Genomic DNA, 53,726 nt, shown 5'->3' with positions numbered 1-53,726 from the left:
GAGATAGGCGCCGAGCAGGCTGACCAGAAGGTCACCGACGAAGAAGACGGCGGCGAAGACGGCGATCTTGGCCGGAATGCCGCTCACATAGGACGCAGCCCCCGCACCGAAGAGGTTGAGGAACAGAAAGCCGCCCAGGATCGCCAGCAGCGTCACCGCCTCGCGTAGGCCCCCTCGGTACCAGCCGATCAGGCTGGAGACGGCGAGGATGGCCAGAACGAGGAGGTCGAAGACGGTCACGCCGCCTCTGTTGCCCTGCTCGGGTGAAGTTTCAACTACCGGTCAGCCAGGTGGCTGCTTCTTGCAGGGAGGAGAGGGGGACGTAGGGGATCGTGTCGCTCTCGAGCCCCGCTGGCCCGGCGGTCCGCACGAAACCGAGCTTGGCCGATTCGGTGAGGCGCATGGCGCCCTGGGCCGCCGGTCTGATCTTGCCTGAGAGGCCGATCTCACCGAAGGCCGTCGTCCTGGCGGGGACGGGCGTACCCTCCTTGGCGCTGATGAGCGCTAGAGCGGCAGCGAGGTCCGCCGCCGGATCGGTGATTCGGAGGCCCCCCGCCACGGACAGGAAGACGTCGTCGCGGCCGAACTCGACCCCGCTCCGGGCGGAGAGCACGGCCAGGAGCTGGGCGAGACGTCCGCTGTCCCAGCCCACAACGGTGCGTCTGGGCTGAGCGAGCTGGCTGGGGATGACCAGGGCCTGAAACTCGCAGAGGAGCGGCCTAGAGCCCTCGGTCCCGGCGAAGACCGCCGTGCCCGGCGTGTCCTCGTCGCCTTCGCCGAGGAAGAGCGCCGAGGGGTTCAGCACCTCCTTGAGGCCGCTGCCCTGCATCTCGAAGACGCCGATCTCGTTGGCCGGGCCGTAGCGGTTCTTCACCGCGCGGATGAGGCGGAAGCTGCGCCCGTTCTCCGCCTCGAAGTAGAGCACCACATCGACCAGGTGCTCGACCACGCGGGGGCCCGCGATCTGCCCCTCCTTGGTGACGTGGCCCACCAGCACCACGGTGCAGCCGGCGTTCTTGGCATAGCGGGTCAACTCCGACGCGCAGGCTCTTACCTGACCCACCGTGCCGGGGGCGGAGGGGATGTCGTCGGACCAGAGGGTCTGGATCGAATCGATGATCAGGAAGTCCGGCTTGTTGGCCTTCACCGTCTGCAGGATGTCCTTGAGCGCCGTGCCCACCGCGAGCTGAAGCGGGGCGTCCTCGAGACCCAGTCGCGAGGCGCGCAGCCTGATCTGATCGAGAGCCTCTTCGCCGGAGATATAGAGCGTGCGCTTGCCGTCCTTCGCGGCGGCCGCTGCGGTCTGAAGAAGAAGCGTGGACTTGCCCACGCCGGGATCGCCGCCGACCAGAAGCGCCGAGCCGGGAACCAGACCGCCGCCCAGCGCCCGGTCGAACTCCGATGCGCCGGTGCCGAAGCGGGGAGGGGGCGCGGCATGGCCTGTCAGACCCTCGATGGGCAGGCCGCGCGCCTTGGTCTTCTTGCCGCTGGAGGGGGCGGCGAGGGCGTCCTGTTCGGGCTCGATGGTGTTCCAGGAGCCGCAATCGTCGCAGCGACCCTGCCAGCGGCCGTAGACGCTGCCGCAGGACTGGCAGACGAAGCTTTGTTGGTTGCGAGGCATGTTCACCCTTTACCCCAATCGAGGTGGGTGTGAAGCCGTCCGAGCCAGGTTTCTCGCGCTATCCGCGACTCCGAAGTTCCCCCCACATCCCGCGGCTGTGCAGCGCACCATACTCACGCAGATGTGTGCGCGATTCAGACCTTTACCGGAGATTTACCAGGAGCGATCCGTTGAGATGCCTGTTGGAACCTGCAAGACGTGAGCCAAGAAGTATCGAGCAAGTTAATACGTCAGCCCGTAGAGTTCACAGGCGCGTGATGACTTAACTATTTCTCAGTCCAAGTTGCTCGCGCTTGGTCAGAGGGGAACGTGACGGCGGTGGATACCATGTTTTGACATGGTCTTCGTTTGCTCGTCTCAACATGAGTATCTGAGGGGAACTATGAAGACCAAGCTTTTGACATCCGCTGTCGCTGCGATCGCGCTGATGGGTGGCGCCAATGCTTCCGCAGCAACGCTGATCATCGATGACTTCCTGACGCCCGGCGGCACCAGCGACCTCGCTTCCAGCCCCGGTTCGACCACTGGACCCGAGACCAACATCGACACGATGGCCAATCCTCGCGATTTCGAAACGCGCCAGGTGACGGTCACCGCCAATGGCGGCTTCGTCTCGAACGCAGGCGCCACCGTCGGCATCAGCGACAGTTTCGCTTCGTTCAGCTCCGACTCCGGTGTGAGCTTCGATGCGGACGTCGTCTACAGCAGCTCCGATCCGGTGAACCTGCTGCTCGACGGCATTAACGAGCGTTTCCAGATCGACCTCGTCGCTGGTGACGGTACCGGCACCTTCTCGTTCACCGTGACGGACGAGGACGGCGAATCGGCCACGGTCTCGCAGACCGCCGGCGCCGGTGATCTCGGCCTGACCGAGTTCTTCTTCTCGAGCCTCGTCCAGGACGATGACGACGGCATCGACGTCGACCTGACCAGGATTACCCAGCTCGTCTTCTCCGTCTCCAGCGGCGACGACACGGGCCTCGACTTCACCATCGACCTGCTCGGCATCACCACCGACTCGCTGGCCGAAGTGCCGCTGCCCGCCGGTGCACCGCTGATGATCGCCGGCCTCGCCGGGATCGCAGCCTTCCGCCGCAAGCGCGCTGCGTAAGCTCGACGAGAGCATACCGAACGAAAAAGGGTCCCGCCGGGACCCTTTTTTGTGGAAAACGCCTTAGCAAAAGATGACGGTTAACAAGTCTTCGTCTTGGTTAAGCGGCAGTTTCCATCCGCTCAATATCCAGTAAACAGGCGCTTCACCGGATCTTCACTTCAGACTTTCACTGTCTCCCAAGGTTAACACAGCAGATCAGCCGGGGAGGCTACCATGTCGATCGAAACACGCCTTGATGAGTTCCTACGCGCCGAGCCCATTCCGAGCGCTGCGGAGATGTACCGTTTGGGCATCGAAGCTTCGACCGGCGCGTCCGGCGGCGAGATCGACCTCGTCGCTGCCCATAAATGGTTCAACCTCGCCGCCCTCCAGGGCAACGAGGAAGCCATGTTCCACCGCCGCCAGCTCACCGAGGAGATGGAGCCGCGCCAGATCGCTGCCGCCCAGCGCTCGGCTCGCGAATGGCTGCGCAAGCACCGCCCCGCCGTCACCGCCGCTGCGTAGGCACTGAAGCCCTTCTAGCGGCGGCGGGCAAAGGCTTTGTAGCCCTGCTCGCTGACGAAACCGTCGAGGAACTGATCCTCCGGGCCGACCGGGAAGCGATCCGCCATCTGGGCCGCATAGCCGTAGCCGATCGCTGTGACCTCGCCCTCCTCGCGCAGGGCGGCCAGGGTCCGGTCGTAATAGCCGCCGCCCATGCCCAACCGGGCACCATCGGGTCGCACCGCAAGAAGCGGCGTCACCACGATATCGGGACGCCTTCTCTCCGCCTCGCCTGACGGCTCCATTATGCCGTACCGCCCCTTCACCAGGGGCTTGTCGATCTCGAACAGCCGGAAGATCAGCGGCGCGTTCTTCGTCTCCACCACCGGAAGCAGCACAGCAGCGCCAGCCTCGGCGAGGGCTGCGGCCAGATGTGCCGTATCGAGCTCGTCTCCGACGGGGTGGTAGAGGGCGACGGCCTGACCTTCCTTCGGCTCGAGCGCTCCCATGAAGTAGCTGGCCGCGAACTTCGCCGCCGATGGCTGCCTCTTGGCAGCGTCCGAGCGCAAAGCCTTAGCCCTCTCGCGGAAGGCCTTCTTCCAGTGGATCAGCGGTAGGGGAGGGAGCATGGCTGCGTTCTTCGGTGGCGGACGAAGGCCCGTCCTACCGCAAAGCGGCTCGGGCTCTACAGAAGACCGCAGCTACAGCGGGAGAATGTGCCGCACCGGCCGTCGGACAGTATATTCGCCCTGGACCCGAAGGTTCAGGTGGGCGCCGCGTAGTAAGGGCCACGACCCAAGCCAGAGGCAGCTCCCGAGAATGTCTGTAAGGCCCCGGGGAATGATGTCCTAACGGGCCGGGCAGCGAAGGGTGAAGGTAGGGCGCCTGTCCAGGCTCCGCAAGGGGTAGTCAGGGGAGGCGGTGGGTCGGTACGTACAGCTTCGGGGAGGACTGGCGCCGCGCCTACCTCTCCCTCCGAGAGCGACAAGCTTCCAGCGATAGGGCGAAGCCTGCCTTCATCACTACTAGTAGCTGCCGGATAAGGCGTCGGACTACAGACCGGAGCCCACCGTCTCTGCCTCCAGCAAACCGTTCTTCCGTGCGAAGGCCAGGACGGCAGCTTGAAACCGGTCGGGGGCATCGAGATGTGTGTAGTGGCCCGCTCCTTCGATCAGAAGGATGTCCTTCCAAGGCGCGGACAGGGCTTCCTCGTAACGGATCACGAGCTCGGCCGGGCAGATCCAGTCCTCCGTACCGGAGATGGCGAGGTAGGGAACATCAAGGGCTGGCACGTCCTTGCGAGCATCGAAGGCCAGGACGCCGGAGATGACCTCGTTCCACTGCGCCCACCAGTTGGGGTGCGGGGCGATGAGCGCGCAGATCGTTCCCTCCGCCCACATCAGATTGCAGGCCTCTCGGGGAGAGTGCGTCGGGGTGGTCAGTGTCGTCAGCCACCGCACCTGCGGAACGTGCCGCTCGGCCACCCGCTCCATGCCGAAGCGCCGAAGAAGCTCTCTCTGCTTCGCCACCGCAGCGAAGTCGATCATCAGCGGATCGTCCGACAGGGTCAGCGTCTGGGGAAGGGAGGCGGCGGCCTCCGCCGTCACCGCATCGCCTGCGGCTAGGGCGCGGCGCTGCAGCTCGGCAGTGGAGAGGGCCGATCCTTCGGGCCAGTCCACCGTCTGACCGATGGTGACGATTCCCGAAACCTTGCCCGGCGAGCGCTGCGCGATCCTCAGAGCGTGGATCGAGCCGAGCGAGTTGCCGATCAGCAGCACGCGGCGCCCGGCGAACCTGCTGCGAAAGCGGTCCAGCACGGCCTCCACGTCTGCCGTGTATTCTTCGAGGGTCGGGGTATTCTCATAGGGCTCGCCTCGCCCGACCCCGAACTCGGCATGGGCGACGACGAAGTGGTCTTGGAGGCGGCCCGTGAACTCGGCGCTGTAGGGCACGGCGCTTTCGCCAGGCCCGCCAGGCAGGAACAGGAGAAGGGGCGCCTCCGCGTCCCGTCCCCGAACGAAGAGCGCGTGCTCGGTCCCCCGCGCGCTGACCTTCTCGACCAGGACGATGCCTTCGGCGCCGACGGATCGCCATTCGGTCCAGCGCGACCCCCTCATGCCGCCGTAAACCGTCAGCGGTAGGACGAGCGCGGCGAGCAACACGATGGCCCCCACGCGCAAAGCAGCTCGTCGCATCGGCAAATCCCCCTTGGTCAAATGGGTTCGACTACATTTTAGACGCCCACACAAGCGAGCCGGAGAAGGGAGGGGCCGCAGCTTATGGGTCAGTTCGAACATTCAATAGAGAACCGGCACTGCACCTAGCTGTCCCTTCGGGTGAGGGCCGTTCGTGATCGAAGTTCGTGCTGCCACTCGCCCTCACTCGACATCGGAGATGTCGATCTCCCAGAGGGAGAGATGAGCGCGGTCGCATCCCAATGGGAACACCTGCCACCTTCGTTCAAAACTGGCCCACTGCCCGACTGCACGATCAATTTCGCTCAGCGGTGATTCTTGGTATAGCGCCGCCGGGACGAGATCAGGGGGTTCTTTTCATGAGACGTGCAGTCGCGGCGGTACTCGGTTTTCTGGCGGCGGGGGCCTGTGAGCAGGGGGAGGAGCTGCGGGCGGTGACCCTCGATACCAGCGGCTACCGGACGGCGGCGGGCTACCTCTCCTGCCTGGAGGGCAAGGCCGCCGTGGTCAGCGCCCACCGGGGCGGCCCTGCGCCTGGCTACCCCGAGAACGCAGTGGAAACCTTCGAGCACACCCTGTCCCAGATACCGGCCCTCATCGAGACCGATGTGCGCGAGACGAAGGACGGCGTTCTGGTCCTGCTCCACGACGAGACCGTGGACCGCACCACCACCGGGTCCGGTGCTCTCTCGGAGATGACCCTCGCCGAGGTGAAGGCGCTGCGGCTCGTCGATATCGAGGGCACGGAGACGGCGTTCCAGGTTCCCACCCTGCAGGAGGCGCTGGAAGCGATGCGCGGCCGCACCGTACTGCAGCTCGACGTCAAGCGAGGCGTCGGCCTCTCCAAGGTGGCGAGGGCGGTGAAGTCGGCTGGCGCGGAAGAATACGCCGCCATCATCACCTACACGGACAACGGCGCGGTCATCGCGGCGAACCAGGGCCGCAACCTCACGGTCATCGCGGGCGCGTCCAGCATGGCCGAGGTGAGGGGCCTGACCGACCGGGGGGTGGCGGAGGAGCAGCTCGTGATCTGGGTCGGGGTCCTGCAGAAGGAGAACTCCGCCTTCTGGGAACAGCTCGGCGAGAAGGACCTGCCGACATCAGGCGGCGCTCTCGGCCGCTTCGACGACCGGGCGTCCATGGGGGCGGCCCGCGTCTATGCGGACCTCGAAGAGAGCGGCCTCGACATCATCGCCACCGACCGCCCGCTGGAGGCGGCGCGCGAGATCGGCACGAAGGACGTCGAAGAGGCGGCGGCGGCCTGCAAGCTGCCTGCCTGAGGCCTAGGGCCTTCCCCAAACATCATGTTCGGCTGGCCGAATAGGTTGCGGCGTAGCGGCCGGCTTCTCCTTGCGCTACTTTCCGGCAGGCAGAGAGCGGAGGCGCGGCCGTGAGCGATACAGTAATGGCAAGTGAAGCGGCGGTTCCGATCAGGGCGCCGAGGCGTCATCTCTTTCTCCTCGGCCTGCCCTACGCCGTGGTGCCGTCGGTTTCGGTGGGTCTTTACTACGGTCTGGGCGGTGCAGACTGGACAGCGCTGATCCCCTTCGCCTTCTTCTTCATGCTGATCCCGCTGGCCGATGCGGTGATCGGCGAAGATGTCACAAGCCCCCCCGAGACGGACTACGACGCCCTGGCCAAGGACCGCTACTATACCTGGCTGATCCTGGCCGCCGTGCCGCTCTACTTCCTGAACTTCGTCCTGGGCATCATGCTGCTGGTGGACGGCCTGCCGTTCTGGGCCGCTGTGCCCTTCCTCTACGCATTGGGGGTCACGTCGGGGCAGGCCATCGTCTACGCGCACGAGCTCGGCCACCGCACCGGCGCGTTCGACCGCCTGATGGCCAAGATCAGTCTCGGCATGGTGGGCTACGGCCATTTCTGCATCGAGCACAATCGCGGCCATCATGTGAAGGTGGCGACGCCGGAGGACTGCTCCTCCGCACGCTTCGGCGAGACGGTCTATGCTTTCGCTCTCAGAGACCTGCCGGGCGCCTTCATCGGCGGGTGGAAGCAGGAGAGCCGCCGCCTGAAGAACCGCGGCGAGGCCGTGTTCGGGCCGAAGAACGAAATCCTCCAGTCCTACGCCCTGACTGTCCTTATCGCTGGTGTGATGGTGGCGTGGCTCGGCTGGAAAGCGCTGCCCTTCATCCTGGTGCACCACTTCCTGGCCTTCTTCGCGCTGACCATGGTCAACTATATCGAGCATTACGGCCTTCTCCGGCAGAAGAAGGAGAACGGCCGCTACGAGCCCTGCCAGCCGCACCATAGCTGGAACACCAACCACGCCGTCTCGAACATCCTGTCGATCAACCTGCAGCGCCACTCGGACCACCACGCCAACCCGATGCGGCCCTATCAGTGCCTGCGCAATTTCGAAGAGCTGCCTCGCCTGCCGTCCGGCTATCCCGGCTGCATCTCGCTGAGCCTGGTGCCGCCGCTCTGGTTCAGGGTGATGAACCCGAAGGTGCTGGCCTGGGCGGGCGGCGACCGGAGCAAGCTGAACCGCGGCTAGGTTGATGCCCACAAACTCTTATCCGGCGTTTGTATCGCAAACAAACGTGGGTGGCCCCCTCCGCCCTTCGGGCACCTCCCCCACTTCGTAGGGGAGGAAAGTATGAGTGAGGTCTGCCTAGATGTTCGCTCCCCCTCCCTGAGGGGGAGCTGCCGGTAGGCTGAGGGGGAGAAGCAGCTAGCGCTTACCTCTCTGCCTGTCTGCGGACGATACAAACGCCTTCATTTCTGGTCTGCTCCAGACCTTCTCCTGTCCCATAGCCAGGAACTAGAGACCCGCCGTGCCCGTTCGCTGGCCATGAACGATCAGGCCACCGGCGTTACCGATATTCTCGACCGGCTCGACCGGGCCGTTGCCAACCGCCAGGATGCGGGGGAGGGCAAGGTCTCGGTCCGCACGCTGCTCGATAGCTTCGGGGAGCGCAGCTATGGGCCGTTCCTGCTGATCCCGGCCCTGCTCGAGCTCTCGCCCATCGGCGGCATACCTGGCGTACCCACGGTGATCGCCTTCATGGTGCTGACCACGGCGGCGCAGATGCTGGTGGGCAGGAAGCATATCTGGGTACCGGGCTTCATCGAGAAGCGCTGCGTCGACGGAAGCAAGATTGAGGCGGTGGACAGCAAGGTCCGTCCGGTCGCCAGGTGGCTGGACCGCCATACCAGGGAGCGGCTTCGCCTTCTCACCCGAACCCCTGCGGTGAAGGTCGCCGCCGTCTGCATCATGCTGCTGTGCCTGACGGTGCCGCCCTTGGAGCTCATCCCCTTCGGAAGCTCCATCCCCATGGCGGCCATCGCCATGTTCGGGTTGGCGCTTCTGGTCAGGGACGGGCTCCTGATGCTGTTCGGCTTCATCGCCGTGGTGGCGGCGGCGGTGGGGATCGTCCTTCTAGTCTGAAGTCGCGCCGAACGCTCCTGCCTCTTCGAGCTTCTGGTCGATCCCTGCCTCGCTGGCCGACCAGTGGTCGAAGCTCTCCGCGCCGCGCGCGCCTCTATCGTAGGCCATGGCGGCGATCCGGCCCATGCCGGAGAAGGTGGTGTCGGGCAGCTCCTCTGCGATGGGATCGGCAAAGGCCTCGTCCGGCGAGATGATGGTCCAGCCGTTCGCTTCGAGGCCCGCCACCGCCTCACCGATGAAGAAGGCGGCGGCGTCGTTCTCATGCAGCAGCAGAACATGGGCGGGCTGACGTCCGAGCACCGTCTCCGACATCTCGGCGTAGTGCTCGGCGGCATCGACCACCATGGCCGTATAGACCTCCGCGAGGGCCTCACGGTCGACGCTACGGCCCTCCTTCGCCGCTTCTTTCCAGCGGCTGTCGAGGTGCCAGTCATAGGTGTCGATGGTGACGTAGCCCGAGATCAGTCCGCGCTGTTCGAGACCCGCCCGGAGAGCGTCCCGCTTCTCGCGGTCGCCGCGCCCCTCGTCGAGGAAGGGGAAGCGGAACCAGGGCCTGCGGTTCTCGAAACCTTCGAGGCGGCGCTCGGCCTCGTCGATATCGGCGAGGTAGACGTCCGTTTCCGTGCGGTGTGCCCAGGGATGGGTGTGGGAGTGGTTGGCGATCAGGTGCCCAGCCGCCGCGTATCGTGCCGCGCGTTCACGCCCGTCCTCTCTCGTATCGAAACCTCGCGTTGTGACGAAGAAGGCGGAGGGGACGCTGGTCGCCTCATCCAGCGCCTCGATCAGAACGCCTGCCCGCTCGCTGCCGGTCAGCACGGCCCCGTCGCCGGTGGGTGCGTCGTCGAAGGTCAGCGCGATGCGCTTCTCCTGCGCTGAGGCATGAGCCAGGAGAAGCGGGACCAGCCCGAGCGCGATCAGTAGGCGGCCTGTCACTGCGAGCTCTGATCCTGACGGATGAAGACCTTCTGCACGATCTTCCACTCGCCGTCGATCTTGGCGAGGGTCAGCGCGTCGGTGAAACGGCCGTTGCTGTCGAACATGACGGTGGCGAGGCGACCATCGGCGATGTCCATGGAGATGATCTCTCCGCTACGCTCCTCTTCACTAGGCTCTCCCTCGGCCCAGTTCGTAATGACGTCCTTCATCTCCCAGGTGCGGACCTCGTCGCTGCCATCATCGGTTTTCAGAATCCCGACCATCTGCGCCGTCTCGCCGTAGAAGGCCCGGTTGAGGCGCTCCTCGCTCTTTTCGCCTTGGCCATCGAAATAGTCGAACACGGCGGCTTCGATCGCCTGCTCGTCGGTCGAGGGGTCCATGGCCTGGGCCGGTGCGAGGGCGAAGAGGGCGAGGGCTGGTGCGAGCTGGATCATGGTGCTTCTCCCGAGGTTGCGTATCTGTTTCGGCTCATGGTGCCGGTGGTCGGCGTTGAGGAAAGGTTCATCTTTCTCGCCATTCTTACCGATAGTTTAGCTTGTTGGACTACAAACATAGTCTTTTTTGCAGCTCCGGCCATGGATTACAAAGGTAATCGATGTTAGCTCGGTTTATCGATAGACAGCAAGGCGTCCTGGGGAGGGAGCCTTAGCAATTCGGAGATAGTCGGTGAACAGACACCTCGCTTTTGCGGGGGCGGTATCGCTTGCGATGCTGCCCATGATATCGCTCGCCCAGGAGACGGACGCGGACAATCCGCAGACGTTCGAACCGGCTTTCTTCGAACGGTTCGCGCCGCAGACGGCGAGGGACATGCTGTTCCGTGTACCGGGTTTCAGTATCAGGGACACGAGCGAGGGCAGGGGCCTTGGCCAGGGCGGCGCCAATGTTCTCATCAACGGGCAGCGCGTCACGGCCAAGGAGACCGACGCGCTCGAGATCCTGGACCGCACACCGGCGAGCTCGGTGGTGCGGATCGAGATCGTCGATGCTGCCAGCTTGGGCGTTACCGGCCTCACGGGGCAGGTCGCAAACGTCGTCATCGACCGCTCGAACTTCAGCGGCAACTGGGAGTACAACCCGACCTTCAGGGAACGGCTCGCGCCCAGGCTGACGAACGGGTCGGTCTCGTTCTCCGGCGAGGCGAAGGGCGTGACCTATACCGTCGGTTTCGAGAATAACAGCTACCGTGCGGGCCACTGGGGTCCCGAACTGGTCTTCGACGGCGCGCGTAGACTGACGGAAGAACGCTTCGAGGACGCTTGGTACTATGGCGAGCGGCCGTCGCTGACGGTGAACCTGTCGGGCGGCAAGAAGGAAACGGCGCTCTACAACTTCTCCGTCAAGGGCGAGCTTTTCACCTTCGATGGTCGGGAGACCTCGAACCAGGCGGAGAACCTGACGCGGGTCAGCAGCAACAGCGAGGATGAGTGGAACGCCGAGGTTTCCGGCGACGTGACCCGCAAGATCGGCCCAGGCGACGCCAAGCTGATCGGCTACCACCGCTTCGAACACAGCCCGTTCGTCAACGAGTTGAAGCTGGTTCAGGAACCAAGCCCCCTGGTCATCGACCGCTTCTTCCAGGACGCCGACGAAACCGAGACGATCGGACGGTTCGAATACACCGTACCGCGCCCCGATGACCGCTCGTGGGAGTTCGCGGCCGAATACGCCTACAACCGGCTCGATACGGACAGTGCATCCGAAACCAACGAGACAGGACCGTTCGTCAGAACGCTGCTGGATTCGGTGGCGGTGGAGGAAGACCGCGTTCAGGGGTCCGTCACCTACAGCCGGAAGATGTTCGGCGATCTATCGGTCCAGACCTCGCTCGGTGCCGAGTACTCCGAGCTGCAGTCAGATACGGACGGCGTCGAGGGGGAGGTGCGCAGCTTCTTCCGCCCCAAGGGGTTCCTGACCTTCGCCTATCCGACGGGCGCGAAGTCGGACTTCAGGGCGAGGCTCGAGCGCTCGGTTGGGCAGCTCAACTTCTTCGATTTCGTCAGCTCCCAGAACCTTCAGGAGGGCATCAACTCGGCCGGCAACACATCGCTCGTTCCTCAGCAGAGCTGGGACGGCGAGGTGGAGTTCGAGCGGCGCTTCGGCCCCGAGGAGAAGATCATCCTCCGCGCGGAGGCCTCGCTCATCGAGGACCGCGTCGACAACATCGTCATCGACGGCCAGGAAGCAGTCGGCAATATCGACGAGGCCAGGCGGCTGAGCATCGAGACCGAAGGAACCTTCCTGTTCGAGCGGTTCGGTATCAAGGGCATGCGGACGGATTTCCATGCCGAACGCCGCTTCACCAAGCTGGAGGACCCGCTGACCGGCGAGGACCGGCCTTTTTCGGGCCATATCCGGTGGCGAGCGCGCGCCAGCCTCCGCCACGACGTTCCGGGCACGCAGATCGCCTACGGCTTCTTCACGAGCCATATCGAGTTCGAGGACAGGTTGAGCGCCAGGGTGCAGAGCCTCGAATCCTTCAGCCTGCCTCAGACCGAAGTGTTCCTGCAGCACAAGGACTTTTTCGGGCTGAACGCCACCTTCACGGTGACCAATCTCTTCGATCAGGAGGAGCGCTTCGACCGGACGGTCTATACCGGCCTGCGTAGCGAGAGCCCCATCGCCTTCATCGAGGAGCGAGCCCGTGTCTACGGCCCGATCTACTCTCTATCCATCGCCGGAACGTTCTGACGCCGGGTGCAAGTGATGCTCAGGCGGCGTCGGTGTTGGGAAGCTTGGTGATCGGCTTGGCCTGCTCGCCCTGGTAGATGCTCTCATCGGTGAGGGTCGTGTTCTCGCCCTCGGGATCGGAGGTGTGGCGGCCCTCGTTGAAGACGCCGGGCTCCACATGCTCGCCGCGGTCGAGCTTGGCGAGGATGTCCTTGAAGGTCTCGGGCGTCAGGTCCTGGTAGTAGTAGTCGCCTATCTGCGCCATGGGCGCGTTGCAGCACGCGCCAAGGCACTCGACCTCGATCCAGGAGAGGTTGCCCGACTGGGTGATGTGGTTCTGCGGACCGATCACGTCCTTGCAGACCTCGATCAGGTCCTCCGAGCCGCGCAGCATGCAGGGCGTCGTGCCGCAGACCTGCACGTAGTAGGTCCCCACCGGCTTGAGGTTGAACATGGTGTAGAAGGTCGCGACCTCGTAGACCCGGATATAGGGCATATCGAGCTGCTTCGCGATGTGCTCCATCGCGGCGATCGAGACCCAGCCCTCCTGTTTCTGTGCGCGCCAGAGGAAAGGGATCACCGCCGATGCCTGGCGGCCCGCGGGGAACTTGGCGATCTGCGCGTCGCACCAGGACTGGTTCTCTGCCGACCAGGCAAAGTCGGTCGGTTGCTGGCGGGCGGGGCTGCGATCGGCCATGGGGCTCTCCCAAGAATTCGGAAAGCTGCCTATCGCGGGCCGGACGGCTTTTGTCCAGCCGCGCACCTTGTCTCGGGTAGCGGAACCCTATCTGGGCAAAGGCGCACATAGCCGTGACCGATCGAAGCTGTTACGGCATCCCATAACGAGCCGTTCACCCGCCTCAGGGAAAGAACGGACGCGATCGGGGAGATAGGGCTTTGACGTTCAGAACGGCGCTTGCAGCTTCGTGCCTCGGCCTCTTGCTGACCGCCGCCTTCGCCCAGACGGGCGCCGGTGAGGAAGACGGCCGTCAGGTCTACGAGCCGAGCTATTTCGAGCGCTTCGCCCCCCAGACTGCAGGCGACATGCTGGGGCAGGTGCCGGGCTTCTCCATCCGCCAGACCGGCGGCGGCAGGGGGCTTGGCCAGGGCGGCACCAATGTCCTGATCAATGGCCGGCGTGTGACCTCCAAGGACACCGATGTTCTCGAGATCCTGGCGCAGACCCCGGTGGCCTCGGTGGTGAGGATCGAGGTGGGCAGCGCCGCCGACTTCTCCGTGACGGGCCTCACCGGCCAGGTGGCCAACGTGGTCATCGACCGATCTTCCCTGACAGGGAGCTTCTACTACTCCGCCACCTTCCGCGAGGAGCAGAAGCCGAGGCTGACCCAGGGCGGCGTCTCGCTTTCGGGCGCTGCGGGTGATCTGAGCTACACGGTGGCCCTCAGCAACGAGGCGTGGCGGGGGACCGAAGACGGCTTCGAAGAGCGGCTGACCCCCAATGGCGAGCTGATCGAGCGCCGTTTCGAGCGCTCAGGCAGGCGCAACGAGGCGATCACCCTGACGATGGACCTCGACTACCCGCTCACCCTGGGTGCGGATCTCTCGCTTACCGGCTCGGCCACCACCAGCTCGCGGGAGAACCGGGAGCGCTCCATCGGCCCCGAAGACACCCGCATCGCCACGGGCGGCGAGGATGAGTGGAACGCGGACCTCTCCGCCGAGCTGACCACCGCCATCGGCCCTGGCTCGCTGAAGCTCATCGGCTATCAGCGTCTGGAGCACAGCCCGATCACCTCGCGCAGCCGCACGGTGGTGCCGGAGCTCGACGACGAGGTGACCACCTTCAAGCAGGTCTCGGACGAGGGCGAGAGCATCTTCCGATCCGAATACGCATGGTTCACCGGCGGCGGCGCGGCCTGGGAGGCGGCGGCCGAGATCGCCTACAACTTCCTCGAGAACGAAGCGGACCTGATCGACGGCGAGGGGGAACTGGCTATCGTCACACCCATCCTGCCGCGCCGGGTGGATGAGCTGCGCACCCAGGCCTCCCTGACCCGCGGTTTCAAGATCGGACCCAAGCTCTCGGTCCAGGCCTCCCTAGCCGGTGAGTGGTCCCGCCTGACCGTCGATGCCCAGGAGCTGCAGCGCGAGCAGACCTTCCTCCGCCCCCGCGGCAGCATCACCGCCGGCTACCCGGTGGGCGACAGGATGGACATCAGGGGTCGGCTCGAGCGAACGGTGGGGCAGCTCAACTTCTTCGACTTCGTCAACTCCTTCGACCTGCAGGAGCAGCGCGAGCAGACCGGCAACACCAACCTCGTGCCCCAGCAGGCATGGCTAGGCGAATTCGAGGTCGAGCGCCGCTTCGGCGACAACGAGAAGATCATCGTGCGGGTCGTCGGCGAGCTGATTGAGGATCTGGTCCAGCGCGTGCTGATCGAGGACGAGGACGGGCTCGGCAACCCTGTCTTCTTCGACGCCGTGGGCAATATCGACGAGGCGCGGGCCATCCGCTTCGAGACGGAGGGGACGCTTCTCACCGACCGCTTCCGCTTCGAAGGGGGGCGCTTCGACTTCAACTATACGAGGCTCGGCACGCAGCTCGAGGACAGCACGACCGGGCTCGACCGCGGTTTCAACAGGGTGCGCGACTGGGAGTACGAGGTGAACTTCCGCCACGATGTGCCGGGTACCCCCTATGCCTGGGGTGCCGACATCGAGGGGCGTGACGACTTCTCCGCCGTCCGCTTCAACGAGGCCCTACGCGAGAGCGAATCGACGCCCCGCTACGGCATCTTCGTCGAGCACAAGGACCTCTTCGGTCTCAACCTCCGGGCGGCCGCTAGGAACCTGTCCAACCGGGAAATCGACCTCACCCGCACCCGCTTCGCCGGGCCGAGGGACCGCTTCCCGGTCACGGTCATCGAGGACAGGACGCGCACGGAGAACATCCTGTTTACTTTGAACCTTTCCGGTAACTTTTAGAGCCTCCCGTATAGATTTTCTACGTTAACCAGTTTCTTCGCTCACGCGGTTGTCATCATTGTGATTTCGGGCGATGGTTCGCGCTGCGCGGGGCAGGGCAGAGCAAGCTCCCCGCGGGTCGGCAGGTCGATCGGGAGTAGATCAGTGGCGTTGAGGTTCAGGGGCAGGCTGCTCGCCGGAACGGCGGCAGCGTTGGGAATGTTTTGCGCGGCGGGTGCCTCGGCACAGGAAGCTGACCGCCAGGTCTATGACCGGGCTTTCTTCGACCGCTTCGCGCCGCAGGATGCGCGCGACATGATCGACCAGGTACCGGGCTTCTCGGTGCGGGAGCGCGACGAGGCGCGGGGTCTCGGCCAGGGCGGCACCAACATCCTCATCAATGGGGAGCGGGTGACGTCCAAGGACACGGACGTCCTCGAGATTCTGGAGAACACCCCCGTTCGCGCCGTCGCTCGGATCGAGGTGGCGGACGCGGCGACCCTCGGCGTGACGGGGCTTACGGGTCAGGTCGCCAACGTCGTCATCATCCGCTCGGAGCTTTCGGGCCGCTTCCGCTACCAGCCCGCCTTCCGGGATGGCTCGCAGCCTCGCCTGACCAGGGGCTCGGTCTCGGTGGCGGGCAAGCGCGGCGATGTGGCGTATACGCTCGGCTTCTCCAACGGCGCCTCCCGCTCCTTCGAGGAGGGGCCGGAAGTGGTCACCTTCGGCAGCGGGGCGACGGAGGACCGCTTCGAGCGCATCCGCGTCTTCGTCGAGGCGCCGTCCATCACCACGGCGCTGACCATCCCGACCGGCGAGCGCGGCAAGCTCACCTTGCGCGGCTCGGCCCGCTCGATCTCGGTGGAGCAGGAGGAGACCTCCATCGGCTTCGGCGGGGGGCTGAGGAACTCCAAGCTGTCCCAAGATGCGTGGAACGCCAATGTCGCGGCGGAATATACGTACACGAAGCATTCCGGCCAAACAGTGAAGCTGATCGCTTCGCATAAGGAAGACCGCTCGCCGCTCATCTCGGACATTCTGGGGTTCAGCGGCGAGGGCGACCGGAACCTCGTGGCCCGCTTCGCACAGGAGAATGACGGCCGCGAGAGCATCGTGCGCGCCGAGTTTTCCGGGCGTACCAAGAAGGGAGGCACCTGGGAGCTGGCCGGTGAGGCGGCCTACAACCAGCTTCAGAGCGACGACGTGCTGGTGGTGAACGGCGGCGAGCCAAGCCTTTCCGATCCCATCGACGCCGCGGAGCTTCGCGTCCAGGGCTCGATCACCAGGGGTCTCAAGCGCGAAGATCTGGCGGTCCAGTTCTCCGCCGGTGCCGAGTGGTCCGAGATTGACGCTGAGAGCGGCGATCTCGACCGCCGAGAAGACTTCTTCCGCCCCAAGGGCCTTCTGACGGCGGCCTATGACGCCTCGGATAAGTGGACCGTGCGCGGACGGTTGGAGCGTTCGGTGGGTCAGCTCGACCTTCTCGACTTCATCGGCCGGGCGGACCTGCAGGAGGAGCGCGACCAGGGTCAGAACATCGGTCTCGTGCCCGAGCAGGCCTGGGAGGGCGAACTCGAGTTCCAGCGCAAGATCACCGCCAACGAGAAGATCATCTTCCGCCTCGAAGGCGCACTGATCGAGGACCTTCTGGAGCGCGGCCAGGTGGACGGGCGCGACGCGGTGGCCAATTTCGACGGCGCCCGCTTCGGCTTGGCTGCGGTCGAGGGCACGCTGTTCACCAAGCGCTGGGGCTTCGATGGCGGCCGCTTCGACTTCCTCGGCCAGCGCCAGACGAGCCGGGTCGAGGACCCCTCCGACCCCGATGGCGAGCGCCAGATCAGCCTGCGCCAGGAATGGACTTACCGCGCGAACTTCCGCCACGACATTCCGAATACGCCCTATGCCTACGGCAGCACGGTGACCAACGCCGCGCGGCGCACCGTCTACCGGTTCAATGAGATCTCCTGGGCGGAGACGCCCGAGCCGCAGCTCTCGGTCTTCTTCGAGCACAAGGACGTCTTCGGGCTGAACCTCGTGGTCACCGCAGGCAACCTCCTCAACAGACCGGACGTGCGTGAGCGGACGATCTTTAACACCGCCAGAAACCTAGGCGAGCTCAACCGCATCGAGGCGCGCGAGCGGACGGACAACCAGGTGTTCAGCTTCGCGCTCTCGGGGACGTTTTAGGGGCTGGCCCCCTCAGCCTACCGCCAGCTCCCCCACTAGTGGAGGAGCGACGTAGAGAGCCAACGCCGATCACAGTTTCCCCTCCCCCACTGGTGGGGGAGGTGCCCGAAGGGTGGAGGGGGCAGCGGCGCTTTGACAGCCGCCCCGCCCTGGCTAAACGCCTGTCATGGAAGCCGCCGACCCCCGACCTCAGGATGCCGAGCCTGGTCTCATCGACCGGATGCCCCGTGCCCTCCAGCCCTACTTCCGGCTGATGCGGGCCGACCGCCCGGTCGGGGTCTGGCTTCTCTTCCTGCCCTGCATCTTCGGCCTTCTGGCGGGACGGTTAGAGGAGATGACGGCGGACAGTTTCTGGCGTCTGGTGATCCTTTTCCTAATCGGCAGCTTCGTCATGCGCTCGGCGGGATGCGCTTATAACGACCTCGTCGACCGCGATCTCGACGCGAAGGTCCAGCGGACAAGGGGCCGCCCCTTGCCCAGCGGCGCGGTCAGCCCGCGCGGCGCGGCGGTGCTGATCGGGGCGCTGCTCGTCATCGGCTTCCTGGTGCTGATCCAGCTTCCGCTGCTCGCCATCCTGATCGGGCTTCTCTCCCTGGCGCTCGTCGCAGCCTACCCCTTCATGAAGCGCATCACCTGGTGGCCGCAGCTTTGGTTGGGCCTCACCTTCAACTGGGGGGTGCTGGTCGGATCGGCTGCCGCCGCCGGGACGATCTCGCTCGAAGCGGCGCTGGTCTACGCGGGCTGCATCCTTTGGACCCTCGGCTACGACACCATCTACGCCCTCCAGGATATCGAGGACGATGCGCTGGCCGGGATCAAGTCCAGCGCCAGGCGGCTCGGCAGGGACGTGCGCCGCGGGGTGGCCGGGTTCTATGCTGGCGCTGCGGCGTTTTGGCTCGGGGCGCTTCTCCTTGGGGGAGCGGGGGCCTGGTCGCTGCTGCTGGTCCCAGCGGTGCTGCACCTTCTGTGGCAGGTCACCGCGATGGAGGAGGGCGATGCGGCCCGTAACCTTGCCGTGTTCAAGTCGAACATCTGGCTGGGAGCGCTTCTCACCCTGCCGCTGTTAGCGCTGTGACCGCGCCCCTCCATCCAACAAGGGAGGCATATGATGAGATTTCTGTTCGACCGCCGTCAGGCCCTGCTGACGGGGCTTTGCGCCGCAGGCATTCCGCTGAGCGCCTGCGCGAGAACCGGCACCACTGAAGGAGCTTCCATGTCCGACACCGCCATCCGCCCCGTCCCCCTCGGCGAGGGTGACATCGACTGGGACGCCATCACCCGCGAGGAGTGGCAGGAGCGCCTCACGAACGAGCAGTTCCGCATCCTGCGCAAGGAGGGCACCGAGTGGGCAGGCAGCTCCGATCTCAATAAGGAGAAGCGCGAGGGCACCTATATCTGTGCCGGGTGCTACCTGCCGATCTTCACCTCGGAGCAGAGATACGAGTCCGGCACGGGCTGGCCGTCCTTCTTCGACTACGAGGAGGGGACGCTCGGCTTCAAGACGGACTACAAGCTGATCTACCCGCGCAAGGAGTACCACTGCGTCCGCTGCGGCGGACACCAGGGGCACGTCTTCAAGGACGGACCCGACCCCACGGGCCTGCGCTACTGCAACAACGGCGCGGCGCTCCTTTTCGTGCCGCGCGGCGAGGCGTAGACTGCCGTCATTCCGGATAGCCTTCGGCTTCCGGGATGACGTGGTAGGCTCACGCCGTGTTCGGCATACTGACCGCCCCGGTCTCGCGGTCGATGGTGAGGGCGGTGCGGTAGGTGCCGTCCGAAGCTCTCACCTTGATCGAGAACTCGTCCGTCCCCGCTAGGCCGAACTCGGCCATGGCCGTGTAGTTCGTCTGGAAGACGAGGCTCGCCGTACCGGTGCTCTGAGCCTTGTTGATGTTCACCCGGACATCGCCGCTGCCGCCGGTATCGTCGTGGCCGAGGAGGACGGCATCGGACTTCACGGCGAGGCGGTTCACGGCATCGGCGGAGGCGTTGACACCGACCGTCCTGCTCTCGCTGAGGAGCCGCCAGCCACTGCCGTCATGGGCGCGTAGCCCTGCGTCCTCTTCCGAGTAGACCACGAGCCCCGCAAAAGGGGCCACGGCAGTCCAGGCGCCCTCCTGAAAGATCATCAGCGTACCTTCAGGCTGGCCGCTCCAGGCGGCACCCGTCGCATTCTGGGGCAGGATATAGGCGTCGCCTTCGCTCGCACCGGGTTCGGCTGTGAGCGATACGCTCTTTACCCGGACATGAAGGATCCCATCGAGACGCCGCAGGCTCTCATTGACGGTGACATGTTTCTGGGCCTGTGCCTCGGCCAGATAGCTCAGCCCCAAACGGGCGGAGGTGAGTGACATGGGGTGCTCCTCATTCGTCTCCGCCCATGATGGGCCGGATAAGAGGAGCGGGGATAAGTTAGCTGGTGCCGCTGCCCCCTCCGCCCTTCGGGCACCTCCCCCAACCAGTGGGGGAGGAAGAAAGAACCATTGTAGCGTTCTTCGNGAGCGGGGATAAGTTAGCTGGTGCCGCTGCCCCCTCCGCCCTTCGGGCACCTCCCCCAACCAGTGGGGGAGGAAGAAAGAACCATTGTAGCGTTCTTCGTCGCTCCCCCTCCCCGAGGGGGAGCTGCCGGCAGGCTGAGGGGGAGGGGCGCTGCCCTAGTTTCAACTCACAGAGGCGAGTAGCCGAGCCCGTCCGAACCCTCACCGGCCTTCAGTTTACGCAGCACTTTGCGGCTCTCCGTGTCGATCTCGTAGATCGTCGCCTCGCCGGTGGCCGCGGCCCAGAGCTTCGAGCCGTCCGGCGCGTAGAGAAGCGTGACCGGCACGGCCCTTCGGCCCAGCCGGACGCTGCCCTCCTTCTCGAAGCTCTGCGCATCGTAGAAGGTGACCTCGCCGCGGTCGAACTCGCTTATGGCCAGTGTCGCGCCGTCCGGGCTGATCTCCACACGGATCGGTACGCCCTTCGTTGCGAACTCGCCAACTTTTTCATAGCTCTGCGCGTCGAAGACCATGACGTTCTTTGAACCGTTATTGCCGACGAACAGGCGCTTTCCGTCAGGAGAGACGGCAATGGCCTCCGTACCTTCCCCCGCCTCGACATCATGGACCTTCATCGCGGTGGCGATATCCACCACGGTGAAGCTGCCCGAGGCGATGTTGGCCACATAGGCAGTCGAGCCGTCCGGGCTGACCGCCACCATGTGCGAGCCGTCCTGGTCGGTGGAGATGTACTCTGCCCGGCGGCCGTCGCGAGTGGGGTTCAGAATAGCAACGTTCTTCGTTGCCTCGGCGGTGACGATGACGCTGTCCGTACCCGGTATCCATTTGAGGCCGTGGAGCGCCGCCGCGCCGCCGAGCTTGGTCTCGGTGCTCTTTGTCGCATCCGCCACGTCGAAGACATGAAGGCTCCGCCCGTTATAGCCCTCGCCCCGATAGCTCACCACCACCGCCGTGCTGCCGTCGGGAGAGACGGCGATCTCATGGGGATACCGCCCCGTCTCGAGCCGCGCCCGCTCCTCGCCGGTCTCGAGGTCGATGAAGCTGACCGTGTCCTCGGCCTTGTTGCCGACGATCAACGTCTCGGCAGCGGCGGGGGCGGTGAGAAGGGCAGTGGTGAGGGCGAGGGGGCGCAGCATAAAGGGCTCCTAGTGTCCTGAAGAAAACCTAGATGGTTTACCATCAACGCCCACACCAAGCGACTGCCTATCGTGTATGAAGTTCGGTCTCGACGTGGTAGCAAGATGGCTATGGCACACATGGTGAGAGCAGTATTACAGCCGCACCGTCCCGAACTGCGCAATCTTGGTGTCGTGCAACTGCGGATATTTGGTTCCGCGGCTCGCGGTGATGTCACTGCTGCTTCCGATGTCGATATACTTGCCGTCTTTGATCGAGATGCGAGGCCAGGCCTTAAGATGGCAAGGCTCCATCGACGCCTCGAAGAGATACTCGGCCGAGAAGTCGACTTGCTTCGCGCACCTGTCGAACAACCCTCCTTAGCCGCGAGGATCGAACGCGAAGGTGTTGATGCCTTCTAGCCGACCTGAGCAGCGATATCGCGACATTCTCGCAGAGATCGCCTTCATCTTCGATGCTACCAGAGGCATGAGTTTCGAGGTTTTCAAACAGGACGGCTTCACGAGGCGCGCTGTCGAACGAAGCTATGCGATCATCTCCGAGGCTGCCGTCAAACTAGGGTCCGATGCCGAGCATTTAGTGCCCGAGATTCCGTGGGCCGATATCAGGGGTTTGCGAAACCTTATTCGGCATGACTACGGCGAGATCGACTACCAAACGCTTTGGGAGATTTTGGACAGTGATCTGGAAGAGCTGAGGCGTGGGTGTCGCAAGGCACTGGCCCTACTATCACCGTAAGGGTCTGTCGGAACGCCTAGTGAACACTATATAGCTCTGATGCGCCCTTCCGAACTCCTTCATCCCACCCCGCAAGGCCTCTACTGCCCGCCGGGGGACTTCTATATCGACCCCGTGGCCAGCGTCGGCAGGGCCGTCGTCACCCATGGCCACAGCGATCATGCGAGGTCGGGCCACGGCTCGGTGCTGGCGACCCACGAGACCATCGAGATCATGGCCACTCGCTACGGCGAGGGCTTCACCGAGAAGCGTCATCCGGTGGGCCTCGGCGAGGTGGTTACGCAGAACGGGGTCAGCATCTGGCTCTCGCCCGCGGGCCACGTCCTCGGCTCGGCCCAGGCCGTGGTCGAGTATCAGGGCACACGGATCGTCACCACGGGGGACTATAAGCGCCGCTACGACCCCACCTGCGCTAGCTTCGAGCCTGTTTCCTGCGACGTGCTCATCTCCGAGGCGACCTTCGGCCTGCCGGTCTTCGTTCATCCGGACACGGCGGGGGAGGCGCGGAAGATCCTCCGCTCCATCGAGCAGTTCCCGCACCGCGCACACCTGATCGGCGCCTACGCTTTCGGTAAGGCTCAGCGGCTGATCTGTCATTTGCGCGAAGAGGGCTATGACAAGCCGATCTATATCCACGGCGCGATGAAGCGGCTCTGCGAGCTCTACGAACGGCTTGGGGTCGAGCTGGGGCCGCTGGAGCCCGCCACCGTCGAGAAGGGCAAGGGCAGCAAGGAGCGCTTCGCCGGAGAAATCGTCATCTGTCCGCCCTCGGCGCTTCAGTCGACCTGGGCTAGGCGGTTCCCCGAGCCGCTCTTAAGCTTCGCCAGCGGCTGGATGCGGGTTCGTCAGCGTGCCAAGCAGCGCGGCATCGAGCTGCCCATCATCATGTCCGACCACGCTGACTGGAACGAGCTCACCGACACCGTGCGCGAGGTGGACCCAGCGGAACTCTGGGTCACCCACGGCCGCGAAGACGCGCTTGTGAGGTGGGCGGAGCTTGAGGGCCGTCAGGCGAGGGCGCTGAGGCTGGTGGGGTATGAGGAGGGGGAGGAGTAGCCTCGCCCTCGGTCCTCAAGCTACGTAGCCCCCTCCGCCCTACGGGTACCTCCCCCATGAGATGGGGGAGAGAAGCATGAGAACCGCTTAGTCGCTTCTTCGCTCCCCCACGAGTGGGGGAGCTGCCGGCAGGCTGAGGGGGCAGCCTACTTCGCCACCGTCTCCAAGGCCAGCGCATGAAGCGTATCGCCCATCTTACCGCCTAATGCTCTGTAGACGAGCTGGTGCTGCTGCACGCGGTTGAGGCCTTGGAAGGCGGAGGAGACGATCCGTGCCCGGTAGTGATCGCCGTCGCCAGCCAGGTCCTCGATCTCGATCTCGGCGTCGGGCATGGCGGCGAGGACCATCTCTTTGATCTCAGATTCTTTCATCGGCATCAGGCGGTCCTCCTCTAGGCGGAACAGGTCGGGGATGGTGGCCTCGTGGGCAGCGGCGAGGTCGGTGACGTCGATACGGTCGTCGCCGTCGAGGATGATCTGCTCACCGCCGAAGATGCCCAGGCGGCTGGCCTGGAGCCCTGCCATGGCGGCTTTCAGGACGAAATTGTCAGCCGCTTCGGCGGGTACGGCGCAGAGATAGCGGGCCTGATCCTCGCCGAACCAATAGGCGGCGCGGCGTGAGCCGACGGAGGTGGTGAGGGCGAGGCCCATGCCGCCCGCAAGGCACATCTCGGCGGCAGCGACCAGAAGACCGCCGTCGGACACATCGTGTACGGCGCTCACCCGGCCATCGGCGATGGCGCGGCGGATAAAGGCGCCGGTTTCGGCCTCGGCCTTGAGGTCCACGGGCGGCGGAGCGCCTTCTTCGATGCCGAACAGGGTGCGAAGGTAGAGGGACTGACCCAGATGACCTCGGGTCACACCGATGGAGACGAGCGCATCGCCACTCTCAGCGCCCGCCATGGAGGCGCGTTTGTCTGCGTCCTGCAGAAGGCCCACGGCACCGATGGCGGGGGTGTGCGGAATGGGTGAACCGTCGGTTTCGTTGTAGAGAGATACGTTACCGGAAACCACGGGTGCGCCGAGCGCTTCGGAGGCTTCGCCCAGCCCCCTGATGCAGCCTACGAAACCCGCCATGATCTCGGGCTTCTCGGGGTTGCCGAAATTGAGACAGTTGGTGATGGCGATGGGTTCCGCACCGACAGCGGAGAGGTTGCGGCACGCCTCGGCCACGGCCTGCCTGCCGCCCTCGACAGGGTGCATGGCGCAGTAGCGCGGCGTGCAGTCGGCGGTGACCGCCAGGGCCTTGTTCGTTCCGTGTACGCGGACGATGCCTGCGTCGCCGCCCTGCTGTAGTGTGTCGGCCATGACCGTGTGGTCGTACTGCTGGGTGATCCAGCGGCGCGAGCAGAGTTCGGGCGAGGCCATCAGCTTGCGGAGCGCCAGGGTGAGCGGGTCGCCGCCGGGCTGGTTTGCGAGGTTGATTTCGGAGGTTGCTTCTTCAGTGGAAGCGCCCCCAACGACGCCCGCGCTCTCCAGGTTCTTCGCCGCAGTGACGAAAGCCTCGCCCACGGAGGCGCCATTCTCGGTCAGCCGGGCGTAGATACGCGCCTCGAGCTCGGTCAGGCTGACGCCCACCGCATCCACGCCGTCTTTCTCCGCCAGGGTCTCGCCGACCAGCGCCTCGGCGATCTCGGCGATGGGTTTCTCACCGGTGGTGAGGCGTACCTCTACCTCGCGGTAGCTGCGCACGGGGTCTTCGAGGGGGGCGGGGGGCTCCAGCTCCGCCTGCGGACGGTCGTAGTTCGGTGCCTCGTCGGCCAGGGGGCCGAGGGGCAGGTCGCACTCGACCTCGCCTTTATGTTCGATGACCAGGTTGCCGATGGCGGTGGTGTGGCCGATGACGGCGAAGTCCACTTCCCACTTCTCGAAGATGGCACGTGCCTTGTCCTCGGCGCCTGGTTTGAGAACCATCAGCATACGCTCCTGGCTCTCAGACAGCATCATCTCATAAGCGGTCATGCCGTCCTCACGCTGAGGAACGTCGTCGAGCTTCAAGTGGATGCCGCCTTCGCCCGCCGCCACGCCGCCCGAGGCCATCTCGACGGAGGAGGAGGTAAGGCCAGCCGCGCCCATGTCCTGAATGGCGAGGATGGCGTCCTCGGCCATCAGCTCAAGGCAGGCTTCGAGCAGCAGCTTCTCCATGAAAGGGTCGCCGACCTGGACGGTGGGGCGCTTCTCCTCGCTCGCCTCGTCGAACTCGGCGGAGGCCATGGTGGCGCCATGGATGCCGTCGCGGCCCGTCTTGGAGCCGACATAGACGACGGGGTTGCCCGCGCCCTTGGCAACTGACAGGAAGATTTTGTCCGTGTCCGCAATACCCACACACATGGCGTTGACGAGGATGTTGCCGTTGTAGCGAGGATCGAAGCCTGTCTCGCCAGCCACCGTCGGCACGCCCATGCAGTTGCCGTAGCCACCGATCCCTGCCACCACGCCGGACAGAAGATGCTTCGTCTTCGGATGGTCAATGGCGCCGAAGCGCAGCGCGTTCAAAAGCGCCACCGGCCTTGCGCCCATGGTGAAGACATCGCGCATGATGCCGCCAACGCCTGTGGCTGCGCCCTGATACGGCTCGATAAAGCTCGGGTGGTTGTGGGACTCCATCTTGAAGATGACCGCCTGGCCGTCGCCGATATCGACCACGCCCGCGTTCTCGCCGGGGCCGTGGATGACGCGCTCGCCAGTGGTCGGCAGGGTCTTCAGATGCCGCCGGGAGGATTTGTAGGAGCAGTGCTCCGACCACATGACCGAGACGATGCCGAGCTCGAGCAGCGTCGGCTCCCGCCCGATGGAGCTCACGAAGCGGTCATACTCGTCAGGCGTCAGCCCGTGTTCGGCAATGGTCTCGGCGGAGTGGGTCATAGCCCGGGGGAATGCCCGCCTCAGCCCCCGGTGGCAAGAGCCTCGCGGAGGGGCAGGAACCAGGCAGGAAGGGGATCGGCGAGGAAGGCGGGTTCGGCGTGTTCGTAGCGGGCGATCATGCGGTGGTGGTCGATGTTTTCGTAGAAGACGGCTTCGTCAGCCATGGAAGCTGCTGGGACTGCGTTGGTGAAGCTTTTGTCGAACCGCCGCATCTGCACGTCCACTGGAATGTCGTGTCCGCCGCTAGCTGCGCGTTGCCTGACGCGCTGGCCGCTGGTGACAACTGAAGAGGCGCCGACAAAGAACATCCGGATGAGGAAACAGGCACTTTTCGCAGCCCTCATGGTTCGCAGGATTTCTCTGCTGGTGAGCGTTGTCTCCCGTGCGAAGGTGGTTCTGGCGTCGATAAACCGCCTGCTCTCGTAGAGGGCGTATCGGCCCGCCTGCAAATCGGATCCGTCCGGTCCTAAAGCACGCCGAATGTCATCGGGATTGATGAAGGGTCCGAAAAACCGACCTTCTGCTTCCAGCGACGCCACCAGCGTCGACTTTCCGGGGCCATTGGGGCTAGCGATGACCGTGAACGAGGGCGGCCTCACGGCAGATCGTCAAGGCTTCTCAAAATCTTCGTGCTGCCATCAGGGTAGATGGCAATGGTTTCACCGTCCCGCTCCGTCACATAAGGCAGCCCCTTCGCATGAAGCGCCGCTTGCGCCTCAGGACCGGCGTCCTTGATCGCCTCTTCGATCTCCTCGGCGGTCATGTCGGCGACGTGGCGGTAGGGTCTGGTCATCGTACCAGTATGTGTGAAAGTTTCGCTCTCTCAAACCATTTCCTACGACGCGGTCACGGTGAACGTCTCAATCAACGACATGCTTTCGCCTCTCTGAACAAACAGCAGTCACAAGTGCGAGCAAAGCTGAGCCAACCACGAGAACTATGAACATCAATAACAACCCAACTAATATCTCTTCCCCGTACCGCTCCCGCCAGAAGCGGTCACCTGCGTATACTGACCTCTGCAGTTCGGTGACGTAACCTACTGACCAAACGAGCAGGGCGAAGGTAGGGGGAGCGAGCGCCGCCCGGATAGCACGCTGACGCGCTTGAGGAACAAACACCGCAAATAGAACTATAGAATAGTGAATAACCCAGTAAAACGCACCGCCAAGATAGGTGAGAACTAGGACTGCGAGGAAGAAGTCTTGGAATGGATCACCGGTCGAAGAAATCATGTTTGTAGGCCAGTCGTTTCAAGCCGCCAGCCCCTCGACCATCCGCTCAAAGAACACCCTGCCACGGCCGCCCTCGGCCATGTCGCGTTCCGGGTGGGGCATCAGCCCCAAGGTTCTTCCGTCGGCTGAGGTGATGCCTGCGATGGAGCGGGCCGAGCCGTTGATCGGCTCGACATAGCGGAAGGCCACGCGGCCTTCGCCTTCGAGGCGGTCGAGGTCCTCGTCCGAGGCCTGGTAGTTGCCGTCGTGGTGGGCGACGGGGAAGCGGGTGTAGTCGCCCGCCGCGTATCCCTTCGTATAGGGACTATCCGTCTCGCCGACACGCAGCGTCGCCTCGCGGCTGATGAAGTGCTGGTTGGTGTTGGACATGAGGGCGCCGGGCAGGAGGCCCGCCTCGCATAGGATCTGGAAGCCGTTGCAAATGCCTAAAGTAGCGCCGCCCGATTCGGCGCGCTTTTTCACCGCATCCATGATTTTCGCGCGAGCCGCGATGGCGCCGGTGCGCAAATAGTCGCCATGGGCGAAGCCGCCGGGCAGCACCACGAGGTCGAGGCCTTCGGGCAGCTCGCTCTCGGCATGCCAGACCATGTGCGGCTCCTGTCCGGTGACCTGGCGCAGGGCGACCTGGGCGTCGCGGTCGCAGTTCGAGGCGGGGAAGACGATGACGGCGGTTTTCATGGGGGCCGGTTAGACAAGGCCGGGGGAGAAGGCGAGGGGTTTTGTGGGGAATACGCCCTTCGTCATCCCGGACTTGATCCGGGATCCATGGCCGATGGGTAGTCTACAGAACGGCGGCGGCACTTCTCGCAGATGGCAGGCCATGGGTCCCGGATAAGCGCTGCGCGCTTTCCGGGATGACGAGCCGCCCACCGCTCTCACCCCTTTGCGAACACCGCAAACCAGCTTTCGGCAGCGGGGCGGTAGTCGCAAGGCCCGCAAGGGGCACATAAGCGTCAGCGGAACGGGAAGAGGACACACCCATGACCACCATCGCGATCATCTATTTCTCCGGCTATGGCCACACCAAGCTCGTCGCCGAGGCCGTCAAGGAGGGCGCGGAGAGCGTGGACGGCGTGGAGGTACGCTTCCACACCGCCGAGGAAGCCAAGGACGCCATTGAGAGCTTCGGCGATGTGGACGGCATCATCTTCGGCTCGCCCACCTATATGGGCTCGGTCGGCGCGCCGATGGAGGCCTTCTTCGATGCCTCCTCCAAGCCCTGGTTCGCCCAGGCCTGGAAGGACAAGCTCGCGGGCGGCTTCACCAACTCCGGCAGCCCGTCGGGGGACAAGGTGCTGACGCTGCAGCGTATGGCGGTGCTCGCCGCGCAGCAGGGCATGCTGTGGGTGTCGACCGGCCTTCAGAACGAGACGGCGAGCCCAGACTATGACGGGCCGTTGGAGCAGGGGATCAACCGCCTCGGCGGCTATCTCGGTCCGATGGCGCAGTCGGAAAACAAGGAGCCGAGCCCAAGCAATCCGCCCCAGGGCGACATCAAGACCGCCCGTCTCTACGGGGAGCGCTTCGCCAAGGCCGCCAAGCGCTGGGGCTCGGGCACGCTCTAACGGAAACGCACCTCACATTCGGGTGCGAAGCGTATCCTCGGCGTCACCTTAGGGAGCGCCGCGCGAACAGCGGGGCAGGCCTGCCCCCGCCCCCGGAGGGGCAGGCTCCGCAAGGAGAACCTGCCCCATGACACCCTCCAGCATCCGCTCCACCCGACGCTTCGCCGTGGTCCTGTTGGCCTCGGCGTCGTCGATGTTCGCCTTCGGCGCCGCCTCGGCCGCGGTCACCTTCGACGTCATCGCCTCGTCGGGCGCGACCGGCGGCGGCACCAATCAGATCCTTCGCTTCGACGGGCTGACCGGTGACTTCCTGGGCGTTTTTTCAAGCCCGCTGGACGGCGTGAACGACCCCCGCGACATCATCGTGGACAGCCGCCCGAACGGTATTCCCAACACCTTCTTCGTCAATACCGGCAATTTCCCGCCCTCCCCGACGCCGGACAACGACAATGTCTTCGTGCTCGACGCCGACGGCAATGTGCTGCGGACGGCGGTGGACTTCTCCGAGACGGGCTCGGGCTTCGTCGATGCAGGGGGCGGTGTGTTCGGGCCGAACGGCAACCTCTTCGTCGGCTCGAGGGCGCAGAACAACGTGCTCGAGTTCGATCCCGAGACTGGCGCCTTCATCGGTCCGGCCTTCGCCGAGGGCCTGATCGACGGCGGCATCAGGGGCTTCGTCTTCAACGATGAGGGGACGCTCTTCGTCGGCAACGGCGCGAACCTCTCCACCGGCCTTGGCGGCGGCGGCATCTTCGCCGTGGAGAACGGGGTGGCGACCCAGCTCGTGGACGATCCCGAGCTCAGCCCCCTCGACGTGATCCTCGACCCGACCCAGGAGTTCCTGGTGGTCTCAAGCCAGTTCCCCTTCGAGGACGGCAACGCCGCCGCCGCCACCATCCGCATCTTCGACGTGGAGACCGGCGAGCTGGTCAACGTGCTCGACCCCGGCCTGGGCGAGGACGGCGAGCCGCTCTTCGCCTCCCCCAGGGGGCTCGGCTTCGCGCCGGACGGAACGCTCTTCGCCTCGTCCACAGGGACGGGATCGATCCTCCGTTTCGACATCGGGCTCGGCACGTTTCTCGGCGTGTTCGCTGAGTTCGAAGGGCTGAACGGTCAGGCGCTCGCCTTCATCGACACGACGCCGGACGCCTCGGAAGTGCCGCTGCCGGGCGCGGGCCTTCTCATGGCTGCGGGCGGCGGTTTCCTCGTCCTACGCCGCAGGAAACCAGCCTAATAAACAAAAAGCCGGAGCGAAGGCTCCGGCTTCCCGATACTAGAAGAGGGGAAAGATCTACTTGATCTTGCCTTCCTTGAACTCGACATGCTTGCGCGCGACGGGGTCGTATTTCCGCACGACCATCTTCTCGGTCATGGTGCGCGTGTTCTTCTTCGTCACGTAGAAGAAGCCGGTGCCTGCGGTCGAGTTGAGGCGGATCTTGATGGTTGTCGGTTTTGCCACGGTGATGCCTAACTAAGGATCGAGAAAACGAAGGGCTGGCGTTTAAAGCCTCGCGCCAGCCTGTCAAGCGGGAAGGGGCCATGCAGCTACGAAGCGCCGTCTACTTCATCCTGTTCGCCTTCCTGCCGGGGCTCGGCTACCAGTATGTGCAGGATCAGCTCCGCCCCCGCGGAGGGCTCGACGGCGCGGCAGCCTATCTCGCCGGGGTCGCGCCCAACTTCCTAGGCGGGGTCTCGCTGACCGCCGGTCTCATCGTGATCGCCCTCAACCTCTTTCCCAAGGCCCCGCGCATGACCACGACAGTGCTTACGGCGCTGATCTCTCTTATGGGCCTTCTGGGATGGGAGGTGCTGCAGCGCTGGATGCCGGGCGGGACCTTCGACCCGGCGGATCTTCTGTGGACTGTACCTGGTGTGGTGCTCAGCGCGGCGGCAGCTTTTCCGTTTCTGAAAGTCAGTCGCAAAGACGGCGAAGAATGAAAGTCGTTCTCAACAGCAATGCGACCGACTTGCAAAGTCATGAGCAAAGATAGTTCTGAAATTCTGTTGAGGTATGGCACCAACTTTGTTATCCGCCTGTTGGGAGAAGTAGACAGTCACTTCCAAGGAGGCTTCCATGCACTGCAAGACCTGCGCATTCTACAACGGCTCCGACAGCGAGTGCCGCCGTTACGCACCGCAGCCCACCGATAACGACCAGAAGGCCTCCTGGCCGACGGTCGCCGCCCAGGACTGGTGCGGCGAGTATAAAGAGGACAGCGACCAGGCGAAGAAAACCGCCTGAGGCGATCCTTCGTTCCCCTACCGGCAGCGCTAGGGTGACGCAGTCCCGAAGAACGAGAAAGCCGGTCCGCGAGGCCGGCTTTTTTGTGGCCCGACCTTGCTGTTGAGAAACATTCGCAGAAAGGCTTGCACCCTTTCCCGCGAATGATTATCAATAGTCCCATGATGGATCAGGACGACCTTCTGCTGCTGTGGCACCTCAGGGACCATGCGGCATCGAATGACGGGGCAGGGGACCGCTCCTCGGAAAAACTGGCGCAGAACCCAGGCCGCGCGGCCGGCCAGGTGATGAACTGGGCGCTCTCGCGCACCGCGGCACATCTGACGCGCTTTGCCCGCAGGGGATGGCGCTTCGAGATGGGCATGGTGCCCTCCGCCCAGGAGAAACGTCTTCTGGAAACGGTGAGGGCTCTAGCCGAGGGCGACGATGCAGCCGCCCGCGAGGCTGCTACCTGGCTGGTACCCAAGGGCGAGGTCTCAGCGCTTCTCGGCCGCGCCGCGCCGCTGGTTTCGTTCTACCCCTCCTACCGCGAGGCTGGCCGCAGGGCCGCGAGGGCGTAGGCCAGAAGGACGGCGACCAACCCCGCCGTCAGGCCCATGGGGCCGAACAGATCCCGGAGGCCCCCGGCCAGAAGGGGGCCGATCACCCCTCCCACGGCATAGGTGAAGACGAAGCCGGTGTTCGCGGCTGCCAACGCCTCCCCCTTGAAGCGGTTGCCTAGGGTGACGAGGCCTGCGGTATAGATGCCGCCGACCGCGCCTCCCCAGAAGAAGAGGAGGCCGGAGAGAAGCCAGACGCTGCCCTCGGTCAGGGGCAGAAGCAGCAGCAGGAGACCTGACAAGCCTGCGCACCAGGCCATGACGAGGCGCGGCGGTTTCATGTCAGCGAGCTGCCCCACCGGCATCTGCGTGACCAAGAGCCCGATACCGTAGATCGTCAGAAGCCTCGCCCCTTCCGCCACCGACAGTCCGGTCTCGATGGCGAGGACGGGGAGGAAGATCAGCATGGCCCCCTCCACTCCGGCGAAGATCGCGGCCGAGGCGAAGACGACTTTCTCGGCCCGAATGGGAACGAGGATGTTCTCCTCGCTCGACGGGCTGACCTCCGGCGCGGGAGCCAGGGCGAGCGGCAGGGCGGCTGAGGCGAAGACGGCGCCTCCGACCAGGATCGGCACCAGTCCCTCATAGCCCGTCACTCCAAGGATCAGCGGTCCGAGCGCGAAGCCGAGCGCCAGGCAGGTGGCGTAGACGCCGATGATCTTGCCTCTGATCCGGTCCGGCGCCAGCCCGTTGATCCAGATTTCCGACCCCGCGAACAGCCCGCCGCCGCCGATCACGAAGACGAAGCGCAACGGGTACCACCAGGCGATCCGCTCGCCAGCAAGGTGGATGGCCAGATAGGGCAGCACCATGAGCGCGAGGCAGGTCAGTAGGAACGGCTTCAGCCCCATCCGCCTGATCAATGAGGGATAGACCGGCGCACCGAGCACTGCCGCGAGCGCGGGCAGGGCGGTGTTGGCGCCGATCTCGAAGTCCGACGCACCGTAAGCCTTGAGGAGATAGGAGAAGAGCGGGATAGAGTGCCCAAATCCGAGCCCCGCCACCGAGATGGCGGCGATGGGCGCAATCAGGCCTAGCCACAGGGCACGGCTGCCGCCGGTCTCATTACGCGCTGCCGTGCCGGGCATCATGGGTGTCACCTTCTGCGGGCGACCCCGCCCGGACGCCTCCCTATGGCGGAGTTCACCTCAAAAGAAAACGCCGCCGCGGGGGAGGGCCGCGACGGCGCTTCAGGGAAGACGGCTGACGGGCGGTGCATTCCCGATGCGTCCCGAAGGGTGAGGCGAGCGCTTACTCAGCGACGATGACGACCTCTTTGACGGTCGAGCGGCTCATGCGGCACTCGACGATCTGGTTCTCCTGGCCGACGATGCGGGCCTCGAGGGTCACGACGCGGTTGCGCTTGCCGTAGTCCTTGACGAGGTCGAGATTGTACTCGGCGTCGCCGAACAGGCCGGCCTCGTCGATCGCTGCCTTGCAGCTTCTCATGTCGTCATTAATGCTAAAAGCGTTTGCGGTGCCGAAAAGGGCTGCGACGCCCAGCGTTGTTGCGACGATCTTGCCGTTAAGAGCCATGATAGCCTCCGTAGTTTGTGCGTTGCAGCAGAGTTAGGCTCTTGTCATGATAAAATCAAATGCATGACGGCCACATCCGTTATAGAATGCGTGCATGACTAGAACCCGCCTCGAAGACCTCGATTTGAACCTGATCGTGACCCTCCACTGGCTCCTGACGGAGCAATCGGTCACGAGGGCCGCCGCCCGGCTCGATGTGTCGCAGCCCACGGTAAGCCATGCGCTCGGCCGGTTGCGCGATCTCCTCGGCGATCCGCTACTCATCAAGTCAGGCCGGACCATGCTCGCCACCAAAAGGGCCGAGGGGCTTCAGCCGCGAGTCGCCGAGATCGTCGACAAGATGCGCGACCTTCTTCTGGAGGAAGAGAAGTTCGAACCCTCCCAGCAGAAGGGCAAGTTCAGGATCGCCGCCATCGATAGCGTCGGCGCGGTGGTGGTGCGTGCCTGGCAGAAAGTGGTTCAGCCCGACGCCCCCTTCTTGGAACTCGACATCCTCCAGCCCGCCGTACCCCAGGCCCAGGACCTCATCGCGGGCAAGATCGACGCGATCATGCTGCCTGAGCCGAAGATGCTGCAGCTCCCCCCCGGTGTGAATATTGACGAGTTCGTCCGCAGGCCTCTCTTCGAGGAGCGCTACGCCACCGCCGTCCGGCGCGGCCACCGGCTGGAGAACGGGATCGACACGGAGGGCTACATCGCTGCCGAGCACATCCTCATCAACCCGGAGGGCCTCGATGTCGGTGTGGCCGACCTGGCGCTCAAGAACGCTGGGCTCAGCCGCAGGATCGCCTTCCGTACCGAGACGTTCCTCCTGGCGCGCGAGATCATGATGAACTCGGACTGCATCCTCACAGGCCCCGCCAGCCTGTTCGATCCAAGGGCGGATGACTACCGCGTGGTGGACTGCCCCGTGAAGCTGCCCTCCTTCACCATGTTCATCGGCTGGCACCCCAACTGGACCCACGACCCTCAGCACCGCTGGGTCAGGGAGCGGCTGATGAGCGAGATCGCCTATATGGCGGAGCACCGGTAGGGTAGGCTATAACGCACTGCCCTCCTTCTATCGTTCACCACGGCGTAGACCGTGGTGCCGATCTCCCATTGTCAGGTTCTTGTTTTAGCGTCAGGTGATGGGTCCCACGGTCTCCGGCTACGCCTCCGCCGTGGGAAAGCGTTCTGAGGAGACCTGCCTCTCCTTCTAAGAACCCTTCTAAGCTCGGCGGCGGAACGGGAAGGCACCCGACCGGGTGCCCGATCCCACTGGCTCGCCCCATCGGAGGCGCCGCGCGCCGTGAGATAAATAGAGCAAAACACCAGGAGGCCTTCCGGCCTCCTGGGTTCGCAACACTCAGCGTAGGGAGGGAGAGGGACTACGCTGCGTCGTTGCTGGCGATGACGCGGGGCGCGGCGCTTTCGGTGTCAGGGGAACCGATGGCGATCTTGCGCGGCTTCATCGCCTCAGGGACCTCGCGGTGCAGCTCGATGTGCAGCAGGCCGTTCTCGAGCTTGGCGCCGGTCACCCGGAGGTGCTGCGCGAGCTGGAAGCGGCGCTCGAAACTGCGTCCGGCGATGCCCTGGTGGAGATATTTGCGTTCACCCTCTTCGCCCGACCGGGAGCCGGTCACGCGCAGGGCACGGTCGGTCACCTCGATGTCGAGCTCGTCATCGGCGAAACCCGCCACCGCCAGCGTGATGCGGTAGTCGTTCTCGTCCACGACTTCGATGTTGTAGGGAGGGTAGCCGGTGGTCTCGGCTTTCGAAAGACCGTCGAAGAGCTCGTTGAACAGGCGGTCGAAGCCTACAGAGCTGCGGTAGACGGGGGTCATGTCGTAACTTCTCATGTCATTCTCCAAATGAGCAACAACTTCTCGCCATCTCTGGCGTCCGAACCCGTTATGGCGTCCGGTGAAGGAAAGTTGGGCGCGAGTACTGGAGAGTTCAAGACCCTTTGTCCGATTCTGTAGCCCGGACTTGTCAGGACAAACGACCGGGGTAGATCGAGGGCGATGGGAACCACATGCGAGGATACCCGATGAAACGCTCACTGCTTCTGATGTCCGCCCTGCCGCTTCTGGCTGCCTGCAGCGAGGCCGAAGACCCGACCGCCCCCGAACCCGTCGAAGACGTCAGCGAGGTCGACGAGGAGGATGCCGGTCCGGTCGAGCCGCTGACCCTCGACACCGATGCGGCCCTCGAAGAGGCCGTCGCCTCGGACATGCGCTCGGTGGAGAACAAGGCCCGTGATGAGTACCGCAACCCGGCGGAGACACTGGCGTTCTTCGGTATCGAGCCGACGGACACGGTGGTCGAGATCTGGCCGGGCGGCGGCTGGTACACCGAGATCCTCGCCGCCTATCTCGCCGACGAGGGCAAGCTCTACGCCGCCGGGTTCGACCCGGAGGGCGGCAGCGAGCGACTCCTTCAGAGCATCGCGGCCTTTGAAGAGCGTTTCGTGGGCAGTGAGAACTACGGCGATGTCGAGATGACCGTGCTGTCCCAGAACAACCAGGAGATCGCCCCCGCAGGCTCCGCCGATGCGGTGCTGACCTTCCGCAACGTGCACAACTTCCAGGGCGGCGGCTGGGCGCCCGACGCCTTCGCGGCCTTCTACGAGGCGCTGAAGCCCGGCGGCACGCTCGGCGTGGTCGACCACCGCCTGCCCGAGGACGCCGACATCGCCCGCGAGCAGTCGTCGGGCTACATCAAGGTCTCGACGGTCCGTCAGCTTGCTGAAGATGCGGGCTTCGTCTTCGAGGAGGGAAGCGAGGTCAACGCCAACCCGATGGACGACACAGAGCACCCCTTCGGCGTCTGGACCCTGCCGCCCAACTCCCGCCAGACGGGCCGCGACGGCACCGCGCCGGAAGGTTTCGACCCGGAGGAGTTTGCAGCCATCGGCGAGAGCGACCGCTTCACCCTGCGCTTCCGCAAGCCCGAGGACGCCGAACAGCCCGAGGACGCACTGCTTGAGTAGCGATCTCGCCCCCATGCTAGAGGGCGCGAGGAAGAGCTTCCGCGCGCCCTTTGGCGGTGTGCTGAGGGTCGAGGCCACCGACCAGCCGCTCTCCTTATGGGTGGACGGCCGGGTGGAGGGCGCCCCCCAGGTCTCCGAGGATGCGCCGCCCGAGGTGACCTCCAGCTTCTGCCTCTGGCGCGGCGAGGCGCAGGTGCTGCGCTCGGTGCTCCTGGCGCAGCGCAAGATCGAGACGGCGATCATCGCCGGGCAGCTCAAGGTGAGCGGCGACATGGCGGTAATGGCCAGGTTGGAACCGGCAGCGGGGGTTTGAGCAGATGGAAGCGCGCCTGATCGCAGCGCCCTCGGTGACGTTTCCGGAAGGGGCGTCTGCGTCCTATTTCGAGAGCTTCGACGGCGCGACCATCCGCCTGGTCGACTATGGCGGCTCGGGAGAACGGGGGGTCTGCCTTGTGGTGCCCGGCTGGACCGAGCCCGCCGAGAAGTACGCCGAGGTGGCTCTCGACCTGCGCGACCGGGACTTCGCCGTTCACTGTATCGACCCGCGTGGCCAGGGGCTCTCTTTGCGCCTTTGTACGGAGGACCAGCGCGGGCGGATCGACGATTTTGCTAAGTATGTGGGCGACCTTCGCCATGCCGTCGGTCTTCTGGGTACGGATCGCCTGACCCTGCTCGGCCACTCCATGGGCGGTCTGACCGTGCTCAGCTATCTCTGCTCAGGTGGTAATGCCCAGTGCGCGGTGCTGTCGGCGCCCGCTACCCGTATCTTTCCGCATGTTTGGCAGCGCCTCGGCGTGAGGGCGGCGGCGGGGCTTCTCTGCCGCCTCGGTCTCCAGGACCGGCCGTTGAGCAAGGAGGGCGGCGAGGCCATGGTGTTCGAGGGCAACTCGTTCACCTCGGATGAGAAACGGCACGGCTACCTTAAGGGGCTGCTCGAGACATCCGACGACCTACGCCTGCCGCGCCAGACCCCCGCCATGGTGAGGGCCTTGCATCGCCAGCAGCGCTGGCTCGACCGTGAGGGGCTGGGTCAGCTCCGTGTGCCGACGGCCATCGTCAGCGCCAGCGAGGACAGCGTCGTGGACAGCACCCACCACCAGGAGATCGCCAAAGCTCACCCCGAGCTGATCACCCTGACGGAGATTGAGGGCGCGAAGCACGAGATTCTGATGGAGCGGGACGAGCTGCGAGACCAGTTCTGGGACGCCTTCGACCAGCATATGGAGCGTTACCTGGAGCCTGCCTCCGCCGAGCGGACATAGCCTCCGCCGGTGGTCTCCTCCGCCTTGCCGCTGAGAACGAGGTCCAGAAGCGCCGCTGCGACGGCCGCGGGAGGGGCGCCGGTCTCGCGAATCAAGACGTCCCGGTGGGTCGGAACATAGCCCAGAAGGCCCAGGACCTCCTCGGCGAAACTCTCCTCGGACCCGGACAGCTCGCCGTTCTCATCGGCGAAACCCGACGGCGCGGCCTCCGGCAAACGAGCATGCTCCAACTCCGCGAGGATATCGGCTGTGTCCTGGACCAGGGTCGCCCCGTTGCGGATCAGCGCGTTGGCGCCTCGGCTACGCTCGTCCAGCGGCGATCCGGGTACGGCGAAGACCTCCCGCCCCTGCTCGGATGCGAGCCTCGCGGTGATCAGTGTTCCCGACCGCTCCGCCGCCTCGATAATGACGACACCGGCGCTCAGCCCACTGACGATACGGTTGCGCTTGGGAAAATCCCTCGCCTTGGCGGTGAGGCCGAGAGGCTGCTCGGAAAGGATCGCGCCGCTCTCGGCGATTTCGCCGTAGAGTTTCTGATGCTCCGACGGGTAGATGCTGTCCGCGCCGCCTGCGAGCACCGCGACGGTTCCCCGCTGAAGCGCGCCCTGGTGTGCGGCGCCGTCAATGCCTCTGGCGAGGCCGGAGACCACGACGAAGCCGGCTTCGGTCAGCTCGGCGGCGAAGCGCCTAGCGAGGGTGAGACCAGCCGCGGACGCCTTCCGTGCACCGACGATAGCGACGCAGCGCCGACTTGGAACATCGCTACGTCCCCTGACGGAAAGAACCGGCGGTGGATCGGCGATGGCGCTCAACGGCTGCGGATAGTCCGGCTCTCCTAGGAAGAGAAATTCGATGCCGAGCCTTGCCGCCGCCGCCCACTCCGCCTCGGCGCTCTCGCGGCTCGCTAGCAGAATGGACTTGCGTCCCGCCGCCCGGATCATCTCGGGGAGCGCTTCGATGGCGGCGAGAGCCGAGCCCGTCCTGGCCATAAGCTGCGCAAAGGTGAGGGGGCCGATGCCCCGGCTGCGGATCAGGCGCAGCCGCGCCAGCTTCTCGTCGGTGGTGATCGGGGTGCCCATAAGCCTGAGGTTGAGCAGAGACCGCCGGTCTCCGCCACCACCCTCGGCAGCCTAGATGCGCATCAAAGGAGCCTGGCGCCGATTTTGCGTTAAATCCCATCGTTTGAGACCCGCTTCCCAAGACAGGACAGGCGGGGAGGGGAACGGATGGCCTTCGACGAGGCAGCGATCAGGCGCCATATGCTGGTGACGCCGGGGGCCATGGCGGCGGCCGATGAGCGCACCATCGCGGGCGGCACCGAGCGGGCCGTGCTGATCCGCCGGGCGGCACGGGCCATCACCCGCGTCCTGCGCAGCCGCTACGCCAAGCAGCCGACAGTGATCCTCTGCGGTCCCGGCCATAACGGCGCGGACGGGATCAGCGTCGCGGAGATGCTGATCGAGGCGGGCTGGCCGGTGGAGGTGGTGCTCCTAGACGAGAACCAGGATCTCTCCGACCGTCTCGGCGTGCTCTCTCGCGTGAGGCCCAGCGGCACCTTCTCTCCCCGCGCAGGCATGCTGGTGATCGACGCGCTTTTCGGCGCGGGTCTATCCCGCCTCCTGGAGGGCGAGGCGCTGATGCTGATCGAGCGGCTGGAGCTGTCCCAAGCGACCTGCCTCGCCATCGACCTGCCCAGCGGTCTCGATGGGCAGACGGGAGAGATCAGGGGCGCCGCTCCCTATGCCGACGCGACGGTGACTTTCCACCGCCTCAAGCCGGGTCATCTTCTGGGCCACGGGCCGGAGCGCTGCGGCAAGGTCTTCCTCGCCGATATCGGCATCGAGGCGGAGGAGGACGATGCAGGCGCGCTGCACAACCATCCGGACCTCTGGCGCCATCTTCTCAGACCGTCCAAGCGCGACACCCATAAATACGAGAAGGGCCACGTGACCGCGCTCGGCGGTCCGGGCCTCAAGGGCGGGGCGGGCAGGCTGGCGGCGAGGGCGGCGGCGGTCTCCGGGGCAGGGGCGGTGACCTACCTCACCCCGCTCTCCTCGGCCGAGTTCGCCGCCGCAAGCTTCGACGCAGTGATGGTGGCGCCCTTCCACGGGCCGGACTCCGTGACCGACCTCACCTACAAAAGGGGCGGCGCCTGCGTCTTCGGCCCCGGCATGGGGCACGGCGATGCCGCGAAGGAAGCTCTCCTGGCCGTTCTGGAGACCGAGATCCCGTGCGTCCTCGACGCCGACGCGCTGACCCTGTTCGAGAAGAAACCGGGCGAGCTCTTCGAAAAGCTGCACCCGAACTGCGTCCTCACCCCTCACGAGGGGGAGTTCTCCCGCCTCTTCGGCGAGATGGAGGGGAGCAAGCTCGAGCGTGCTTGTAAGGCCGCGAAGAAGGCCGGGGCGGTCGTCCTTCTCAAGGGCAGCACCACGGTCATCGCGGGGGACGGGCTGCCGCTCGTCAATAGCAATGGCAGCGCCGCCCTCGCCACCGCAGGGGCTGGGGACGTGCTGGCGGGTCTGATCGCTGGGTTCCTCGCCCAAGGTATGGCCGCCGCGGAAGCAGCGGCAGCGGGCGCCTACATCCATGCAGATGCCGCCAGTGGCCAGGGGCCGGGCCTGGAAGCCGAAGCCCTGCCGCCTCTCATTGCCAGCGTCCTGAAGAACCTAGTAGCCCCTACGCATTGACGCTCGACAGCAGAGCGGGCGGACGCTAACCCCGCCGCTCCCCATGTGCGGATGTGGCGGAATTGGTAGACGCGCCAGATTTAGGTTCTGGTGTCTTACGGCGTGGAGGTTCGAGTCCTCTCATCCGCACCATTCGTAGCCGGTCCGGCAACGCCGGATCGAAACCTCCGGGGGAGGTTTCGAAGGCGGAGAATGCCCGGCAGGGCCTCGACCGGTTTCGCGCAGTGAAAGAAAAAGGTCCGGGGGACCTTTTTCAGGTCGGAAACGCTGCGGCAGCAGCTCGGCAGCACAAGCCTTGGTCTCAAAAATGGAGTCTCTTCTATCTCACGGCGCGCGGCGCCTCCGATGGGGCGAGCCATTCGGCTCGGGCACCTGCTTAGGTGCCTTCCCGTTCCGCCGCCGAGCTTCGAAGAGGGTGCTAATGAGTGTTGGTGCTCTTTCCCCAACAGCCCTTCGCGGAGTCATTCTAGCCCGCGCCGACACCCCCGTGGACAAGTCCAAACTTCCCTCCCGGCGCCAACGGCGCGGAACCCCCTCCGCCCCCCATTGAAAAGGGCGCCTTTAGGCTCTAGGCGCACCGCTTCGCCGCGGGGACGCCCCTTCGGCCAACCATTAGTCACGCCGCGCGGCGGCACCGGAACGGACGGGTCATGCAAGTCACGGAAACCAAGAACGAGGGTCTCAGCCGCGAGTATCAGGTCGTCATCTCGCAGACCTATCTGAGCGAGAAGCTCGACGCGAAGCTCGAAGAGATCAAGCCTCAGGTCCACCTCAAAGGCTTCCGCCCCGGCAAGGCGCCGACCAGCTTCCTCAAGAAGCTCTACGGCCCGAACCTCATGGGCGAGCTGATCCAGGAGGAGATGACCGCCGCCCAGACCAAGGCGCTGTCTGACAACAACATCACCCCGGCCATGCAGCCCCACCCCCACATGAAGGACGGCCTCATCGACGAGGTCGTCAAGGGCAAGGCCGACCTCGAATACCACATGCATGTGGAGGTCCTGCCGGAGATCGAGCCCAAGGGGATCGACGAGCTCAAGCTCACCCGGATGACCGCCGAGATCGACGAGGCGGAGGTGGACGAGGAGGTCCAGAAGCTCGCCGACCAGAACAAGACCTATAAGGACCTGCCCAAGAACCGGGTCGCCAAGGAAGGCCACCGTCTGGTCATCGACTTTGTCGGCCGCGCCGACGGGGAGGAGTTCGAGGGCGGCTCGGGTGAGGACGTGAACCTCGATCTCGGCTCGAACCAGTTCATCCCCGGCTTCGAAGAGCAGCTCCTCGGCATCAAGAAGGAGGAGGAGCGCACCATCAAGGTGACCTTCCCTGAGGACTATGCCGCAGCTCACCTCGCCGGCAAGGAGGCCGAGTTCGACGTCACCGCGAAGAACCTGCAAGAAGCGCAGGACACGGAGATCGACGACGAGTTCGCCAAGACCATCGGATTTGACGACCTCGAAGGCCTCAAGACCCGCGTCCGCGAGATGATCCAGGACCGCTACAAGTCGCAGTCGCGCCTTCACACCAAGCGCGAGCTGCTCGATGTTCTGGACGAGAACCACGATTTCGACCTGCCCCCCGGCATGGTCAAAGCCGAGTTCGAGCAGATCTGGCAGCAGGTCCAGGCGACCGAGCTCGACGACGAGGACAAGGACAAGTCCGAAGACGAACTGAGGGCCGACTACGAGAAGATCGCCGAGCGCCGTGTGCGCCTGGGGCTTCTCCTGGCAGAGATCGGCAAGGCCGCCGACGTCCAGGTGCCCCAGGACGAGCTGACCCGCTCGATCCAGGCCCAGGCCATGCAGATGGGCATGCAGCCCCAGCAGCTCTTCCAGATGATCCAGGAGCGCCCGGAACTCCTCGCCCAGTTCCGTGCACCGCTCTTCGAGGAGAAGGTGGTCGACCACCTCATCGAGAAGGCCGAGATCACCGAGAAGACCGTCAGCAAAGACGAGTTGATGGCCGAGCCCGGCGACGAGTAGGCGCGCGGTTCGACCGGTTGACGAAAGGCGGGCCTTGGCCCGCCTTTTTTGTGGGCGCTTCACGGCATCTTCCTGGAAGCTGAAGGCGCGATCGGCGTTGATGGTGTACGTACTACCTCCACCTGTCATTCCGGGGCAGACGGAGCCTGAGCCCGGAATCCAGACTTGGTCCGGGTGGGTTTGCTGGGCGGCACGCTGCTGTTTCTACCGCTTCGATTCTGAATTCCGGGCTCGCTCTTCGAGCGCCCCGGAATGACGGCCCGTAGGGTGGACGCCGGCAGGCGGCCACTGCTTCTAGGCCGTATGTCTCCTTCCGCCGTCATCCCGGACAGCGAAGCTGATCCGGGACCCATGGCCTGACGGTATTCACCATTCGGTCCGTTGCCTTCGTGAGAGCTGACCGGTCCATGGGTCCCGGATAGCCTTCGGCTTCCGGGATGACGGTAGGGGCACGCAGCAGAATCATCCGCTTGGCGCGGACCGGCTACGAAACCCCCGCCCCGTATACCTGCTGCGATAGGGGGCCGGGTCGCGGCCGCACGCTTCGCGAGCCGCCCTACGGCACCCGCTTCTTCATCCGCTTTCCCACGGCGCAGCGAAGCGGAGACCGTGGGACCCAGCTCCTGCCCGCGGCGCCTATCCTGCTGTTCGGAGATGGGTCCCATGGATCGCTGCGCGACCATGGGAAGGCGTAATCGAGGAGCCGTGCGCCTTTGAAGAGGAAAGGCGCCCTGCGGGTTTATTCGTCAGACCACCGGCATGTTGTCGATCAGCCGTGTACGGCCCAGCATCACGGCAGCGAACAGCCGTGCTTCCTCCATTTCGGTGCGTCGCAGCTCGCGCTCCGGCATGGGTGAGAGGTCCACGGAGGACCGTAGCTCGAAATAGTCGACGGGGCGGAGGCCTGCCGCCTCGAGGTCCTCGCGGCCCTGGGCCAGGGCGGCGGGGGCGGGGACGCCGCCTTCGATCCTCTGGCAGGTCTTGGCCATGATCTGGTTGAGCTCACCGGCGATGCGGCGCTCGGGGGGTGTGAGGTATCTGTTGCGCGAGGACATGGCGAGGCCGTCCTCCTCCCGGACGATCGGTGCGCCGACGATCTTCACGCCAAGGTCCAGGTCGGCGACCAGGCGGCGGATGACGAGGAGCTGCTGGTAGTCCTTCTCCCCGAAGACGGCCACATCCGGCCTGACACGGTTGAAGAGCTTGGTCACCACCGTGGCGATACCGGAGAAGAAGCTGGGCCTCGACGAGCCGTCCAGGGGCCTGGCCACCGGACCCACATCCACCGTGGTGGAGTAGCCGAGGGGGTAGATGTCCTCCGGTATCGGCAGGTAGCAAAGATCGACCCCCGCCCCCTCCAATTTAGCGAGGTCGGCCTGTGTATCCTGGGGGTAGGTGGCGAGATCCTCGCCGGGACCGAACTGACGGGGGTTGATGAAAATTGACGCACATACACGCTCCGCGTGTCGCGAAGCCACGTGACAGAGGGAGAGGTGGCCCTTGTGCAGCGCCCCCATGGTGGGCACGAAACCCAGGCTGGAACCCTTTATCTTATTGGAATTGAGCAGCTTCTGCAGCTCTTCCTGCGAACGCGCGAGGTCCATTCCCTCTCCCGAATAGAGTGTGGGCCACAACACGCGCAACTTGTGTGCGTCAGGGCCTGGTAACCTTTCGTCAACCACAATGGTAAACGTTAAGGCCATGGCAGAAGCCCACCCCCTCCTCAAGGCCGGGCTCGGCGTGGTAATGATCGCAGCGGCAGAAGGCCCTGCAGCCGCGCAGAGACTGGAGCCGCTCCTCGAGCCGACCGTGCTCGAGCCGCGCGTCGAGATGATCGGCGCGCCGGCCCGCGAGCAGTCTGGCCCCGCTCCAGCCGTCCATCTCGCCTCCTATAGAGGCGCCGACGACGCGGCGATCGGCTGGCAGATCCTTCTCGACCGCCACCCCGTCCTGAGCCACCACGAGCCGGTGACGGCGGTGGTCGATCTCGGCGCGAAGGGGGTCTTCGTGCGTCTTCTGGCCGGTCCGCTGCCCGATGAGGGCGCGGCGAGCGCCCTCTGCCGCGCTCTCTCCCGCGAGGGCGCCTACTGTGTTCCGGCGACCACCGCCGGTGATCTTCACCCCTCAACCGGAAGTGCATCATGAGTACCGAGCGCAATACCCATGTGATCGTCACCGGCAACGAGAAGGGCGGCAGCGGCAAGACCACCGTCGCCATGCACCTGGTCGTCAGCCTGATGAAGGCGGGCCGCAAGGTGGGCGTGCTCGACCTCGACACGCGCCAGAAGAGCCTGTGGCGTTACCTCGAGAACCGCGCCCAGTGGGGCGTCAGCCAGGGCCTCACCGCCGAGGACCTGCCGATCCCGAAGATGCTGCCGCTGCAGGGCTCCGAGCATGACAGCCACACGCGCCGGGTGCAGGACGACGACGAGCGCCTGCGCCGGACACTGGCCGCGTTCTCGGACTGCGACTTCCTTGTCATCGACACTCCAGGCGCCGACACGCATCTCTCGCGCACCGCTCACTGCTACGCCGACACCATCGTCACGCCCATGAACGACAGCTTCGTGGACTTCGACCTTCTCGCTAAGGTCTGCCCGACGACGGGCGAGATTCTCGGCCCCAGCCTCTATGCCGAAACCGTGTGGAAAGCCCGCCAGACCCGCGCCCAGTCGGGGGTCACCGGGGGCATCGACTGGGTCGTGATGCGCAACCGGATGCAGGCCACCAATGCCAAGAACAAGGCGGCCATGGCCGAGAAGCTCGCGGACCTCTCCAAGCGCATCCAGTTCCGCCAGGCCCGCGGCTTCGGCGAGCGGGTGATCTACCGCGAGCTCTTCCGCTACGGCATGACGCTCCTCGACCTCGGCACCAAGGCCAGCCCAAGAAAGCTCTCCTCCATGAGCCACCTGGCCGCCCGGCAGGAGCTGCGCAGCATGCTCTCCTGCCTGCGCCTGCCCATGGCGGAGGGCGTCGGCGAGCCAGTCGCACAGCCTGCCAAGTCGCAGGACAGCGCACCTGCCCCCTTGGCGGAGGCCCGCCGCGCCGCGTAAGCGGGACCATGCTTCTCTTCTTCCTGGCCGTCCTGCTCCTGGCTTCCGGTTTCCTCGCCAAGCGTCTGGAGTTGCCCTCGGCGGTCAGGCGCAGGCTGCTGATTATCGGCGCGCTGACGGCGGCGGCGGTTCTTCTCTTGAGCTGGATGAGGCTGACGCCGCTTGCCATCGTGGCGATGCTGATCGGTGCGGGGATCGCCGCCTCGGCGGTGCTGCAGGCGAGAGGGTCGCTTTCCGGGTTCGAGGACCTGGGCGAAAGGCCGCCATCAAGGCCTGGCCCGCGCGGCATGTCGCGTGCGGAGGCGCTGTCGGTGCTCGGCCTCGCCGAGCCCGCCACCGCCGAGGAGATCACCGCCGCCCACAAACGGATGATCCTGCGCGCACACCCCGATCAGGGGGGCTCGGACTACCTCGCCGCCAAGGTCAACGAGGCCAAGGGCGTGCTGCTGCCGAAAGACAGGGCGTAGCTGCATAAACGACTCGCTTTGCCGCGGTTTGGGGCGCAAGACAGCCATGGAACAGATAAGGAACATCACCATGGGTCCGAACGATCAGCTACGCCAGGTCGCCGAACAGCTCGTCAAGGGCTGCCGGGAGGGCAAGGAGCGCGAGAACCTCGACAAGCTCTATGCCGAGGACGCCACCTCCGTCGAAGCCTATGCCGGGCCGGAGATGGGCCGCGAGGTCCAGGGCCTGAAGGCCATCCACCAGAAGCACGACTGGTGGGAGAGCACCATGGAGGAGCTCGAAAGTTCCACCACCGGCCCCTTCTACCACGGCGACGACCGCTTCTCCGTCCTCTTCAACGCCAAGGCGAAGAACAAGGACACCGGCGAGGTCATGGATATGCAGGAGACCGCCACCTACCACGTCAAGGACGGCAAAATCGTGCGGGAGGAGTTCTTCTACGCGATGTGAGGGAGGGCGGGGTTTTGGCCCTCTTCGTCCATCACCTTACTGACAACGGACGGAAGAGGTGAACCCACTTCCGTCCGTTCGGATGTTCCTCATTCTGTCGTCGCAAACACTTCCTTCGCGGCCTGCATGCCGTTCAGCGCGGATGGGAAACCGGCGTATACGCTCATCTGAATGATGACCTCTTTGATCTCCTCCTCTGTCAGCCCGACGTTGAGCCCGGCCTGAATGTGGACCTTGAGTTGTGGAGTAGCGTTCCCCATCGCAGTGAGCGCGGCGATGGTCGCGATCTCGCGGTCACGAAGGGACAGGCCGGGCCGCTCGTAGATGTCGCCGAAGGGGTACTCGATCGTGTAGCGGGCGAGGTCGGGCGAGACGTCCGCCAGGCTCTCGATCACTCGCTCGCCCGCCTCCCCGTCGATCTTACGCAGTTTCTCCAAGCCACGTTCCATTCGTTCGGTCATGTCAGTCGTCTCCATCGGTGTCTCGGGATCGGCGTTAGGTCCGTTCTCTTGGGCGGCAGTAGGGTGCGCGAGCAGCAGCGGCAGCGTCGCGAGCAAGATCATGGTTCTGAACATCTGGCGGCCTTTCCGAAGTCGTCAGGATGGGGAGGGCAGATCGCCGATCCGCTTGGCGATCTGCGGTTCGATGACGAGGCTGATCGCAGGCACGAGGAACGCCGTCAGCAAGAGGGTGCGGGCGGGCATGGGAAGGTCCGGCAGGCTGACCTGAACCGCAAAGAGGAGGCCGGTGACGAGCGGCCAGACGACCGCCCACAAGGCAAGTGTCCGAAGCAGGAGGGTCTGGCAACTCACGCTTCCTCCCCCGTGTCAGGCTCTCTCCGCCCGAGGGCGGACAGCAGCACGAAATACTCCGGCAGCACTTCCGCGAGCTTGGCTCGCCCCGCTGGCGTGAGTCGGACCACCTTCCCGCGAGCGTCGTTCGGGTCCGCTTCGACCGCGATCAGCCCGCTTTCGACTAGGTGAGCAACGGTGCGGGTCATGACGGGCTTGGAGACGTCGAGGCGATCTGTGATCTCGCCGACGCTCAAGCCATCGCGATGAGGCTCTCGGTCGATGACGATCAGCACAAGAAAGCGGAGCTGTGAGAGCCCGTGCTCGGCGAAATAGGCTTCGAGCCGCCGCACCATCAGGCTCGCGCGTCGCATGAGACCTAGCGCGTCCTCCACAGCATCAGCATCGAGCGAGGCGTGCTTCGCCGCGTAGCCCTCGATCATCAGGCGCGTGGGCAGTTCCTTCAGGAAGAACATCGCGTCGCTTCAGGCCAACCGTTGCAGGTGGACAATCTCGGGCGGCGTGGCGAGCCATCCCTCGTAGGCGGCGAAGACCGCTCGCGTGTAGTCCTCAGCGTGATGCGCTTCTAACGCTGCCTCGTCGTCCCACTCTTCGTAGAGTCGCAAGCGACCGTCCGGCCCTTCTAAGAGGCGGAAGGTCTGGCAGCCCGGCTCAGCGCAGGTGCGCTCAACGATGCCCACGATGGCATCGCGGGCGTCCGCGAGGTGCTCCGAGCGGGGCGTGATCGTCGCTAAAATACAAAGGGGGCCGGCCATAGAAATTCCTATTGTTACCATGATAACTACATGAGAGTTTGGCGCAGCGCAAGTGGGGATGTCGGCCTCCTTTCGTACGTTACTCGCTTCCCAGCGAACGACCGACATTGGCGAAAAGCCTTGGTTCCGCCGCCTCAACCTTTCCCAACTCCTCAGTTGCGCGAGGAGCCGGGCGCCTCTAAGGGCTTAGCTTGCGGCCTCTAGGGGTATAGCTCAGTTGGTAGAGCATCGGTCTCCAAAACCGAGGGTCGCGGGTTCGAGTCCTGCTGCCCCTGCCAGCCGCAAAGGTTTCGCGCGTCTCTCGTAGGCACCCGCTGGTGCCTGTGGGCGGCGCGTTCTTCTTAGGGCTGCCTTGGTGGTTGAGGCTCTGGCCCTGAACTCACCGGGAGCCCAAAGCTTCCGGGCATCGGCAAGGGAGCCCCATGGCCTCTGAAGAAGACGTCCTGCTGCGCGAGGTCGATGAGGACCTCTCCCGTGACCAGACCCTCGACCGCCTGCGCCGCTGGCGCGTGCCCCTGGCCGTGGGCGCCGTGGCGATCCTAGGCGGGGTGATCGGCTACCAGACCATGCAGAACCGCGCCGAGGCGGCTAGGACCGAGGCGGCGGAAAGCTATGCCGGGCTGAGCTTCATGGCGGAAGAGGAGGTCGGCTCTGATGCGCTCCTGGCCTATGCCGAAGAAACTTCGGGCGGCTATGCGGTGCTGGCGAAGATGCGGGCCGCGGCCCAGCTCGGCGCGAGCGGCGACCTCGAAGGCGCGCGGGACCTCTATGCCGAGGTCTATGGGGACGGCGACCTGTCCGTGCCGATGCGCGACTTCGCCCGCCTGCGAGCGGCCTATCTCGTCTTCGACCGCCGCCCCGAGACGGCGGCCGAGATCGCGGCCGGGGTCGAGAGCGAGGCCTTCCGAGGCCATGCCGACGAGATCGCCTCGGGCGCGGCGCTTCACAGCGGCGACTATATCGGTGCGCGGGCCGGCTTCGAGGCGCTGGCCTCTAGCGAAAGCGCGCCTCAGGCGGTGAGAGCGAGGGCTGCGACCTATGCGGCGGTGGCTGATGCCGCGGCCAACGGCACCCAGCTCTCCGCGCCGGAGACGCCGACCTCCTTCATCGACCGCCTCGGTTCGGACCTCGAGGCTGCCGGCCTGCCCACGGGCGGCGCGGCCTCGGGCAGCAATCTTCAGGACCTTCTCACCCCGCCCGCCCCGCCGACCGACGAAGAGGCGGACGAGGACGACGCTACCGAAGAGCGTGCCGAGGAACCGGCAGGGGAGGAGCAGCCATGAGACGGATCGCACTCCTTCTGGGGCTCGCGCTCCTCGCCTCCTGCAGCGGCAATGGCGACGATGAGGCTGGCGAGTTCGCCGACGCCGTCGCGGTGCTGGCCGCGGAGAACGTCATCACCGCCGATCCCGCGCTGGCCGGTCAGCCGATCGAGCTGCCCCAGGCCTTCGAGAACACCGCCTGGGAACAGGTCGGCGGCAATCCCAGCCACGCCCCAAGGCACCTTGCGGCGGGAGGCGAGTATGAGCGCGTCTGGCGCTCTAGGGTGGTCAGCAGCAAAGCCAAGGGCGCGCCGGTGACGGCGCCGCCCGTGACCGATGGCGAGCGTCTCTTCTTCATCGACGCGGTGGGCGTGGTGACCGCCATCGACACCGCTACCGGCGATACGGCCTGGCGGCAGGACCTCGCGCCGGGGGACACCGGCGACAAGGTCCCGTTCTACAACATGATCGGGCGGACCAAGCTGCGCGATATCGGCTTCGGCGGCGGCTCGGCCGTGGTGGGGGGCAGGCTCTTCGTCACCTCGGGCTTCGGCTTCGTCGCGGCGCTCGACGCTGCCACCGGTGAGCTCCTCTGGCAGACCGAGACCAACGGTCCGATGCGTAACCCGCCGAGCATTGCGGACGGCATGGTCTACGCCGTGTCGATCAGCAACGAGCTCTACGCCCTCGACCAGGAAACCGGACGCGAGCGCTGGACCTATCAGAGCTTCGAAGAGGCTGCACGCTTCCTCGCGGCGTCAGCTCCTGCGGTGGACGGGGCGAGCGTCGTCGTACCCTTCTCCTCCGGCGAGGTGGTGTCGCTGGCCAGCCAGAACGGGCGGGTGCAGTGGCAGGCGGTGATTGCCAGGACCTCGCGTCTCAACGCGCTCTCCACCCTGGGCGACATCGCCGGAAGCCCGGTGATCGACCGGGGCGCGGTCTTTGCCGTCAGCCAGTCCGGTCAGATGGTCGGCATCGACGCGCGCACCGGCGAGGTAGCCTGGGAGCAGCCCGTCGGCGGTGCGCACACGCCGTGGGTGGCGGGGGAGACGATCTACGTCCTCTCCAACCAGAACACGGTGGCGGCGGTGAACCGCATTGACGGCGCTGTGCGCTGGAACGAGGAGCTGCCGCTCTACCGCAACCCGAAGAAGCGCAAGAAGCGGATCGTCTGGGCCGGGCCGGTGCTGGCGGGCAATCTTCTCTACCTGACCTCGACGGACGGCGAGCTGATCGGCCTGTCGCCGCAGACCGGTGAGACGCTGGCGAGCTACAAGCTCGGTGACGGCGCGACCCAGCCCCCCATCGTGGCGGGCGGCGCGATCTACGTACTGCTCGAGAACGGGCAGGTGGAAGCCTTCCGTCCGACGGCGCCCGCTCCGGTGCCGGCGCTGCCCGAAGCTCCCGCCAGCGATGAGCCGGTAGAGCTGGAGAGCGATGCTCAGCCTTCGGAGGAGGAGGCTCTCTAGACGCTTATCCAGGGAGGCGGATCTGCGCACGCAGGCCGCCATGCTTCTCCGATGTTCCCAGCGACAGGCGCCCGCCGTGCTGCCTGACGATGTCCTGGACGATGGCGAGGCCGAGACCCGTGCCCGCCGTAGACCTTGCGGGATCGAGCCTCTCGAAAGGCTGAAGGGCTCTCGAACGATCGGCCTCGGGAATGCCGGGGCCGTCATCCTCCACGGCGAATTCGACCATGCCGTCCTTACGCTCAGCGTAGAGATAGACCTTACCTGCGTAGCGGAAGCCGTTGCTGAGGAGGTTGCTCAGCGCACGCTTCAAGCCGAGGGGGCTCGCGGGTACGAGAAGGTCGGGGGTGATGCGTCTGTCGAACCTCTGATCCATCCTTGCGAACTCCTCGGCTAGCTCGGCGGCGAGCTGCTTCACATCGACGAGCTCCCTGTCCACTTCCTGGCTGTCGCGGACGAAGTCGAGATAGGCGCCGAGCATCTGCTCCATCTCGGCCACATCCCCTGTGAGCGCCTCCCGGTCCTCGTTCTCGGGCAGCATGGCGAGCTGCAGCTTCATGCGGGTGAGGGGGGTGCGCAGATCGTGGCTGACTCCGGCCAACATCTCCGTGCGCTGATGAAGGTAGCGCCTGATCCGTGCCCGCATGGCCAGGAACGCGCGGCCCGCCTGCCGCACCTCGCGGGCACCGGCGGGTCTGAAATCGGGCATGTCCTCGCCCTTGCCGAAGGCCTCCGCGGCGGCGGCGAGCCTGGTGATCGAGCGGACCTGGTTGCGCATGAAGACCACGGCGACATAGCCTAGAAGGCCGGTCGTTCCGATCAGCCAGAGAACGAAGAGGTGACCGTTCTGTGCACTGACTTGTGAGCGCGGCGTGACGAAGACGAGGAAGCCGTCCTCGAGCTGGACCCTGATCTCCACCTCGTCGCGGTAGCCGCGCGTGTTGATCCAGACGGGCTCCTCGATAGCTCGGCTGAGCTCTTTCTCCAGGGTCTTGTTGGGCGGCGAGAAGAAGGAGAGCTTGTCCTTGTCCGGAATGGTTTCGCCAGGTGCGTAGCGCATGTAGAGCTGAAGGTCGCGGCGCGCCCGCTCCTCCACGCTCTGCCTGGTGAGACCGAGGGGCGGGTTGGTCCAGAGCTCGAGGACATGCGCGACCTCGCTGGCGGTCTGGCGGGTGAGGGCGCCGGTGACCCTGTCCCAGTGCCGGTCGAAGAACACGAAGGTCATCACCGACTGCATGAGGAAGATCGGGATGACGACGATCAGAACCGTCCGTCCCCAGAGGCTTTTGGGGGCAATGCTTCTGAACAAGGCTGGCCTCGCCCCGGACTAGTCGGTCATCAGGGCGTAGCCGATGCCGCGCACCGTCTTGAGGTGCTGGGGGCTGCGCGGATCGTTCTCGATCTTGCGCCTCAGCCTCGTCACCTGGACGTCGATCGAACGGTCGAAGACGCCGAGTTCCTTCTGGGCGAGGACCGTGCGGGGGATCGGCGCGCCTGGTTTGGCGGCCAGGGTGCGAAGAAGGTGAAGCTCGGCATCGGTGAGCTTTACCCGGTCGTCCTCGCGCAGCAGCTCGCCGCGGACGGGATCGAAGGCGAAGGGGCCGAAACGCACCGTGTCCTCGCGCGGCGGCAGGACCGAGCGGTGCAGCAGGCCCTGCAGGCGAAGCACCAGCTCCCGAGGCTCGAACGGTTTGGCGAGGTAGTCGTTAGCACCGGCCTCGAGCCCGTTGATCCGGTCCTCGGGCTCGCCGCGGGCCGTGAGCAGAATAATGGGCACTTCCGATCGCGCACGCAGCCGCTTGGTCATGGAGATGCCGTCCTCTCCCGGCATCATCACGTCGATCACCAGGGCGTCGAAGCTGATCATGCCCATCAGCTTGTCGGCATCCGCCGCGCTAGCCACGGCCGAGGCCAGAAAGCCGCTTTCGCGCAGATAGCGGGCGAGAAGACGCCTGATCCCCTCATCGTCGTCGATGACGAGGATATGGGGGGTATCGGACCCGGCAAGTGTGTCGATCGCGGAAGCCATTTGTGACATTTAGAACAAGTTCGCTCGCGATCCCAAGTCACGAGACATCTAGGAGCTGCTATCCGCCCTTGATCATGGTGCGGATGTCCTCGTGTTCGGCGAGCGCGATGCCGTGGGACGCGATCGCCGCGCCGGAGGCCTCCATGACGAAGGCCCGCTCGGTGGAGGGGAGGGCGCCCGCGATTCGCTCGCGCAGCTCGTCGGCGCTTCCCGCTGCCCTGACCAGGAAGACCGTCTCGGTGATCTCGTGGCAGGAGGGCAGGCGGCGGAGGATGTCGGCGGCTTTGGACGCTTCGGACGAGGCCCGGCCGAAGGCCACGAGGAAAGCAGCGGAAGGCCCCTCGGAAGAGGGGGAGGGCGCGGCCCGATGCTCCTCGCCGCTGCCGGGGCGGAAGAGGGCGCGTAGCTCGGGAAACTGAAGGGCCGGGCGGAAGTCTTGGGTGCCTTCGGGCGCGACGAGGCTGTGGTGGGCCAGGCGCTTCTCGGCGACGAAACGGGCGAGGGTCTCGGTATCGTAGGGCCCGTAGACCTTGCCGCCCGAGGAGAGGTGGAAGCGTGCGTTGCTCATCGGGGTGTCCTTAGGGGAAAACTGACGGCGATGCCCCCCGGCAGGTGCCGCTCCACCATGCCGCGGCGCGCACCGACCCGGACGCTTTCACCGACTAGGGGGATCAGGGCGGTGGTCAGCTTGGCCCCCGTCTCGGAGAGATTGATCACGGTGCACCGCGCGACGCGGCCGTCATCGAGCTGCAAGACCGCGTCCTGGTCCTGGGGGTAGCGCACGGCGCGCACGAAGCTTTCGGGCTTGTTAAGATGGATGGTCAGGGCGTCGGCGAGGGCGCATCTTGCGCGGCGGTCGCCGAGGAGTTCCGCCGCGAAGCCCGACGGCGCGAGGCGGCGGACCCTGGCCGGCAGATCTCCGATGTCGCCGATCCGCAGGGTGACGAGGTCGCCTGCAAGCGGCGCCTTGGGCGCGATGACGCTGGCCCCTCGCAAAGAGAGGTCGGACAGCACGCCCGGACCCCGCTCCCCCCCTTTGTAGAGGATGGAGATAGGCATGGTCAGCTCCACCCGGCGGTGACGCCTCGCCGAGCGGCGCGCCGTCCCGGCGGCAGACGGCCACCCCGCCTCGAACGCTTTCCCAGTCGCGCTTGCCATGGACGAAACCCCCCTCGATGCAAGGGCTTTCTTAGCCGATCTGCATCAACAAAGGGTCAAGGGGGCGGCTTCATACCTTGAACCGGCCCCCGGCCCGCGCCACGTTGAGCGCTACCCAGGCGAGGAAGGTAGAAGACGATCTCCGTGACGAACGAGCGACCTTCCCACTACCGGCGCGTACGCGGATGGCCGTCCGACACACCCTTCAGGGGCGGGCCGATCTTCACCCTGCCGCTGCCGATCGGGCCGATCGTCTTCGTGACGGTGATCTCCTGGTTCGCCTCCCTGGTGATTCCCTCGCCTTTCGGGCCGGGGCCGATCTTTAACGATCTGGCCTTCGTGCCGGTGG

58 protein-coding genes, 2 tRNA genes and 1 other RNA gene (2 of these 61 only partly in view) are annotated in these 53,726 nt (G+C 65.3%); 33 read left to right on the top strand and 28 right to left on the bottom strand.

Annotated elements, in window-relative coordinates:
* Nucleotides 1-240, bottom strand: the beginning of a protein-coding gene (locus NOG11_RS12405) for a CvpA family protein (RefSeq protein WP_256620077.1). It extends 261 nt beyond the left edge of the window; 240 of the gene's 501 nt are visible here — the first part of the coding sequence; the start codon lies at nt 238-240; the stop codon falls past the left edge of the window.
* A 31-nt stretch (nt 241-271) separates the two neighbouring features.
* Nucleotides 272-1,621 carry a DNA repair protein RadA gene (radA, locus tag NOG11_RS12400; RefSeq protein WP_256620076.1) on the bottom strand — a complete coding sequence of 450 codons (1,350 nt, stop codon included), beginning with the start codon at nt 1,619-1,621 and terminating at the stop codon, nt 272-274.
* A 382-nt stretch (nt 1,622-2,003) separates the two neighbouring features.
* Between radA and NOG11_RS12395 the strand changes: the two genes are divergently transcribed.
* Complete coding sequence (locus tag NOG11_RS12395) at nt 2,004-2,732, top strand: VPLPA-CTERM sorting domain-containing protein (RefSeq protein WP_256620075.1); 729 nt, start codon at nt 2,004-2,006, stop codon at nt 2,730-2,732.
* Between the two features lie 216 nt (nt 2,733-2,948).
* Nucleotides 2,949-3,239, top strand: a complete 291-nt coding sequence (locus NOG11_RS12390) for an SEL1-like repeat protein (protein WP_256620074.1) — start codon at nt 2,949-2,951, stop codon at nt 3,237-3,239.
* A 14-nt stretch (nt 3,240-3,253) separates the two neighbouring features.
* Here the strand turns inward: NOG11_RS12390 and NOG11_RS12385 are convergent, their stop codons facing one another.
* The 3 genes from NOG11_RS12385 to NOG11_RS12375 all read right to left on the bottom strand — a co-directional run bounded on the left by NOG11_RS12385 (nt 3,254) and on the right by NOG11_RS12375 (nt 5,380).
* Nucleotides 3,254-3,847: a 5-formyltetrahydrofolate cyclo-ligase gene (locus NOG11_RS12385; protein WP_256620073.1), complete on the bottom strand. Its 594-nt coding sequence runs from the start codon at nt 3,845-3,847 to the stop codon at nt 3,254-3,256.
* 83 nt (nt 3,848-3,930) lie between these two features.
* Nucleotides 3,931-4,088: non-coding RNA, 6S RNA (gene ssrS / locus NOG11_RS12380), on the bottom strand.
* A 182-nt stretch (nt 4,089-4,270) separates the two neighbouring features.
* The gene (locus NOG11_RS12375; RefSeq protein WP_256620072.1) at nt 4,271-5,380 is read right to left on the bottom strand and encodes an alpha/beta fold hydrolase; all 1,110 of its coding nucleotides are present in this window, start codon (nt 5,378-5,380) and stop codon (nt 4,271-4,273) included.
* Between the two features lie 392 nt (nt 5,381-5,772).
* Between NOG11_RS12375 and NOG11_RS12370 the strand changes: the two genes are divergently transcribed.
* The 3 genes from NOG11_RS12370 (at nt 5,773) to NOG11_RS12360 (ending at nt 8,822) form a co-directional block, all read left to right on the top strand.
* Nucleotides 5,773-6,693, top strand: coding sequence for a glycerophosphodiester phosphodiesterase family protein (locus NOG11_RS12370; protein ID WP_256620071.1), 921 nt, complete (start codon nt 5,773-5,775; stop codon nt 6,691-6,693).
* Nucleotides 6,694-6,803: 110 nt separating this feature from the next.
* Nucleotides 6,804-7,928: an alkane 1-monooxygenase gene (locus tag NOG11_RS12365; protein ID WP_256620070.1), complete on the top strand. Its 1,125-nt coding sequence runs from the start codon at nt 6,804-6,806 to the stop codon at nt 7,926-7,928.
* Between the two features lie 297 nt (nt 7,929-8,225).
* The gene (locus NOG11_RS12360) at nt 8,226-8,822 is read left to right on the top strand and encodes an exopolysaccharide biosynthesis protein (RefSeq protein WP_256620069.1); all 597 of its coding nucleotides are present in this window, start codon (nt 8,226-8,228) and stop codon (nt 8,820-8,822) included.
* Here the strand turns inward: NOG11_RS12360 and NOG11_RS12355 are convergent.
* Both NOG11_RS12355 and NOG11_RS12350 read right to left on the bottom strand, forming a co-directional pair.
* The gene (locus NOG11_RS12355) at nt 8,814-9,755 is read right to left on the bottom strand and encodes a polysaccharide deacetylase family protein (protein ID WP_256620068.1); all 942 of its coding nucleotides are present in this window, start codon (nt 9,753-9,755) and stop codon (nt 8,814-8,816) included. The two genes, NOG11_RS12360 and NOG11_RS12355, sit on opposite strands and share 9 nt — an antisense overlap.
* Nucleotides 9,752-10,192, bottom strand: a complete 441-nt coding sequence (locus tag NOG11_RS12350) for a nuclear transport factor 2 family protein (protein ID WP_256620067.1) — start codon at nt 10,190-10,192, stop codon at nt 9,752-9,754. Before NOG11_RS12350 ends, NOG11_RS12355 begins: the two co-directional genes overlap by 4 nt.
* 232 nt (nt 10,193-10,424) lie before the next feature.
* On the opposite strand from NOG11_RS12350, the gene NOG11_RS12345 reads away from it, so the two are divergent.
* A complete protein-coding gene (locus NOG11_RS12345; RefSeq protein ID WP_256620066.1) occupies nt 10,425-12,449 on the top strand; it encodes a TonB-dependent receptor in 2,025 nt (674 codons plus the stop codon).
* Nucleotides 12,450-12,468: 19 nt separating this feature from the next.
* Here NOG11_RS12345 and nuoE read toward each other — a convergent pair whose 3' ends face one another.
* A complete protein-coding gene (gene nuoE / locus NOG11_RS12340) occupies nt 12,469-13,125 on the bottom strand; it encodes an NADH-quinone oxidoreductase subunit NuoE (protein WP_256620065.1) in 657 nt (218 codons plus the stop codon).
* 200 nt (nt 13,126-13,325) lie between these two features.
* Here nuoE and NOG11_RS12335 point away from each other — a divergent pair, with 200 nt between their 5' ends.
* The 4 genes from NOG11_RS12335 to msrB all read left to right on the top strand — a co-directional run bounded on the left by NOG11_RS12335 (nt 13,326) and on the right by msrB (nt 19,197).
* Nucleotides 13,326-15,374 (top strand): TonB-dependent receptor, encoded by a 2,049-nt coding sequence (locus NOG11_RS12335; RefSeq protein WP_256620064.1) that lies wholly within the window; start codon nt 13,326-13,328, stop codon nt 15,372-15,374.
* Between the two features lie 144 nt (nt 15,375-15,518).
* Entirely contained in the window at nt 15,519-17,540 is a 2,022-nt protein-coding gene (locus tag NOG11_RS12330) for a TonB-dependent receptor (RefSeq protein ID WP_256620063.1), read from the top strand.
* 166 nt (nt 17,541-17,706) lie between these two features.
* On the top strand, nt 17,707-18,615 hold the full coding sequence (gene ubiA / locus NOG11_RS12325) for a 4-hydroxybenzoate octaprenyltransferase (RefSeq protein WP_256620061.1): 909 nt from the start codon (nt 17,707-17,709) through the stop codon (nt 18,613-18,615).
* Between the two features lie 33 nt (nt 18,616-18,648).
* Complete coding sequence (gene msrB, locus NOG11_RS12320) at nt 18,649-19,197, top strand: peptide-methionine (R)-S-oxide reductase MsrB (protein WP_256620060.1); 549 nt, start codon at nt 18,649-18,651, stop codon at nt 19,195-19,197.
* 49 nt (nt 19,198-19,246) lie between these two features.
* Here the strand turns inward: msrB and NOG11_RS12315 are convergent, their stop codons facing one another.
* Nucleotides 19,247-19,897 carry a DUF2793 domain-containing protein gene (locus tag NOG11_RS12315; RefSeq protein ID WP_256620059.1) on the bottom strand — a complete coding sequence of 217 codons (651 nt, stop codon included), beginning with the start codon at nt 19,895-19,897 and terminating at the stop codon, nt 19,247-19,249.
* Between the two features lie 311 nt (nt 19,898-20,208).
* Complete coding sequence (locus NOG11_RS12310) at nt 20,209-21,177, bottom strand: YncE family protein (RefSeq protein ID WP_256620058.1); 969 nt, start codon at nt 21,175-21,177, stop codon at nt 20,209-20,211.
* 105 nt (nt 21,178-21,282) lie between these two features.
* Between NOG11_RS12310 and NOG11_RS15215 the strand changes: the two genes are divergently transcribed.
* Genes NOG11_RS15215 through NOG11_RS12295 form a run of 3 tightly spaced genes read left to right on the top strand, consistent with a single transcriptional unit; the run spans nt 21,283 to nt 22,972 of the window.
* Entirely contained in the window at nt 21,283-21,579 is a 297-nt protein-coding gene (locus NOG11_RS15215) for a nucleotidyltransferase family protein (protein WP_370468284.1), read from the top strand.
* On the top strand, nt 21,569-21,916 hold the full coding sequence (locus NOG11_RS12300; RefSeq protein WP_256620056.1) for a HepT-like ribonuclease domain-containing protein: 348 nt from the start codon (nt 21,569-21,571) through the stop codon (nt 21,914-21,916). Before NOG11_RS15215 ends, NOG11_RS12300 begins: the two co-directional genes overlap by 11 nt.
* Nucleotides 21,917-21,955: 39 nt before the next feature.
* Entirely contained in the window at nt 21,956-22,972 is a 1,017-nt protein-coding gene (locus NOG11_RS12295) for a ligase-associated DNA damage response exonuclease (RefSeq protein WP_256620055.1), read from the top strand.
* A 146-nt stretch (nt 22,973-23,118) separates the two neighbouring features.
* Here the strand turns inward: NOG11_RS12295 and purL are convergent, their stop codons facing one another.
* From purL to purQ, 4 genes are all read right to left on the bottom strand, one after another.
* Nucleotides 23,119-25,836, bottom strand: coding sequence for a phosphoribosylformylglycinamidine synthase subunit PurL (gene purL, locus NOG11_RS15040; RefSeq protein ID WP_305889075.1), 2,718 nt, complete (start codon nt 25,834-25,836; stop codon nt 23,119-23,121).
* Between the two features lie 20 nt (nt 25,837-25,856).
* Nucleotides 25,857-26,435, bottom strand: a complete 579-nt coding sequence (locus NOG11_RS12280; protein WP_256620054.1) for an ATPase — start codon at nt 26,433-26,435, stop codon at nt 25,857-25,859.
* Nucleotides 26,432-26,629 (bottom strand): hypothetical protein, encoded by a 198-nt coding sequence (locus NOG11_RS12275; RefSeq protein ID WP_256620053.1) that lies wholly within the window; start codon nt 26,627-26,629, stop codon nt 26,432-26,434. Before NOG11_RS12275 ends, NOG11_RS12280 begins: the two co-directional genes overlap by 4 nt.
* A gap of 460 nt (nt 26,630-27,089) precedes the next feature.
* A complete protein-coding gene (gene purQ / locus NOG11_RS12270; RefSeq protein ID WP_256620052.1) occupies nt 27,090-27,749 on the bottom strand; it encodes a phosphoribosylformylglycinamidine synthase subunit PurQ in 660 nt (219 codons plus the stop codon).
* A gap of 302 nt (nt 27,750-28,051) precedes the next feature.
* Here purQ and NOG11_RS12265 point away from each other — a divergent pair, with 302 nt between their 5' ends.
* Together NOG11_RS12265 and NOG11_RS12260 are read left to right on the top strand one after the other, a co-directional pair.
* Nucleotides 28,052-28,636, top strand: a complete 585-nt coding sequence (locus tag NOG11_RS12265; protein WP_256620051.1) for a flavodoxin family protein — start codon at nt 28,052-28,054, stop codon at nt 28,634-28,636.
* A gap of 127 nt (nt 28,637-28,763) precedes the next feature.
* Complete coding sequence (locus tag NOG11_RS12260; RefSeq protein WP_256620050.1) at nt 28,764-29,870, top strand: NHL repeat-containing protein; 1,107 nt, start codon at nt 28,764-28,766, stop codon at nt 29,868-29,870.
* Between the two features lie 57 nt (nt 29,871-29,927).
* Here the strand turns inward: NOG11_RS12260 and rpmG are convergent, their stop codons facing one another.
* Nucleotides 29,928-30,095, bottom strand: a complete 168-nt coding sequence (gene rpmG / locus NOG11_RS12255; protein ID WP_041535506.1) for a 50S ribosomal protein L33 — start codon at nt 30,093-30,095, stop codon at nt 29,928-29,930.
* A gap of 80 nt (nt 30,096-30,175) precedes the next feature.
* Between rpmG and NOG11_RS12250 the strand changes: the two genes are divergently transcribed.
* The 3 genes from NOG11_RS12250 (at nt 30,176) to NOG11_RS12240 (ending at nt 31,438) form a co-directional block, all read left to right on the top strand.
* Nucleotides 30,176-30,574, top strand: a complete 399-nt coding sequence (locus NOG11_RS12250) for a hypothetical protein (RefSeq protein ID WP_256620049.1) — start codon at nt 30,176-30,178, stop codon at nt 30,572-30,574.
* A 136-nt stretch (nt 30,575-30,710) separates the two neighbouring features.
* A complete protein-coding gene (locus NOG11_RS12245; RefSeq protein ID WP_256620048.1) occupies nt 30,711-30,878 on the top strand; it encodes a hypothetical protein in 168 nt (55 codons plus the stop codon).
* A 143-nt stretch (nt 30,879-31,021) separates the two neighbouring features.
* Nucleotides 31,022-31,438: a hypothetical protein gene (locus tag NOG11_RS12240; protein WP_256620047.1), complete on the top strand. Its 417-nt coding sequence runs from the start codon at nt 31,022-31,024 to the stop codon at nt 31,436-31,438.
* On the opposite strand, the gene NOG11_RS12235 is transcribed toward NOG11_RS12240, so the two are convergent.
* Both NOG11_RS12235 and NOG11_RS12230 read right to left on the bottom strand, forming a co-directional pair.
* The gene (locus NOG11_RS12235) at nt 31,402-32,568 is read right to left on the bottom strand and encodes an MFS transporter (protein ID WP_256620046.1); all 1,167 of its coding nucleotides are present in this window, start codon (nt 32,566-32,568) and stop codon (nt 31,402-31,404) included. The genes NOG11_RS12240 and NOG11_RS12235 overlap by 37 nt on opposite strands.
* A gap of 160 nt (nt 32,569-32,728) precedes the next feature.
* On the bottom strand, nt 32,729-33,013 hold the full coding sequence (locus NOG11_RS12230) for a hypothetical protein (protein ID WP_256620045.1): 285 nt from the start codon (nt 33,011-33,013) through the stop codon (nt 32,729-32,731).
* Between the two features lie 94 nt (nt 33,014-33,107).
* Here NOG11_RS12230 and NOG11_RS12225 point away from each other — a divergent pair, with 94 nt between their 5' ends.
* Nucleotides 33,108-34,046 carry a LysR family transcriptional regulator gene (locus NOG11_RS12225; RefSeq protein WP_256620044.1) on the top strand — a complete coding sequence of 313 codons (939 nt, stop codon included), beginning with the start codon at nt 33,108-33,110 and terminating at the stop codon, nt 34,044-34,046.
* A 337-nt stretch (nt 34,047-34,383) separates the two neighbouring features.
* Here the strand turns inward: NOG11_RS12225 and NOG11_RS12220 are convergent, their stop codons facing one another.
* Nucleotides 34,384-34,854 carry an Hsp20 family protein gene (locus NOG11_RS12220; RefSeq protein ID WP_256620043.1) on the bottom strand — a complete coding sequence of 157 codons (471 nt, stop codon included), beginning with the start codon at nt 34,852-34,854 and terminating at the stop codon, nt 34,384-34,386.
* A 191-nt stretch (nt 34,855-35,045) separates the two neighbouring features.
* Between NOG11_RS12220 and NOG11_RS12215 the strand changes: the two genes are divergently transcribed.
* From NOG11_RS12215 to NOG11_RS12205, 3 genes are read left to right on the top strand one after another with little or no spacing between them, the layout of a single operon-like run.
* Complete coding sequence (locus NOG11_RS12215) at nt 35,046-35,987, top strand: class I SAM-dependent methyltransferase (RefSeq protein WP_256620042.1); 942 nt, start codon at nt 35,046-35,048, stop codon at nt 35,985-35,987.
* Nucleotides 35,980-36,300, top strand: coding sequence for an SCP2 sterol-binding domain-containing protein (locus NOG11_RS12210; RefSeq protein WP_256620041.1), 321 nt, complete (start codon nt 35,980-35,982; stop codon nt 36,298-36,300). The genes NOG11_RS12215 and NOG11_RS12210 overlap by 8 nt, the downstream gene beginning before the upstream one ends.
* A gap of 4 nt (nt 36,301-36,304) precedes the next feature.
* Complete coding sequence (locus NOG11_RS12205) at nt 36,305-37,249, top strand: alpha/beta fold hydrolase (RefSeq protein ID WP_256620040.1); 945 nt, start codon at nt 36,305-36,307, stop codon at nt 37,247-37,249.
* Here NOG11_RS12205 and dprA read toward each other — a convergent pair.
* Complete coding sequence (gene dprA / locus NOG11_RS12200; protein WP_256620039.1) at nt 37,216-38,328, bottom strand: DNA-processing protein DprA; 1,113 nt, start codon at nt 38,326-38,328, stop codon at nt 37,216-37,218. The genes NOG11_RS12205 and dprA overlap by 34 nt on opposite strands.
* Before the next feature lie 147 nt (nt 38,329-38,475).
* Between dprA and NOG11_RS12195 the strand changes: the two genes are divergently transcribed.
* From NOG11_RS12195 to tig, 3 genes are all read left to right on the top strand, one after another.
* Nucleotides 38,476-39,939 (top strand): NAD(P)H-hydrate dehydratase, encoded by a 1,464-nt coding sequence (locus tag NOG11_RS12195; RefSeq protein ID WP_256620038.1) that lies wholly within the window; start codon nt 38,476-38,478, stop codon nt 39,937-39,939.
* A gap of 47 nt (nt 39,940-39,986) precedes the next feature.
* Nucleotides 39,987-40,071: transfer RNA gene (locus NOG11_RS12190), tRNA-Leu, on the top strand.
* 518 nt (nt 40,072-40,589) lie between these two features.
* Complete coding sequence (gene tig / locus NOG11_RS12185; RefSeq protein WP_256620037.1) at nt 40,590-41,921, top strand: trigger factor; 1,332 nt, start codon at nt 40,590-40,592, stop codon at nt 41,919-41,921.
* Nucleotides 41,922-42,667: 746 nt separating this feature from the next.
* On the opposite strand, the gene panC is transcribed toward tig, so the two are convergent.
* Entirely contained in the window at nt 42,668-43,525 is an 858-nt protein-coding gene (gene panC / locus NOG11_RS12180) for a pantoate--beta-alanine ligase (protein ID WP_256620036.1), read from the bottom strand.
* A gap of 97 nt (nt 43,526-43,622) precedes the next feature.
* Between panC and NOG11_RS12175 the strand changes: the two genes are divergently transcribed.
* The 4 genes from NOG11_RS12175 (at nt 43,623) to NOG11_RS12160 (ending at nt 45,892) form a co-directional block, all read left to right on the top strand.
* A complete protein-coding gene (locus NOG11_RS12175) occupies nt 43,623-44,066 on the top strand; it encodes a hypothetical protein (protein WP_256620035.1) in 444 nt (147 codons plus the stop codon).
* The gene (locus tag NOG11_RS12170) at nt 44,063-44,974 is read left to right on the top strand and encodes a division plane positioning ATPase MipZ (protein WP_256620034.1); all 912 of its coding nucleotides are present in this window, start codon (nt 44,063-44,065) and stop codon (nt 44,972-44,974) included. Before NOG11_RS12175 ends, NOG11_RS12170 begins: the two co-directional genes overlap by 4 nt.
* 8 nt (nt 44,975-44,982) lie before the next feature.
* Complete coding sequence (locus NOG11_RS12165; RefSeq protein ID WP_256620033.1) at nt 44,983-45,441, top strand: J domain-containing protein; 459 nt, start codon at nt 44,983-44,985, stop codon at nt 45,439-45,441.
* A gap of 70 nt (nt 45,442-45,511) precedes the next feature.
* Complete coding sequence (locus NOG11_RS12160) at nt 45,512-45,892, top strand: SnoaL-like domain-containing protein (RefSeq protein WP_256620032.1); 381 nt, start codon at nt 45,512-45,514, stop codon at nt 45,890-45,892.
* Between the two features lie 89 nt (nt 45,893-45,981).
* On the opposite strand, the gene NOG11_RS12155 is transcribed toward NOG11_RS12160, so the two are convergent.
* The 4 genes from NOG11_RS12155 to NOG11_RS12140 all read right to left on the bottom strand — a co-directional run bounded on the left by NOG11_RS12155 (nt 45,982) and on the right by NOG11_RS12140 (nt 47,459).
* The gene (locus tag NOG11_RS12155; protein WP_370468287.1) at nt 45,982-46,353 is read right to left on the bottom strand and encodes a carboxymuconolactone decarboxylase family protein; all 372 of its coding nucleotides are present in this window, start codon (nt 46,351-46,353) and stop codon (nt 45,982-45,984) included.
* A 135-nt stretch (nt 46,354-46,488) separates the two neighbouring features.
* On the bottom strand, nt 46,489-46,704 hold the full coding sequence (locus NOG11_RS12150; protein WP_256620030.1) for a putative antibiotic biosynthesis monooxygenase: 216 nt from the start codon (nt 46,702-46,704) through the stop codon (nt 46,489-46,491).
* Complete coding sequence (locus NOG11_RS12145; RefSeq protein WP_256620029.1) at nt 46,701-47,159, bottom strand: MarR family winged helix-turn-helix transcriptional regulator; 459 nt, start codon at nt 47,157-47,159, stop codon at nt 46,701-46,703. Before NOG11_RS12145 ends, NOG11_RS12150 begins: the two co-directional genes overlap by 4 nt.
* A gap of 9 nt (nt 47,160-47,168) precedes the next feature.
* Nucleotides 47,169-47,459 (bottom strand): putative quinol monooxygenase, encoded by a 291-nt coding sequence (locus NOG11_RS12140; RefSeq protein ID WP_256620028.1) that lies wholly within the window; start codon nt 47,457-47,459, stop codon nt 47,169-47,171.
* 202 nt (nt 47,460-47,661) lie between these two features.
* On the opposite strand from NOG11_RS12140, the gene NOG11_RS12135 reads away from it, so the two are divergent.
* The 3 genes from NOG11_RS12135 (at nt 47,662) to NOG11_RS12125 (ending at nt 50,190) form a co-directional block, all read left to right on the top strand.
* Nucleotides 47,662-47,737: transfer RNA gene (locus NOG11_RS12135), tRNA-Trp, on the top strand.
* Nucleotides 47,738-47,881: 144 nt separating this feature from the next.
* Complete coding sequence (locus NOG11_RS12130; RefSeq protein ID WP_256620027.1) at nt 47,882-48,742, top strand: tetratricopeptide repeat protein; 861 nt, start codon at nt 47,882-47,884, stop codon at nt 48,740-48,742.
* The gene (locus tag NOG11_RS12125) at nt 48,739-50,190 is read left to right on the top strand and encodes an outer membrane protein assembly factor BamB family protein (RefSeq protein WP_256620026.1); all 1,452 of its coding nucleotides are present in this window, start codon (nt 48,739-48,741) and stop codon (nt 50,188-50,190) included. The genes NOG11_RS12130 and NOG11_RS12125 overlap by 4 nt, the downstream gene beginning before the upstream one ends.
* A 4-nt stretch (nt 50,191-50,194) precedes the next feature.
* Here the strand turns inward: NOG11_RS12125 and NOG11_RS12120 are convergent, their stop codons facing one another.
* From NOG11_RS12120 to NOG11_RS12105, 4 genes are read right to left on the bottom strand one after another with little or no spacing between them, the layout of a single operon-like run.
* On the bottom strand, nt 50,195-51,499 hold the full coding sequence (locus tag NOG11_RS12120) for an ATP-binding protein (protein WP_256620025.1): 1,305 nt from the start codon (nt 51,497-51,499) through the stop codon (nt 50,195-50,197).
* Between the two features lie 18 nt (nt 51,500-51,517).
* Nucleotides 51,518-52,219, bottom strand: coding sequence for a response regulator (locus tag NOG11_RS12115; protein ID WP_256620024.1), 702 nt, complete (start codon nt 52,217-52,219; stop codon nt 51,518-51,520).
* Nucleotides 52,220-52,277: 58 nt separating this feature from the next.
* Nucleotides 52,278-52,787 carry a DUF4339 domain-containing protein gene (locus NOG11_RS12110; protein ID WP_256620023.1) on the bottom strand — a complete coding sequence of 170 codons (510 nt, stop codon included), beginning with the start codon at nt 52,785-52,787 and terminating at the stop codon, nt 52,278-52,280.
* Nucleotides 52,784-53,377: a PilZ domain-containing protein gene (locus tag NOG11_RS12105; protein ID WP_256620022.1), complete on the bottom strand. Its 594-nt coding sequence runs from the start codon at nt 53,375-53,377 to the stop codon at nt 52,784-52,786. Before NOG11_RS12105 ends, NOG11_RS12110 begins: the two co-directional genes overlap by 4 nt.
* A 144-nt stretch (nt 53,378-53,521) precedes the next feature.
* On the opposite strand from NOG11_RS12105, the gene NOG11_RS12100 reads away from it, so the two are divergent.
* Nucleotides 53,522-53,726, top strand: the 5' end (the start) of a protein-coding gene (locus NOG11_RS12100; RefSeq protein ID WP_256620021.1) for a rhomboid family intramembrane serine protease. Its footprint extends 587 nt past the window's final position; the window shows 205 of its 792 coding nt (coding positions 1-205); it begins with the start codon at nt 53,522-53,524; its stop codon lies beyond the right edge, outside the window.

The organism is Parvularcula maris, from assembly GCF_024505085.1.
Lineage (GTDB): Bacteria > Pseudomonadota > Alphaproteobacteria > Caulobacterales > Parvularculaceae > Parvularcula > Parvularcula maris.
The sequence above is the reverse complement of the archived record's forward strand: the minus strand, read 5'-3'. Positions and strand labels throughout refer to the sequence as shown.

What these genes read in the sequence shown, in the direction of transcription:
- purL (WP_305889075.1), bottom strand. Translation starts at nt 25,836, where the DNA reads ATGACCCACTCCGCCGAGACCATTGCCGAACACGGGCTGACGCCTGAC.
- NOG11_RS12310 (WP_256620058.1), bottom strand. Translation starts at nt 21,177, where the DNA reads ATGCTGCGCCCCCTCGCCCTCACCACTGCCCTTCTCACCGCCCCCGCC.
- msrB (WP_256620060.1), top strand. Translation starts at nt 18,649, where the DNA reads ATGAGATTTCTGTTCGACCGCCGTCAGGCCCTGCTGACGGGGCTTTGC.
- dprA (WP_256620039.1), bottom strand. Translation starts at nt 38,328, where the DNA reads ATGGGCACCCCGATCACCACCGACGAGAAGCTGGCGCGGCTGCGCCTG.
- NOG11_RS12170 (WP_256620034.1), top strand. Translation starts at nt 44,063, where the DNA reads ATGAGTACCGAGCGCAATACCCATGTGATCGTCACCGGCAACGAGAAG.
- NOG11_RS12260 (WP_256620050.1), top strand. Translation starts at nt 28,764, where the DNA reads ATGACACCCTCCAGCATCCGCTCCACCCGACGCTTCGCCGTGGTCCTG.
- NOG11_RS12110 (WP_256620023.1), bottom strand. Translation starts at nt 52,787, where the DNA reads ATGAGCAACGCACGCTTCCACCTCTCCTCGGGCGGCAAGGTCTACGGG.
- NOG11_RS12230 (WP_256620045.1), bottom strand. Translation starts at nt 33,013, where the DNA reads ATGGCTCTTAACGGCAAGATCGTCGCAACAACGCTGGGCGTCGCAGCC.
- radA (WP_256620076.1), bottom strand. Translation starts at nt 1,621, where the DNA reads ATGCCTCGCAACCAACAAAGCTTCGTCTGCCAGTCCTGCGGCAGCGTC.
- NOG11_RS15215 (WP_370468284.1), top strand. Translation starts at nt 21,283, where the DNA reads ATGGCTATGGCACACATGGTGAGAGCAGTATTACAGCCGCACCGTCCC.
- NOG11_RS12370 (WP_256620071.1), top strand. Translation starts at nt 5,773, where the DNA reads ATGAGACGTGCAGTCGCGGCGGTACTCGGTTTTCTGGCGGCGGGGGCC.
- NOG11_RS12235 (WP_256620046.1), bottom strand. Translation starts at nt 32,568, where the DNA reads ATGATGCCCGGCACGGCAGCGCGTAATGAGACCGGCGGCAGCCGTGCC.
- NOG11_RS12145 (WP_256620029.1), bottom strand. Translation starts at nt 47,159, where the DNA reads ATGTTCTTCCTGAAGGAACTGCCCACGCGCCTGATGATCGAGGGCTAC.
- NOG11_RS12140 (WP_256620028.1), bottom strand. Translation starts at nt 47,459, where the DNA reads ATGGCCGGCCCCCTTTGTATTTTAGCGACGATCACGCCCCGCTCGGAG.
- NOG11_RS12155 (WP_370468287.1), bottom strand. Translation starts at nt 46,353, where the DNA reads ATGACCGAACGAATGGAACGTGGCTTGGAGAAACTGCGTAAGATCGAC.
- NOG11_RS12390 (WP_256620074.1), top strand. Translation starts at nt 2,949, where the DNA reads ATGTCGATCGAAACACGCCTTGATGAGTTCCTACGCGCCGAGCCCATT.
- NOG11_RS12105 (WP_256620022.1), bottom strand. Translation starts at nt 53,377, where the DNA reads ATGGCAAGCGCGACTGGGAAAGCGTTCGAGGCGGGGTGGCCGTCTGCC.
- NOG11_RS12125 (WP_256620026.1), top strand. Translation starts at nt 48,739, where the DNA reads ATGAGACGGATCGCACTCCTTCTGGGGCTCGCGCTCCTCGCCTCCTGC.
- tig (WP_256620037.1), top strand. Translation starts at nt 40,590, where the DNA reads ATGCAAGTCACGGAAACCAAGAACGAGGGTCTCAGCCGCGAGTATCAG.
- NOG11_RS12385 (WP_256620073.1), bottom strand. Translation starts at nt 3,847, where the DNA reads ATGCTCCCTCCCCTACCGCTGATCCACTGGAAGAAGGCCTTCCGCGAG.
- NOG11_RS12245 (WP_256620048.1), top strand. Translation starts at nt 30,711, where the DNA reads ATGCACTGCAAGACCTGCGCATTCTACAACGGCTCCGACAGCGAGTGC.
- ubiA (WP_256620061.1), top strand. Translation starts at nt 17,707, where the DNA reads ATGGAAGCCGCCGACCCCCGACCTCAGGATGCCGAGCCTGGTCTCATC.
- purQ (WP_256620052.1), bottom strand. Translation starts at nt 27,749, where the DNA reads ATGAAAACCGCCGTCATCGTCTTCCCCGCCTCGAACTGCGACCGCGAC.
- NOG11_RS12360 (WP_256620069.1), top strand. Translation starts at nt 8,226, where the DNA reads ATGAACGATCAGGCCACCGGCGTTACCGATATTCTCGACCGGCTCGAC.
- NOG11_RS12275 (WP_256620053.1), bottom strand. Translation starts at nt 26,629, where the DNA reads ATGACCAGACCCTACCGCCACGTCGCCGACATGACCGCCGAGGAGATC.
- NOG11_RS12350 (WP_256620067.1), bottom strand. Translation starts at nt 10,192, where the DNA reads ATGATCCAGCTCGCACCAGCCCTCGCCCTCTTCGCCCTCGCACCGGCC.
- nuoE (WP_256620065.1), bottom strand. Translation starts at nt 13,125, where the DNA reads ATGGCCGATCGCAGCCCCGCCCGCCAGCAACCGACCGACTTTGCCTGG.
- NOG11_RS12165 (WP_256620033.1), top strand. Translation starts at nt 44,983, where the DNA reads ATGCTTCTCTTCTTCCTGGCCGTCCTGCTCCTGGCTTCCGGTTTCCTC.
- NOG11_RS12215 (WP_256620042.1), top strand. Translation starts at nt 35,046, where the DNA reads ATGAAACGCTCACTGCTTCTGATGTCCGCCCTGCCGCTTCTGGCTGCC.
- NOG11_RS12220 (WP_256620043.1), bottom strand. Translation starts at nt 34,854, where the DNA reads ATGAGAAGTTACGACATGACCCCCGTCTACCGCAGCTCTGTAGGCTTC.
- NOG11_RS12115 (WP_256620024.1), bottom strand. Translation starts at nt 52,219, where the DNA reads ATGGCTTCCGCGATCGACACACTTGCCGGGTCCGATACCCCCCATATC.
- NOG11_RS12265 (WP_256620051.1), top strand. Translation starts at nt 28,052, where the DNA reads ATGACCACCATCGCGATCATCTATTTCTCCGGCTATGGCCACACCAAG.
- NOG11_RS12130 (WP_256620027.1), top strand. Translation starts at nt 47,882, where the DNA reads ATGGCCTCTGAAGAAGACGTCCTGCTGCGCGAGGTCGATGAGGACCTC.
- NOG11_RS12240 (WP_256620047.1), top strand. Translation starts at nt 31,022, where the DNA reads ATGATTATCAATAGTCCCATGATGGATCAGGACGACCTTCTGCTGCTG.
- NOG11_RS12195 (WP_256620038.1), top strand. Translation starts at nt 38,476, where the DNA reads ATGGCCTTCGACGAGGCAGCGATCAGGCGCCATATGCTGGTGACGCCG.
- NOG11_RS12160 (WP_256620032.1), top strand. Translation starts at nt 45,512, where the DNA reads ATGGGTCCGAACGATCAGCTACGCCAGGTCGCCGAACAGCTCGTCAAG.
- NOG11_RS12175 (WP_256620035.1), top strand. Translation starts at nt 43,623, where the DNA reads ATGGCAGAAGCCCACCCCCTCCTCAAGGCCGGGCTCGGCGTGGTAATG.
- NOG11_RS12205 (WP_256620040.1), top strand. Translation starts at nt 36,305, where the DNA reads ATGGAAGCGCGCCTGATCGCAGCGCCCTCGGTGACGTTTCCGGAAGGG.
- NOG11_RS12295 (WP_256620055.1), top strand. Translation starts at nt 21,956, where the DNA reads ATGCGCCCTTCCGAACTCCTTCATCCCACCCCGCAAGGCCTCTACTGC.
- NOG11_RS12250 (WP_256620049.1), top strand. Translation starts at nt 30,176, where the DNA reads ATGCAGCTACGAAGCGCCGTCTACTTCATCCTGTTCGCCTTCCTGCCG.
- NOG11_RS12225 (WP_256620044.1), top strand. Translation starts at nt 33,108, where the DNA reads ATGACTAGAACCCGCCTCGAAGACCTCGATTTGAACCTGATCGTGACC.
- NOG11_RS12315 (WP_256620059.1), bottom strand. Translation starts at nt 19,897, where the DNA reads ATGTCACTCACCTCCGCCCGTTTGGGGCTGAGCTATCTGGCCGAGGCA.
- panC (WP_256620036.1), bottom strand. Translation starts at nt 43,525, where the DNA reads ATGGACCTCGCGCGTTCGCAGGAAGAGCTGCAGAAGCTGCTCAATTCC.
- NOG11_RS12395 (WP_256620075.1), top strand. Translation starts at nt 2,004, where the DNA reads ATGAAGACCAAGCTTTTGACATCCGCTGTCGCTGCGATCGCGCTGATG.
- NOG11_RS12300 (WP_256620056.1), top strand. Translation starts at nt 21,569, where the DNA reads ATGCCTTCTAGCCGACCTGAGCAGCGATATCGCGACATTCTCGCAGAG.